Source organism: Escherichia sp. MOD1-EC6819 (genome assembly GCF_002965765.1).
Taxonomy (GTDB): domain Bacteria; phylum Pseudomonadota; class Gammaproteobacteria; order Enterobacterales; family Enterobacteriaceae; genus Escherichia; species Escherichia ruysiae.
Genome location: NZ_PTRG01000013.1, coordinates 1 through 57,671 on the forward strand (window position 1 = coordinate 1; position 57,671 = coordinate 57,671).

53 protein-coding genes, 1 tRNA gene and 1 other RNA gene (1 of these 55 running past the window's edge) are annotated in these 57,671 nt (G+C 49.8%); 29 read left to right on the forward strand and 26 right to left on the reverse strand.

The genetic code is table 11. The features are described 5' to 3' along the window. Both A7Z06_RS18140 and A7Z06_RS18145 read right to left on the reverse strand, forming a co-directional pair. A partial coding sequence (locus A7Z06_RS18140; RefSeq protein WP_105279525.1) for a glycoside hydrolase family 127 protein occupies positions 1-1,533 on the reverse strand: 1,533 nt, incomplete at its 3' end. A gap of 10 nt (positions 1,534-1,543) precedes the next feature. Continuing rightward, positions 1,544-2,944 carry an MFS transporter gene (locus A7Z06_RS18145; protein WP_000204828.1) on the reverse strand — a complete coding sequence of 467 codons (1,401 nt, stop codon included), beginning with the start codon at positions 2,942-2,944 and terminating at the stop codon, positions 1,544-1,546. A 225-nt stretch (positions 2,945-3,169) separates the two neighbouring features. On the opposite strand from A7Z06_RS18145, the gene A7Z06_RS18150 reads away from it, so the two are divergent. Next, complete coding sequence (locus A7Z06_RS18150; RefSeq protein ID WP_105279526.1) at positions 3,170-3,985, forward strand: AraC family transcriptional regulator; 816 nt, start codon at positions 3,170-3,172, stop codon at positions 3,983-3,985. Between the two features lie 31 nt (positions 3,986-4,016). Here the strand turns inward: A7Z06_RS18150 and araD are convergent, their stop codons facing one another. The 10 genes from araD to yiaK form a co-directional block, all read right to left on the reverse strand. Further along, entirely contained in the window at positions 4,017-4,712 is a 696-nt protein-coding gene (gene araD, locus A7Z06_RS18155; protein ID WP_000893127.1) for an L-ribulose-5-phosphate 4-epimerase, read from the reverse strand. Next, entirely contained in the window at positions 4,706-5,566 is an 861-nt protein-coding gene (locus tag A7Z06_RS18160) for an L-ribulose-5-phosphate 3-epimerase (RefSeq protein ID WP_010344934.1), read from the reverse strand. The genes araD and A7Z06_RS18160 overlap by 7 nt, the downstream gene beginning before the upstream one ends. Continuing rightward, on the reverse strand, positions 5,559-6,221 hold the full coding sequence (gene ulaD, locus A7Z06_RS18165) for a 3-keto-L-gulonate-6-phosphate decarboxylase UlaD (protein WP_000089486.1): 663 nt from the start codon (positions 6,219-6,221) through the stop codon (positions 5,559-5,561). Before ulaD ends, A7Z06_RS18160 begins: the two co-directional genes overlap by 8 nt. Further along, a complete protein-coding gene (lyxK, locus tag A7Z06_RS18170) occupies positions 6,218-7,714 on the reverse strand; it encodes an L-xylulokinase (protein WP_000196052.1) in 1,497 nt (498 codons plus the stop codon). The genes ulaD and lyxK overlap by 4 nt, the downstream gene beginning before the upstream one ends. Positions 7,715-7,717: 3 nt before the next feature. Further along, positions 7,718-8,704, reverse strand: coding sequence for a 2,3-diketo-L-gulonate TRAP transporter substrate-binding protein YiaO (yiaO, locus tag A7Z06_RS18175; protein ID WP_000776917.1), 987 nt, complete (start codon positions 8,702-8,704; stop codon positions 7,718-7,720). 12 nt (positions 8,705-8,716) lie between these two features. Beyond that, positions 8,717-9,994, reverse strand: a complete 1,278-nt coding sequence (gene yiaN / locus A7Z06_RS18180) for a 2,3-diketo-L-gulonate TRAP transporter large permease YiaN (RefSeq protein ID WP_000153842.1) — start codon at positions 9,992-9,994, stop codon at positions 8,717-8,719. Between the two features lie 2 nt (positions 9,995-9,996). Further along, positions 9,997-10,464, reverse strand: coding sequence for a 2,3-diketo-L-gulonate TRAP transporter small permease YiaM (yiaM, locus tag A7Z06_RS18185; protein WP_000821448.1), 468 nt, complete (start codon positions 10,462-10,464; stop codon positions 9,997-9,999). A gap of 109 nt (positions 10,465-10,573) precedes the next feature. Further along, positions 10,574-11,494 (reverse strand): DUF4862 family protein, encoded by a 921-nt coding sequence (locus A7Z06_RS18190; protein WP_000646711.1) that lies wholly within the window; start codon positions 11,492-11,494, stop codon positions 10,574-10,576. A 22-nt stretch (positions 11,495-11,516) separates the two neighbouring features. Beyond that, on the reverse strand, positions 11,517-11,981 hold the full coding sequence (locus A7Z06_RS18195; protein ID WP_000576114.1) for a YhcH/YjgK/YiaL family protein: 465 nt from the start codon (positions 11,979-11,981) through the stop codon (positions 11,517-11,519). An 11-nt stretch (positions 11,982-11,992) separates the two neighbouring features. Beyond that, positions 11,993-12,991, reverse strand: a complete 999-nt coding sequence (yiaK, locus tag A7Z06_RS18200; RefSeq protein ID WP_000869059.1) for a 3-dehydro-L-gulonate 2-dehydrogenase — start codon at positions 12,989-12,991, stop codon at positions 11,993-11,995. A gap of 216 nt (positions 12,992-13,207) precedes the next feature. Between yiaK and yiaJ the strand changes: the two genes are divergently transcribed. Both yiaJ and A7Z06_RS18210 read left to right on the forward strand, forming a co-directional pair. Then, positions 13,208-14,041 carry an IclR family transcriptional regulator YiaJ gene (gene yiaJ / locus A7Z06_RS18205; RefSeq protein ID WP_000516597.1) on the forward strand — a complete coding sequence of 278 codons (834 nt, stop codon included), beginning with the start codon at positions 13,208-13,210 and terminating at the stop codon, positions 14,039-14,041. Between the two features lie 101 nt (positions 14,042-14,142). Continuing rightward, on the forward strand, positions 14,143-14,616 hold the full coding sequence (locus tag A7Z06_RS18210) for a 4Fe-4S binding protein (protein ID WP_010344940.1): 474 nt from the start codon (positions 14,143-14,145) through the stop codon (positions 14,614-14,616). Positions 14,617-14,654: 38 nt separating this feature from the next. On the opposite strand, the gene avtA is transcribed toward A7Z06_RS18210, so the two are convergent. Both avtA and malS read right to left on the reverse strand, forming a co-directional pair. Then, entirely contained in the window at positions 14,655-15,908 is a 1,254-nt protein-coding gene (avtA, locus tag A7Z06_RS18215; RefSeq protein WP_000144359.1) for a valine--pyruvate transaminase, read from the reverse strand. Between the two features lie 176 nt (positions 15,909-16,084). Then, on the reverse strand, positions 16,085-18,115 hold the full coding sequence (gene malS / locus A7Z06_RS18225) for an alpha-amylase (protein ID WP_000761201.1): 2,031 nt from the start codon (positions 18,113-18,115) through the stop codon (positions 16,085-16,087). Positions 18,116-18,525: 410 nt separating this feature from the next. On the opposite strand from malS, the gene A7Z06_RS18230 reads away from it, so the two are divergent. After that, entirely contained in the window at positions 18,526-19,350 is an 825-nt protein-coding gene (locus A7Z06_RS18230; RefSeq protein ID WP_016160045.1) for a protein bax, read from the forward strand. Between the two features lie 185 nt (positions 19,351-19,535). On the opposite strand, the gene xylR is transcribed toward A7Z06_RS18230, so the two are convergent. The 4 genes from xylR to xylF all read right to left on the reverse strand — a co-directional run bounded on the left by xylR (position 19,536) and on the right by xylF (position 24,561). Continuing rightward, positions 19,536-20,714, reverse strand: coding sequence for a D-xylose utilization transcriptional activator XylR (xylR, locus tag A7Z06_RS18235; RefSeq protein ID WP_000494491.1), 1,179 nt, complete (start codon positions 20,712-20,714; stop codon positions 19,536-19,538). 77 nt (positions 20,715-20,791) lie between these two features. Then, positions 20,792-21,973 carry a xylose ABC transporter permease XylH gene (xylH, locus tag A7Z06_RS18240; protein ID WP_000046000.1) on the reverse strand — a complete coding sequence of 394 codons (1,182 nt, stop codon included), beginning with the start codon at positions 21,971-21,973 and terminating at the stop codon, positions 20,792-20,794. Further along, positions 21,951-23,492: a D-xylose ABC transporter ATP-binding protein gene (xylG, locus tag A7Z06_RS18245; protein WP_024212363.1), complete on the reverse strand. Its 1,542-nt coding sequence runs from the start codon at positions 23,490-23,492 to the stop codon at positions 21,951-21,953. Before xylG ends, xylH begins: the two co-directional genes overlap by 23 nt. A 76-nt stretch (positions 23,493-23,568) precedes the next feature. Continuing rightward, positions 23,569-24,561, reverse strand: coding sequence for a D-xylose ABC transporter substrate-binding protein (gene xylF / locus A7Z06_RS18250; protein ID WP_000694881.1), 993 nt, complete (start codon positions 24,559-24,561; stop codon positions 23,569-23,571). Between the two features lie 367 nt (positions 24,562-24,928). Here xylF and xylA point away from each other — a divergent pair, with 367 nt between their 5' ends. The 4 genes from xylA to yiaA all read left to right on the forward strand — a co-directional run bounded on the left by xylA (position 24,929) and on the right by yiaA (position 28,759). Next, positions 24,929-26,251 (forward strand): xylose isomerase, encoded by a 1,323-nt coding sequence (gene xylA, locus A7Z06_RS18255; protein WP_001149550.1) that lies wholly within the window; start codon positions 24,929-24,931, stop codon positions 26,249-26,251. Between the two features lie 71 nt (positions 26,252-26,322). Continuing rightward, entirely contained in the window at positions 26,323-27,777 is a 1,455-nt protein-coding gene (xylB, locus tag A7Z06_RS18260; RefSeq protein WP_000275353.1) for a xylulokinase, read from the forward strand. 167 nt (positions 27,778-27,944) lie between these two features. Beyond that, positions 27,945-28,286 (forward strand): inner membrane protein YiaB, encoded by a 342-nt coding sequence (gene yiaB, locus A7Z06_RS18265; RefSeq protein ID WP_010344952.1) that lies wholly within the window; start codon positions 27,945-27,947, stop codon positions 28,284-28,286. Between the two features lie 35 nt (positions 28,287-28,321). Beyond that, on the forward strand, positions 28,322-28,759 hold the full coding sequence (gene yiaA / locus A7Z06_RS18270; RefSeq protein ID WP_010344954.1) for an inner membrane protein YiaA: 438 nt from the start codon (positions 28,322-28,324) through the stop codon (positions 28,757-28,759). Positions 28,760-28,800: 41 nt separating this feature from the next. Here yiaA and A7Z06_RS18275 read toward each other — a convergent pair whose 3' ends face one another. Beyond that, positions 28,801-29,796, reverse strand: a complete 996-nt coding sequence (locus A7Z06_RS18275) for an acyltransferase (protein ID WP_105279527.1) — start codon at positions 29,794-29,796, stop codon at positions 28,801-28,803. A 174-nt stretch (positions 29,797-29,970) separates the two neighbouring features. On the opposite strand from A7Z06_RS18275, the gene A7Z06_RS18280 reads away from it, so the two are divergent. The 4 genes from A7Z06_RS18280 to hokA all read left to right on the forward strand — a co-directional run bounded on the left by A7Z06_RS18280 (position 29,971) and on the right by hokA (position 33,829). Beyond that, positions 29,971-30,270, forward strand: a complete 300-nt coding sequence (locus A7Z06_RS18280; protein ID WP_000980163.1) for a YsaB family lipoprotein — start codon at positions 29,971-29,973, stop codon at positions 30,268-30,270. Positions 30,271-30,364: 94 nt separating this feature from the next. Further along, the gene (gene glyQ, locus A7Z06_RS18285) at positions 30,365-31,276 is read left to right on the forward strand and encodes a glycine--tRNA ligase subunit alpha (RefSeq protein ID WP_001168544.1); all 912 of its coding nucleotides are present in this window, start codon (positions 30,365-30,367) and stop codon (positions 31,274-31,276) included. Positions 31,277-31,285: 9 nt separating this feature from the next. Then, the gene (gene glyS, locus A7Z06_RS18290; RefSeq protein ID WP_001291756.1) at positions 31,286-33,355 is read left to right on the forward strand and encodes a glycine--tRNA ligase subunit beta; all 2,070 of its coding nucleotides are present in this window, start codon (positions 31,286-31,288) and stop codon (positions 33,353-33,355) included. Between the two features lie 321 nt (positions 33,356-33,676). Continuing rightward, entirely contained in the window at positions 33,677-33,829 is a 153-nt protein-coding gene (gene hokA / locus A7Z06_RS18295) for a type I toxin-antitoxin system toxin HokA (RefSeq protein ID WP_001135738.1), read from the forward strand. On the opposite strand, the gene A7Z06_RS22130 is transcribed toward hokA, so the two are convergent. The 3 genes from A7Z06_RS22130 to A7Z06_RS18305 form a co-directional block, all read right to left on the reverse strand. Continuing rightward, positions 33,806-33,877 (reverse strand): hypothetical protein, encoded by a 72-nt coding sequence (locus A7Z06_RS22130; protein WP_212735822.1) that lies wholly within the window; start codon positions 33,875-33,877, stop codon positions 33,806-33,808. The genes hokA and A7Z06_RS22130 overlap by 24 nt on opposite strands. Positions 33,878-34,017: 140 nt before the next feature. Beyond that, complete coding sequence (gene cspE, locus A7Z06_RS18300; RefSeq protein WP_000014594.1) at positions 34,018-34,230, reverse strand: transcription antiterminator/RNA stability regulator CspE; 213 nt, start codon at positions 34,228-34,230, stop codon at positions 34,018-34,020. Between the two features lie 280 nt (positions 34,231-34,510). Further along, positions 34,511-34,801, reverse strand: a complete 291-nt coding sequence (locus A7Z06_RS18305) for an HTH-type transcriptional regulator (RefSeq protein WP_010344962.1) — start codon at positions 34,799-34,801, stop codon at positions 34,511-34,513. A 432-nt stretch (positions 34,802-35,233) separates the two neighbouring features. Here A7Z06_RS18305 and A7Z06_RS18310 point away from each other — a divergent pair, with 432 nt between their 5' ends. After that, positions 35,234-35,944: a DUF3053 domain-containing protein gene (locus A7Z06_RS18310; RefSeq protein ID WP_000190517.1), complete on the forward strand. Its 711-nt coding sequence runs from the start codon at positions 35,234-35,236 to the stop codon at positions 35,942-35,944. Positions 35,945-35,993: 49 nt separating this feature from the next. Here the strand turns inward: A7Z06_RS18310 and ghrB are convergent, their stop codons facing one another. Next, the gene (gene ghrB / locus A7Z06_RS18315; RefSeq protein ID WP_000805001.1) at positions 35,994-36,968 is read right to left on the reverse strand and encodes a glyoxylate/hydroxypyruvate reductase GhrB; all 975 of its coding nucleotides are present in this window, start codon (positions 36,966-36,968) and stop codon (positions 35,994-35,996) included. A 103-nt stretch (positions 36,969-37,071) separates the two neighbouring features. After that, positions 37,072-37,731, reverse strand: coding sequence for an OmpA family lipoprotein (locus A7Z06_RS18320; RefSeq protein ID WP_000747625.1), 660 nt, complete (start codon positions 37,729-37,731; stop codon positions 37,072-37,074). Between the two features lie 152 nt (positions 37,732-37,883). Between A7Z06_RS18320 and bisC the strand changes: the two genes are divergently transcribed. After that, positions 37,884-40,217: a biotin sulfoxide reductase gene (gene bisC, locus A7Z06_RS18325; protein WP_010344966.1), complete on the forward strand. Its 2,334-nt coding sequence runs from the start codon at positions 37,884-37,886 to the stop codon at positions 40,215-40,217. On the opposite strand, the gene A7Z06_RS18330 is transcribed toward bisC, so the two are convergent. Beyond that, positions 40,186-40,626: an N-acetyltransferase gene (locus A7Z06_RS18330; RefSeq protein WP_000617459.1), complete on the reverse strand. Its 441-nt coding sequence runs from the start codon at positions 40,624-40,626 to the stop codon at positions 40,186-40,188. The two genes, bisC and A7Z06_RS18330, sit on opposite strands and share 32 nt — an antisense overlap. Continuing rightward, positions 40,623-41,186 (reverse strand): DNA-3-methyladenine glycosylase I, encoded by a 564-nt coding sequence (gene tag, locus A7Z06_RS18335; protein ID WP_000438938.1) that lies wholly within the window; start codon positions 41,184-41,186, stop codon positions 40,623-40,625. Before tag ends, A7Z06_RS18330 begins: the two co-directional genes overlap by 4 nt. Positions 41,187-41,343: 157 nt before the next feature. On the opposite strand from tag, the gene A7Z06_RS18340 reads away from it, so the two are divergent. From A7Z06_RS18340 to dppF, 15 genes are all read left to right on the forward strand, one after another. Beyond that, positions 41,344-42,042 (forward strand): autotransporter outer membrane beta-barrel domain-containing protein, encoded by a 699-nt coding sequence (locus tag A7Z06_RS18340; protein WP_000584407.1) that lies wholly within the window; start codon positions 41,344-41,346, stop codon positions 42,040-42,042. A gap of 228 nt (positions 42,043-42,270) precedes the next feature. Then, positions 42,271-43,473, forward strand: coding sequence for an L-lactate MFS transporter (locus A7Z06_RS18350; RefSeq protein WP_000189033.1), 1,203 nt, complete (start codon positions 42,271-42,273; stop codon positions 43,471-43,473). A gap of 317 nt (positions 43,474-43,790) precedes the next feature. Further along, positions 43,791-44,315 (forward strand): long polar fimbrial major subunit LpfA, encoded by a 525-nt coding sequence (gene lpfA, locus A7Z06_RS18355; protein WP_000758160.1) that lies wholly within the window; start codon positions 43,791-43,793, stop codon positions 44,313-44,315. Positions 44,316-44,382: 67 nt separating this feature from the next. Then, the gene (gene lpfB / locus A7Z06_RS18360; protein WP_000726213.1) at positions 44,383-45,069 is read left to right on the forward strand and encodes a long polar fimbrial biogenesis chaperone LpfB; all 687 of its coding nucleotides are present in this window, start codon (positions 44,383-44,385) and stop codon (positions 45,067-45,069) included. Between the two features lie 23 nt (positions 45,070-45,092). Beyond that, positions 45,093-47,669 (forward strand): outer membrane usher protein LpfC, encoded by a 2,577-nt coding sequence (lpfC, locus tag A7Z06_RS18365; protein WP_085461389.1) that lies wholly within the window; start codon positions 45,093-45,095, stop codon positions 47,667-47,669. Positions 47,670-47,684: 15 nt separating this feature from the next. Next, positions 47,685-48,740, forward strand: coding sequence for a fimbrial protein (locus tag A7Z06_RS18370; RefSeq protein WP_000975824.1), 1,056 nt, complete (start codon positions 47,685-47,687; stop codon positions 48,738-48,740). Between the two features lie 5 nt (positions 48,741-48,745). Further along, positions 48,746-49,276 carry a long polar fimbrial protein LpfE gene (lpfE, locus tag A7Z06_RS18375; protein ID WP_000269272.1) on the forward strand — a complete coding sequence of 177 codons (531 nt, stop codon included), beginning with the start codon at positions 48,746-48,748 and terminating at the stop codon, positions 49,274-49,276. Positions 49,277-49,539: 263 nt separating this feature from the next. Further along, positions 49,540-51,231 carry a kdo(2)-lipid A phosphoethanolamine 7''-transferase gene (gene eptB, locus A7Z06_RS18380; RefSeq protein WP_001269268.1) on the forward strand — a complete coding sequence of 564 codons (1,692 nt, stop codon included), beginning with the start codon at positions 49,540-49,542 and terminating at the stop codon, positions 51,229-51,231. Positions 51,232-51,322: 91 nt separating this feature from the next. After that, positions 51,323-51,399, forward strand: a tRNA-Pro gene (locus A7Z06_RS18385). A gap of 34 nt (positions 51,400-51,433) precedes the next feature. Continuing rightward, positions 51,434-51,567: non-coding RNA, RtT sRNA (locus A7Z06_RS18390), on the forward strand. Between the two features lie 742 nt (positions 51,568-52,309). Continuing rightward, entirely contained in the window at positions 52,310-53,917 is a 1,608-nt protein-coding gene (gene dppA, locus A7Z06_RS18395) for a dipeptide ABC transporter substrate-binding protein DppA (protein ID WP_001222867.1), read from the forward strand. Positions 53,918-54,224: 307 nt separating this feature from the next. Beyond that, positions 54,225-55,244 carry a dipeptide ABC transporter permease DppB gene (gene dppB, locus A7Z06_RS18405; RefSeq protein WP_000938858.1) on the forward strand — a complete coding sequence of 340 codons (1,020 nt, stop codon included), beginning with the start codon at positions 54,225-54,227 and terminating at the stop codon, positions 55,242-55,244. A gap of 9 nt (positions 55,245-55,253) precedes the next feature. Continuing rightward, entirely contained in the window at positions 55,254-56,156 is a 903-nt protein-coding gene (gene dppC / locus A7Z06_RS18410; RefSeq protein WP_000084682.1) for a dipeptide ABC transporter permease DppC, read from the forward strand. 10 nt (positions 56,157-56,166) lie between these two features. Beyond that, positions 56,167-57,150: a dipeptide ABC transporter ATP-binding protein gene (dppD, locus tag A7Z06_RS18415; RefSeq protein WP_001196477.1), complete on the forward strand. Its 984-nt coding sequence runs from the start codon at positions 56,167-56,169 to the stop codon at positions 57,148-57,150. Then, positions 57,147-57,671, forward strand: partial view of a dipeptide ABC transporter ATP-binding subunit DppF gene (gene dppF / locus A7Z06_RS18420; protein ID WP_000107037.1) — the 5' portion only. Its footprint extends 480 nt past the window's final position; 525 of the gene's 1,005 nt are visible here — the first part of the coding sequence; the start codon lies at positions 57,147-57,149; its stop codon lies off the right edge, out of view. The genes dppD and dppF overlap by 4 nt, the downstream gene beginning before the upstream one ends.

Genomic DNA, 57,671 nt, shown 5'->3' on the forward strand with positions numbered 1-57,671 from the left:
TTTACGAATATCCTGCTCGACGACTTCTCCATTCAATGTGACCTGTGGCTGCGTGCACCAGTCCGGCAGACGTAAAGCCAGGGTATGACGCACCGGCTGCGGAGATTCAACCGCAATCGTCACCTGTTCATGCCACGGATAGTTCCCGCTAACCCGCAGGCGCAGCGTGCCATTTTCTACCGGCACTTCCATACTGTTTCCCGCGTACATGTTGATATACAACGCATCTTCACGCGGCGTGTAGAGATAATGACCAATCGAGGTTAGCACGCGGGCGATATTTGGCGGACAACAAGCGCAACCAAACCAACGCTGGCGGATCGGTTTAACATGATCGTAGATATGGTTGAATTTTAAGGTTTTGGGATGAACTTCCAGCGGATTCACGTAGAAGAAATGTTTACCATCCAGCGCCATACCGCCGAGTACGGTGTTGTACAGCGCGCGCTCCATCACATCGGCATACTGACTGTCTCCTTCCATTTCCAGCATTCGCCGGGCAAACATCATCAGGCCGATGGAAGCACAACTTTCGGCGTAAACCGTGTCATTCGGCAGATCGTAATCACTGCTGAACGCCTCGCCGCTGCCCTGCGAGCCAATGCCGCCGGTAATATATAACTGACGCTGGGCCATATTGTTCCACAGCCGCAGACAGTCCTGACGCTTGCTTTCATCGTGACTTAAACGCGCCAGATGTGCGACGCCAGTCATCAGGTAGACAAAGCGTACTGCATGGCCGATGGCGGTGTGCTGCTGTGCGATGGGCAAATGCGCCTGGCTGTAGGCTTTGTCTTTCACCATCCACGCCGGGCCGTAGGTGTGCCAGTGCGAAGTCTGCCCGCGTTTATCATACTCCTGGTCGTAAAAGTGCGGCTGTGCGCCACGCTGTTCGACAAAATAGTTCGTCAGTGCCAGGTAGCGCGGTTCTTCGGTCACTTCATACAGACGCATCAGTGCCAGTTCAATTTCCGGGTGACCAGGATAACCGTGTAACTTACTTTCATCTGGGCCAAATACGCTGTCAATATGATCGGCCAGACGGCAAACCACCTCCAGCAAGCGCCGCTTACCCGTGGCCTGGAAGAAGGCGACTCCGGCTTCAATCAGATCACCGGCGCAGTAGAGTTCATGGCACTCCGCCAGATTGCTCCAGCGTTCTTCCGGTGCTTGCACCGTAAAGTAAGTATTGAGATAGCCATCTTCGCACTGGGCGGAGGCGACCAGTTCGATTACCTCGTCAGCGGTTTTTTCCAGTTCGGCGTCCGGCTTCTGGCACAGCGACCAGGCTACCGCTTCCAGCCATTTGGCGACGTCGCTATCCTGAAATACCATCCCGTAAAACTCCCCGTCTTGCAGTCCGGCGGCAATGCGAAAGTTTTCAATCGCATGGCTGGGTTCCGCTTCGGGAATGCGATCGTTTAACGCATCCCATTGATAAGGAATCACCACGTCGCGTACCAATTGCTGATATTGACCGAGGAACGGATCGCTAACCGTCAGTTTGTGCAGATCGACTTCCGAAATGTTCATCTTGTGCTCCTTAAGGCTGGACATGACGCTGACGCAGGTCGGTAGCAATGCGTGACATCATAGGGTTATTGAGTTTGCAAAAGCGGATTGCCAGCGCCAGCAGCAGGTGGAACAGCGCAGGCAGCAGTGTTTCCATTGCTGTGATCCCGCCCAGCGAACTGGCGGTCTGGTTTTCTACGCCAGGTTGATAGGCAACAAAAATAAATAGCAGGCTGATGATCCCGGCGCTGGAGGCCCAGGCCAACTTGATGAAAAACAAGTTAAAAGCAAAGTTCATGCCGGAGGAACGCACACGGGTTTTCCATTCGCCATAGTCATCGGCAAAAGCCATCAGCGAGAAGTGCAGCGGTAGAGTAAAGCCGAGAATCACGCCGTTGCCGAGGATCACCGCCAGCCACAGCGTTTGATAAGCCGGGCCGGAGGGCAGGAACCACATCAACACTGCCAGCGCAGCGAGGAGCAGGTTGGTGTAGTAGTAAATTTTGACGGTATCGAAACGCCGCGTTAACGGGCTGACAATCACCGAGCCGATAATGGAGGCGAAGGTGACCATGGTGAAGAACAGCGACGTGTAGCCCGTACTGCCTTGTAAGACGTAGGTAATGAAGTACATATACCCACCGCCGCGAATATTAAAGACGTTAATCAGCAGGAAAGACATGACCAGCATCAGCAGCAGTTGGTCGTTGTTACGCAGCCCGGCAAGATGTTCGCGCAGGGTAAATTTCCCCATTGTGGAGAGCGGCACCCGTTCACGAATCCAGAAAAAACAACACAGGAACATCACCACGGCAATGGCGCACAATACGCCGACGCCCAGTTGATAGCCGCGCGCGGCATTACCCTGACCGAAGAGATCTACCATCCATGGTAAGCCTACCGAAACCAGAAATCCCGCTACGCCACAGAGAACGAATCGCCAGGACTGGCAGGAGATCACTTCATTGTGGCGGGTGGTCATGGTGTTGATCAGCGCGCAGTACGGTACGTTGATGGCGGTATAACCGACTGAAAGGAGCAGGTAAGTACCGAACGCCCAGGCGATTTTTACTCCCATGCTGGCATCTGGCACGGTGAACGTCAGGATGCCGATAATGCCAATAGGGACGGCAATCCATAGCTGCCACGGACGAAAGCGCCCCCAGCGACTTTGCGTCCGGTCGGCAATGACGCCCATCACCGGGTCGGAGATGGCATCAAACACGCGCAGTGCAATAAACAGCGTGCCAACCAGCGCCGGAGTTAATCCAAAAACGTCGGTGTAGAAAAAGGTGAGAAAATTCATGATCAGGCAAGTTATTACGGTGCCGCCTGCGTCACCCAGGCCGTAGCCTATTTTTTCCCGTACAGATAACGCATCGTCAATTTTACCTTTAGCGATATCAGCGGTAGTAATCGGTGTAGAGGTCATAGATATTCCTCGTGAATAGGGAGCAATTTTTTGTTTTATTGAAATGACCTTATTAATTCTGCCGTGAACGGGAATATCAACAAGGCGAGAAAAGAGTAAAAAAAGGTGACGATTCCGACCTGAATTTAAAAGTGTGAAATGGATCAGGTGAAATTAATATTTTTGATTAATAATCAAAAGGTAATGTGTTTCATCATTAATGAATAAGCGGGAAATTACATATCAATGCTTGAATTATCCATGACGTTACCGATTAAAGTGCAAAATGGTGGATTATTTATTTCCCGTGGCGTAGGGAGGCATCCGGCAAGGCGGCTGGAGTCATGGGAAATTATCTTTGTCGAAAAAGGTCGATTAGCGATTCAGGAAGAAGAACGGATATTTCTGGTCGATGCGGGAGAGAGTTTATTACTCTGGCCGAACCGACAGCATGTTGGGGTGGAGGATTTTCCCGCCGATCTCAAATTTTACTGGCTGCATTTTGAGGTTAAAGCGCCGGACAACGATCCACGCTGGCTCACTCATCTTAGCGTGCCGCAGCAAACCAAAGTCGCCGACCCTCAGGCGTTGAGTGCACTGTTTCGCCAGTTTTTAAGCGAGCAGGAAAAGCATCAACGCACTCCGGCGCTGGAGTTTATTGTGCTGCTGATTTTGCAGCAACTCACCCGTGACGCGCGTCTTGATGAACAGGCCGATGGCGCAGGTACTACCCTTGCCTGGAAAGCGCAGAAACTGATCCGCACGCAATATCATCGCCCGCTTTCTACGGCGCTTTTAGCCCGCGAGCTGTACTGCAATGCCGATTATCTTGGGCGTGTCTACCGGCGGGTGTTTCATCTGACGTTAACAGAAGCAATCCACCGCCAGCGGGTGCGCGAAGCCGAAAAGCTGTTAATTAGCGAAGCGCGATCGCTCACGGAAGTGGCGGCGTTGTGCGGGTTTAATGACGTTGGCTATTTCCGGCAGATTTTTCGCAAGCACACCGGTTTAACGCCAGCAGCGTGGAAGCGGCGTTACAGCAAGGAGCATATTAATTCGTAGCTCCAGGGCGATAAAGCCCCGGCGTGAGAGATTACTGCCCGTAATAGGCATTAGCCCCGTGCTTACGCAGATAGTGCTTATCCAGCAGTTCATTTTGCATGGCAGGAAGCTGCGGCGCGAGCTGGCGCGAGAACAGCCCCATATACGCGCACTCTTCCAGCACCACGGCATTATGTACCGCGTCAGTGGCGTTTTTCCCCCATGCGAACGGGCCGTGAGAATGCACCAGTATCGCCGGGATTTGTGCTGGACTCCTGCCGCGCTCTTCGAAGGTTTTAATGATCACTTCGCCAGTCTGGTATTCATACTCGCCGTTGATCTCCTCTGCGGTCAACTGACGCGTGCAGGGGATCGCACCGTAAAAATAGTCAGCGTGAGTCGTGCCCCAGGCAGGGAGATCAATCCCGGCCTGTGACCAGATGGTGGCGTGGCGCGAGTGGGTATGCACAATGCCGCCGATTTCGGCATAGCGGCGATAAAGCGCCAGATGCGTTGGCGTGTCGGAAGAGGGCTTTTTGCTACCTTCCACCACCTTACCGCTGGTTATTTCCACCACCACCATATCGTCGGCGGTCATCACGTCGTACTCGACGCCGGAAGGTTTGATTACCATCCATTGCCGCATTTCGTCTACCGCGCTGACATTGCCCCAGGTGAACGTCACCAGATGGTGAGCGGGAAGCGCCAGATTCGCCGCCAGCACGTCGGCTTTCAGTTGCTCTAACATATAAACCCGGCCTCCTGCATACGCGCTTCAATCCAGCGCCGCGCCTGAATAATCTCCAGCACCGGCTCTTTGGCTTTTTCGGTCCACATCTCAATCAGGAGAGAACCGCGATAGTTCAGTTCATGCAGCGTTTTAAAGATGCCAACGAAATCGACGCAGCCTTCGCCAAACGGCACATCACGGAACTGTCCGGGGCTTTGCTCGGTGACTGGCTGGGTGTCTTTCAGGTGGATCGCGGCGATACGGTCAATGCCCAGTTTCAGTTCGGCGGGAACATCATTGCCCCAGGCGCTGAGGTTGCCGACGTCCGGGTAGACGGTGAACCACGGCGAGGCGAGCATCTCGTCCCATTTTTTCCATTTGCTGATGGAGTTCATAAACGCGGTATCCATAATCTCCACCGCCAGCATTACTTGTGATGCCGCCGCCTGTTCGACCGCCCACGCCAGCCCTTCAGCAAAACGTTGTTGGGTGCCTTCGTCGTGGTCTTCGTAATAGACGTCATAACCTGCCAGCTGGATGGTGCGAATGCCGAGATCGCGCGCCAGACGAATCGCTTTACTCATGATTTCCCGCGCCCGTTCGCGCACCGCCTCGTCCCGGCTGCCAAAAGGAAAACGGCGATGGGCAGACAGGCACATTGACGGAATAGCAACGCCCGTTTCGATCATCGCGGTAACCAGCGAAGCACGTTGTGCGGCGCTCCAGTCAAGGCGTGACAGACGTTCATCGGTTTCATCCACTGACATTTCGACAAAATCAAAACCACAGCTTTTTGCCAGCACCAGCCGCTCCGGCCAGGAGAGATCTTTCGCCAGCGCCTTTTCATAAATCCCTAACGGATGACTACGCACGAGCACCTCCCCAGATTGTGTCAATTTGTGCATGAAAATCAGCGGCAACCTGCGCTGGATTGGTAGCGCCCGCCAGTGCGCGCCCGGCAATAAACGCTTTCACGCGGATATCTTTAAACAGCGGCAGGTCAGCAGGGGTAATCCCGCCGGTAATAGAAAGTTCGAGGCCGATATCAGAAAGCGCCTTCATGCGTGCCAGATCGGCCTCGCCCCATTGCTGCCCGCTGGCCTGTGCATCACGACCACGATGATAAATGGCCTGCCGCACGCCAATACGATGCCAGTCGCGGGCGTCGTCCAGCGTCCAGTTACCGAATAGCTCTATCTGAATTTCACCACCGCAGCGTTGCGCCATGGCGTGGCCTTTTTCCACCGTCGCGAGCGGTGCGGCGCAGATGATGGTCATCCAGTTAGCGCCTGCGCCAAACGCCTGTTGCGCGAGCGTTTCACCCGCGTCGGCGACCTTCCAGTCAGCAACGATGATTTTGTCCGGGCACTGTTCACGCAAGGCTTTCACCGCGCCAAGCCCTTCGTTTAAACAGAGAATGGTGCCCGCTTCGACGATATCGACACTGTCCTTTAACAGCGTCACGTCGCGCTGCGCGGCTTCAAGTGATGAGTGGTCGAGAGCCAGTTGCAGAAGTGGTCTGCTCATAATGTGTGTTCCTTAATGCGGGTGTGATAACCCTGGAGTGCGGCAATGAGTTGCTGATAGCGTTGATATTTTTGCTGGTAATGCTGATGAGCGGTCATGTCCGGCAGCAATGTGCGTACCGGATGTTGCAAGTTGCGCTGGGCTTCGCTGAAGTTGTGATATACGCCCGTGCCGACACGGGCAGCGAGCGCCGCGCCAAAGCATCCCGTTTCTTCCACCTGCGGCAGCTCGATACGCAGACCGCTGACGTCTGCCAGCATTTGCATCCAGACATCGGAGTGCGCAGGACCGCCAGTCACGCGCAGGGTGTGAACAGCGGTAAAACGTTCACGCATCCGGTTGAGGTGGGTCATGTGGCTGAACACCACGCCTTCATAAATGGCCTGCAACAGGTGCGCGCGGGTGTGAATGGCCTGCATCCCGTAGAAACCGCTGGTCATCTCAAGTCCGGCGTTGCTGCCGTACAGGAACGGCAGGAAAAACAGATCGCCTCTGGCTTTCGGCAAGCTGGCAACGGCCTGATTAATCTCAGCAAAAGAGATTTCTCCCCACTGCGCGGTAAACCATTCGAGATTGCCGGAAGAGGTAGGGCTGGCTTCGTGAACGATAAATTGACCGTCATTAACATAGCGACCATAGACATACGGATGCGCTTCACCGTCACGTAAACCGCTGGTTATGCCGCTGGTCACCGCCCAGGTTCCCATTACCGCATTGAGGGTGGATTCGTCTTCGATCCCGGCACAAAGTGCGGTGGAAACCACATCAAACAGGCCGCCGACAACGGGCGTACCCGCTTGCAGACCGGTCAGTGCGGCTGTCTGAGCGGTGATCCCCCCGCAGATTTCGGCAGATCCAACAACAGGCGGCAGGGCGTGATTGATTTCACCGATCCCCAGGCAATCGGTGAGGCACGGATCATATTCCCCACGACTCATGTTGTAGAGATTGGACTCAGAAATATTGCTCTCTTCACAACCTTTGACGCCGGTTAAACACCAGCGCAGGTAGTCGTGCGTCATCATCACGCAGCCAATTTGCGCGTAGCGTTCCGGTTCGTGCTCTTTCAGCCAGCGTAACAGCGACACCGGATGCCCGGTCCACAAGGTTTGTCGGGTCAGCGGGTAGAGTTTTTCCGGGATGCCATCTTCCTGCCAGCAACGAACGATTTCTATCGCCCGGCGATCCGAGGACAAAATAGCGTTACCGAGCGGCTTGTCGTTTTTATCCAGCAAAAACAAACCCTTTCCCTGTGCGGAGATACCGATACCAACTATTTGTTCCCCGCTAACGCCAGAATGAGTAAGCAGGGCGCGAATGACAGCCATGCAGCATTGCCACAGTTCTGCCATATCGCGCTCTGCCCAGCCTGGCTGCGGGCTTAATGCGCACAGCGGCAGGCGCTGCACGCCCGCCTCCCGGCCTTCGCGGTCATACAGCCCGGCTTTCAGCCAGCTACCACCACAATCTAACCCCAGCCAGTATTGCGTCATGGTTTATTGCACCTCATCCACGGCTTTCAGCAGATCAGCGCCCTGCGGAACATCTTTAACAAACATGTCGCGAACCTGATTACCCAGCGCGTCGCTAAAGGCTTTGCGGTCGAGATCGGTAATCACTTCCACGCCCGCGTCTTTCATGCCGTCGATGATTTTTTGCTGATCTTCGGCGACCAGTTTGCGCTGGTAGTTACCCGCTTCTTGCGCAGATGAGATCAGTGCCTGCTGGAACTCTGGGGTTAAGCCATCAAACTTCGCTTTGTTGATTACCACCAGAAGCGGGGAATAGGCGTGGTGCGTCAGAGAAAGGTACTTCTGCACTTCATAAAATTTTGCTGACCAGACGACGTTGATCGGGTGTTCCTGAGCGTCGATAGTGCGGGTTTCCAGCCCGGTATAGACTTCGGCAAACGGCATCGGGATCGGGTTAGCGCCAAAAACTTTGAATGCGGCAATATTCATTGGGCTATTGTTGGTACGGATCTTCAGCCCTTTCAGGTCGGTAGGCGTTTTAACCGGTGCACGCGAGTTGGTGACATCGCGCCAGCCGTTTTCCCAGTAAGCCAGCACTTTCAGCCCTTTACTTTCAAGGGAGACTTTCAGGTCATCCCCGACTTTGCCGTCGAGCGTTTTATGCGCGTGAGCGGTATCGCGGAACAGGAAAGGGACATCGAGCAGGTTGATGACGGGCGAGAGTCCCGTAAAGTTATTGGAGCCAGACATCTCCATATCAATAGTGCCGCCGCGCACGCCGCTGATCATCGCCTGCGCATTACCGAGGGTGCTATCCGGGAACAGTTTTAATTTCAGTTCGCCTTTGGTTTTTTCCTGTAATAATTCATTGAATTTTTTCGCCGCAATATGTTGCGAGTCGGTTTGCGAGGTTTCATAACCGAAACGTAATGATTGTGCCGCCAGAGAAGATGTGCTGAACGCCGCCACTCCGGCAAATAATAAAGCGTAGGTTACAGAACGTAATTTCATTATGATTTCCTTTTAACTCATCCATTTAAGAGGAGCGGTAATAAGCTCCGGTATAAAAATAAATAATGCTAACAACATGAATAAAACCATGACGTAAGGCGCGACGCCTTTTACCGCATCGTCAAATTTAAGTTTCGCCACGCCGCATACCACGTTAAGAACGTTACCGACTGGAGGCGTAATCAGTGATATTGAACAGTTGATAATAAACATGATGCCGAAATAGACCGGATCTATTCCTGCTTCTTTCACTAATGGCATTAATACTGGCGTAAGAATTAATACGGTAGGCGTTAAGTCCATGACCGTACTGATCACCATAATGGCGAGCATAATGACGATGAATAATAAGCGGGGCGAATCAACCAACGGTTGTAATAGCTCCGATACCATCATGGGTAATTCGGCGATAGTAATAAGCCATGCAGATACCGCAGCAGAGGCCACCAGGAACATGACCACGGATGTGGTTTTCGCCGCGTTAATCAGTACATGATAAAGCGTGGAGAAGGTCATTTCGCGATAGACCACTACCGAGACGAACAGGGCGTAGAAGGCGGCAACCGCGCCTGCTTCGGTGGGTGTGAATAACCCCGAACGGAAACCGCCAATAATAATTATCGGTAAAAAGAGCGCCCAAATACCGGAAATTAAGGATTGCCAGACTTCCCGCAGTGAGGCTTTCGGCTGACAAGGTAAATTCAGTCGTTTTGCCTGCCACCACCAGGTAACCATCAGCGTGACGCCCATCATGACGCCCGGCGCTATGCCCGCCATAAATAGTTTGCTGATGGAGAGTCCGCTGGAGACGCCGAAGATAATGAGTGGAATAGAGGGAGGGATAATGGCTGCAATAATCCCGCCGGAACCGATAAGCCCGGCGGCGCGATTTACCGGATAGTTGGCCTGACGCATCATTGGCACCAGCAGCGCCGCGACGGCTGCGGTATCGGCAACCGCAGAACCGGAAAGGCTTGCCATGATCATTGCCGCCAGCACGCCAACGTAACCCAGACCACCAGGTCTGTGACCCACCAGTTTCATTGGCAGGTCGACAATACGTTGCGACAGGCCGCCCGCGTTCATGATCTCACCTGCCAGCACAAAGAAGGGAATGGCTAACAGAGAGAAGCTGTCTGCGCCATTTACCAGCGTTTGTGCCAGAATTTGCACATCAAAGATATCCATCCAGAACATCAGTGAGATGCCGCACAGTAATAATGCCCAGGCAATGGGAACACCAATCGCGATAGCGCCTAACAAACTGACAATAAATATAAGAATTGTCATCGTCAGACTCCTTGTTGGTTTTGGCTGGTGGTATTTGTGAACTGCCGGTATAAGTGACGCAATTCCAGTAATGCGATAATCAGGCTGGTGGGGATAGCGGCGGCGTACATTAAGCCAACGGGTACGCCGAGAATGGGTGATAAGTTACTCCAGTCCTGTGACGTTTTTTCTATTGCACCCCAGGCCAGACCCAGACACAGTAATAAAATGAGCGTATGGGTTAGCAGCGAAACACGTTGTTGATTAGCGGGAGAGAGTTTTTCGACTAAAAAAGTAACCTGCACATGGCTGTTGTCCATATAAGCAACGATAGCGCCAATAAAGGTTAACCAGACAAATAAAAGCCGGGATAATTCATCAATCGATAATATGCTTGTGTGAAATCCATATCGAAGAATTATATTAATAAAAATAATACAAGACAGTATTGCGATGATGAGCGCAAGAATGCCTTCGAGTATCCGTTTCATAACGAGTCCTTCTTGTTATGTAATATGTTTTCATTAATTAATGCTGTTGGTATTCGTAATATTTATTGGAAAACGACTAATTAGAATTTGGCAAAATAAATGAATCGTTTTAAATAGATTCATTCAGAGAGTGAATACCGTTACGTAATATATCGATGCGATGCTGTACATCAGCCGATTCATTTATTTCTAGCAGCTTGATGCCAGCAAAATGCAATGTTGACGGTTCTGCTGCATTAAATAACTCGCGAACGTGATCTGTGGTCATCAGGCTTTCTGCACAGAATGGTGCAAACGGCGCGTGTAAATCCTGCCATTCTCCGTATGCTCCGTTTAGCGTTGTACCAGAGAACATCAACGCGCCGAGTTTCCCGGCCTGTTTCGCCATTTGGGTATGGGTCAGCGGCAACGCTGTATTGCGCCCTTCAATGGCGGAGCGCGCCCAGTTGATACAGATGCTGACGTCATAATCGGCAATGACTTCCAGCACCTTTTCCAAAGGCAAAAAGCCTTTGCGGGGAGCGGCAGACGTCATGGCGTCGCAGTGTTCCAGCACCAGTTTGCAGGGCCAGTCCCAACTGGCGATTTCTTTCAACGAGCGGGCAAAGGCATCCGTCGCTTGCATAATATTGGGATTCGTTGCTAACGGTGCGGCCTGGATCTCTAGTGCGAGCACTTTATTAGCCTGCAATGAGTTGATTTTATGGAACAGGTGGCGATAGTACGCCACGCAGGCCTTGCGTTGATCTTCATCGCTGGAGGCGAGGCCAAAACCGTTGTTTTCGCTGCGGCGACGCATGGTTTCCATCACAGCGGTGACGACAAATCTCCAGCTTTCTGGCGTATGACGTAGCAACCATTGGTCGCCCAGCGGGTGGAAGTTTTCCAGGCAGGGTTGTTCCAGCCCACGAATATCAGGGGTATCTGATAATTGTCGCCAGAATACCTTCTCTTCCTCTTCACTTCTTTGGTGAAAAGAGGGTGCACAGGGATACGCACCGATAATATAACCGGTATTATTCGCTTTCATTTTGTGCTCCAGTAATAACTTTTTATAAAGCGCAGAGGGCGACTTTAACCACGATTTTGCGGATTGCCGTAGGGGCATTTTTATTACATGCCGGTCGATGAACATCCTGTGGGAAGAAAATAGCGTAGCTACCCGGTATCATTTCTATAAATGATTCATGTTCACTATCGTGATAAAAAATAATATCGCGTTGCTCTAATAGTGATTCGCTGACTTTATTATTCCCGGTATCAATGGCTACACCGATTTTCTCTTCGCCCCAGGCCAGAAACTGAATATCCAGATAGCGACGATGAACCTCAGGACGGTTTTCCACCGCCTCGCGTGTGGTTAAATCGATAATTTGCGCAAAAATATTCTTGCCGTCGATTTCGACAACGCCCGGCGCCAGGGCGTTGAAATCGGTGGTGCGTAGAAAATCGAGCGCCTTTTCAATGGCAGCGGGCAAACGGCACGGATTAGGTTGTGTGATATGTCCAAATATCATGGTCTATCTCCTTATAATGCCTGGATTTTTGCCCATACGCTGTCATCCACAGTAATACCGTTACGACGGTTTTCTGCCAGTAGAGTGGTAAATTCGTGGCCGGGTAAACGAATGGCCTGGTTTTCGTCTGCGCGTTCGGCACTGGTAACGTAATCCATGATGCGTTGCAGTTTGGCGTCGCGGGTGGAACCGTCGATCAGTTTATCCACTTCAATGGCAATAAAGATTTGTGAAATGCCGTACTCGTCGCTGTTGTCCTGGGTGACTTCAGCAACCGATGCGCCGTCGGAAAGGAGAGTAGCGATCATATCCAGCACAATCGACATGCCAGAACCTTTCCAGTAGCCCATCGGCAAAATGCGGCGATTCTTCTCGATAACGCCAGGTTCTTTGGTCAAATTACCCTCATCATCAAAGCCACCATCGACCGGCAGCTCGCGTCCCGCCAGACGATTCACTTCTAACATGCCGTAGGAGAACATCGACATCGACATATCGACCATGGTGATGGGTGAAGAGGGAATAGCGACGATCAGTGGGTTGGTGCCGATGCGACATTCTTTTGCGCCCCACGGCGGCATTACGGCGATGGAGTTTGTCCAGCAGATGCCGATATAGCCTTTTTCCGCCGCCTGCCAGCCGTAGCTGCCGCCGCGCATCCAGTGGTTGGCATTGCGTAACGCGACCAGGCCAATCCCGTGAGTTGCCGCCAGTTCAATGGCACGATCCATCATCTTTTTCGCTGTCAGGTTACCGATTGAACACCGGGCGTCCCACTGCTCAATCGCGCCGAGGCTGGTTATACGTTTGGGTTGGGCGTCAGGAATGATATCGCCGTTTTCCAGTTGCTGAATGAAACGGGGGAAACGGTTAACGCCATGAGAATAAACGCCGGATTCGGTGGTGCGGGCGAACATCTCTGCACAGGCATCGGCTGTTTCGCTGTTAACGCCACGTGAAATTAATACCCGATTAAAGGCTGTTTTTAACTGCTCAAATGTCACTTTCATCCCTGGCTTCCTTGTGTTTGTTGATCGCTTTTTTAGCTTAAAATTCCACTATGCGAAATTTGATTTCAAATATATCGATCGCTTTTTAACAAAGCAATCCACACCATGATTTTCAAAAATCATATAAATCAAATAGTTATAAATTATCTGTCGAGATCGTGAACTGCGACACACTTTGCGTTACCATCAGGGCGCGATAAAAAGGGGAAGAAAACGATGGGAAAAAAAGAGCACGAGTTGGCGCAGGAAAAAGAGCGTCCGGCTGGAAGTCAGAGCCTGTTTCGCGGGTTGATGCTGATTGAGATTTTGAGCAACTATCCAAACGGTTGCCCGCTGGCGCATCTCTCTGAACTGGCTGGCTTAAATAAAAGTACGGTCCATCGTTTATTGCAGGGACTACAGTCCTGTGGCTATGTGACAACCGCGCCTGCTGCGGGGAGTTATCGCCTGACCACAAAATTTATTGCCGTCGGGCAGAAGGCGCTGTCTTCGCTGAATATCATTCATATCGCCGCGCCGCATCTTGAGGCACTGAACATCGCCACTGGTGAAACCATTAACTTTTCCAGTCGAGAAGACGATCACGCTATTTTGATTTATAAACTGGAACCTACTACCGGTATGCTGCGAACCCGTGCCTATATTGGTCAGCATATGCCGCTCTACTGTTCGGCGATGGGTAAGGTTTATATGGCGTTTGGTCATCAGGACTACGTGAAATCGTATTGGGAAAGCCATCAGAATGAAATCCAGCCGCTAACCCGCAATACCATTACCGAACTGCCCGCGATGTTCGACGAACTGGCGCACATTCGCGAAAGCGGCGTGGCGATGGACAGAGAAGAGAATGAACTCGGCGTCTCCTGTATTGCTGTTCCGGTGTTTGATATTCATGGGCGGGTGCCGTATGCGGTGTCGATTTCGCTTTCGACATCACGCCTGAAACAGGTGGGGGTGAAAAATCTCCTGAAACCGCTGCGTGAAACTGCCCTGGCTATTTCCAATGAACTGGGATTTACCGTCCGGGACGACCAGGGGGCGATCACATAATGCTTTGGGCAGGTGGCAAAACTTTAATATTTCCTTCGTTGGATCAAAGCAATAATGGCGCACTCTCTGGCACGCTGCGGTTTTAGCGCAAAGGAGTGATCATGAACCGGTTTATTATTGCGGATGCGACGAAATGTATCGGTTGCCGTACCTGTGAAGTGGCTTGCGCAGTGTCGCATCAGGAGAATCAGGATTGCGCTTCGTTGTTACCTGGCGAGTTTATTTCCCGTATTCGTGTTATCAAAGACCATACCTGGACCACGGCAGTAGCCTGTCATCAGTGTGAAGATGCACCCTGCGCGAATGTTTGCCCTGTGGACGCTATTCGTCGTGAACATGGGCATATCTTTGTTGAACAATCACGTTGTATTGGCTGTAAAAGCTGTATGCTGGCATGTCCGTTTGGCGCGATGGAGGTCGTTTCATCGCGTGCAAAGGCGAGGGCGATTAAGTGCGATCTGTGCTGGCATCGGACGACGGGCCCGGCCTGTGTTGAAGCCTGTCCGACAAAAGCGTTGCAGTGTATGGATGTTGAGAAAGTGCAGCGGAATCGGCTACGGCAGCAGCCTGTTTGAAACGCTATTCCGGCGTTTCTCAACGCCGGAATAGCGTATTAATGGCTTTCAGCCCAGGCGCGTTCTATCTCTTCCGCCAGAATCTTCACGCCTGCCTCAATTTTCTCCGGCTCCGGCACATAGTTCATGCGCATACATTGATGCGTATGCGGCCACGGTTTATCCAGCCCAGGGAAGAAGTTGTGCCCCGGCACCATCAGCACGCCGCGCGCTTTCAGGCGCTGGTAAAGCTGCTCGGTGGTAATTGGCAAATCCTTAAACCATAGCCAGAGGAAAATGGCTCCTTCGGGTTTATGAATCAGGCAGCGATCTTCTGGTAAATAGCGGCGAATGATGGCGATAGTTTCCTGAACACGCTGGTAGTAGAACGGCTTGATGACCGTTTCTGACAGGCGCAGCAGATCGTTACGCTTAATCATTTCACACATCATCGCCGGACCAATACCGCCAGGCGCCAGGCTGATAATGCCGTTCATATTCGTGATGGCGGTGATGATTTTTTCATTGGCGATGATAATGCCGCAGCGGGAGCCTGGTAGACCCAGCTTGGAAAGACTCATGCACAGTACGATATTCGGATTCCACAGCGGGCGCGCTTCGCTGAAGATGATACCCGGGAACGGGACGCCATAAGCGTTATCAATCACCAGCGGAATGCCGTGTTGATTCGCCAGCGCATCCAGCTTCAGCAACTCTTCGTCAGTAATCACATTGCCTGTTGGGTTCGTTGGACGGGAGACGCAAATCATCCCGGTCTCTTCGCCAATATGCAGATGTTCAAAATCGACGTGGTATTTAAACTGGCCTTCTGGCAGCAGTTCAATATTTGGACGCGCAGAGACGAAAAGATCTTCTTCCAGTCCGGCGTCAGCGTAGCCAATGTATTCTGGTGCCAGCGGGAACAGCACTTTTTTGACCCGACCATCGGCGCGGCGTCCGGCAAACAGATTAAATAAGTAGAAAAACGCGCTCTGGCTGCCGTTTGTTAGTGCAATATTCTGTGGTTCAATATCCCAACCCAGCTTCTCGCGTAGCATTCCGGCAAGTAGTGTGAGTAGCTCCGTTTTCCCCTGCGGGCCGTCGTAATTACACAGCGCATCAGTGGCTTTGCCGCTTTCCAGCATGTCGGTCAGCAGCGTCTGGAAGTAGTCCTGCATTTCCGGGATCTGCGCCGGATTGCCGCCGCCGAGCATAATCGCGCCGGGCGTGCGTAAGCCGTCGTTCAGATCTTCCATCAGCAGCGTAATGCCGGAGTGGCGGGTAAATTTGTCACCAAAAAGGGAGAATGTCATAGCGGGATATCTGTCGAACTCTGTAGCAAGGAAAGTAACAATAACGCTACATTTGCTGGGGTGCAAATCGGGTTGCTGCAAGAGGATTGGCGTATCATGCTAAGGTTTATGATATGTCTGGTCTTTTATACTGGAATACGGCTTCCCGACATACTGCAAGTGGGAAGCCGAAAAAGTTACTGTTGCCCCGCCCAGACAACCATCACTTTATCATTGCCATGTTCACGGACAAATCCATAACCTTGTTTCAGTGGCAATGTGGTCTGCTTACCCGCGCCAATCGCTGGATGGTGGGCGCGGAACTGACCGAGGCGTTGCCAGTGCGCAACGCTGGCGGCAGATTTACCGCTAACATCCTGCCAGTTCATATCCGAGCGTGTGCCTTGCAGCGGATCTGAGCCGGTGGCTCCGAACGGACGCGAGGATTCATCGCCATAAAAGATTTGCACCGCACCTGGCGCTAATAGCAATAACTCTGCTGCTTTGTCGCCTCCTTCGCGGAACAGGCGGGTATCATGCGAGGAGAGATAGCTCAACACGTTGAAATCCTGCAATTTATCTGCCATTTGCTGCCAGGTGGTATCCATCTGCGCCAGACAATCGACGGCTTTCGCCGCCTGTTCCTGATAATCGAAGTTGATCATCGCATCGAAGCCGTGGCGATAGTAGTCACTTTGCATCACGCCATGACCCCAGGCTTCGCCGGTCATCCAGAAAGGTTTGTCATCTAATGCTTTATCGGGATTCGCTTTTTTCCATTCGCTAAGTGCGGCGCTGGCCTGAGTTTTCAGTTGCTGCCAGGCGGGCAACTCAACATGTTTGGCAGTGTCGACCCGAAAACCATCAATCCCGTAGTCGCGAACCCACTGGCTTAACCAGTGAGTTAAATAATCGCGCGGCGTATAGCCATCGATGGCTTTAGCGTGGGTATCCGGTTTGTTTTTATAGAACACCGGCAGACCTGAAGCGGTGGTAGATTCGGTCTTTATATCCGGTAAAAAGGCCAGCGACATGGTGAGATCGTCGAATCCAGGATTGTCGTAATCTCCAATATCCGTTCTGACCCAGTTTTTCCCCCACCATTTATCCCACCCTGTTTTGTCGCTGAAATTAATGTAATCGTTAAAACTATGCCAGGTTTGCCCGGCGGCGGGTTTCCAGTCGCTCCAGCGGTCACCCAGCGTTTTTTTCAGCTCATCACCAGAAATATATAACGCGCCAAACTGATACTCCTGCATATCCGCCAGCGTGGCATAACCGGTATGGTTCATCACCACATCAAAGAGAATACGAATACCGCGCTGGTGCGCGCTATCAACCAGCGTCCGTAGATCGGCTTCGTTGCCCATATTTGCATCAAGATTCGTCCAGTCCTGTGTGTAATAACCGTGGTAGGCATAATGCGGGAAATCGCCTTTTGTACCACCGCCTACCCAGCCGTGAATTTGCTCAAATGGGGCGCTGATCCATAGGGCATTGACGCCGAGCTGCTGGAGATAATCCAGTTTGTTGGTCAGGCCGCGTAAATCGCCGCCGTGAAAAGTGCCAATTTCCGCCATACCGTCTTTATGACGACCGTAGCTCTGGTCATTGCTGAGATCGCCGTTTTCGAAACGGTCTGTCAGCACAAAGTAAACGGTGGCGTTATGCCAGTCGAAAGGGGCAGAGGTGCCAGTTTCTGCCCGTTCCAGCAGTAGCAAGCCGTTACTGGTGGCGGCAGGTTGTAACGTTATTTGACCGTTTTTCACCGTCGCGATTTGTTGGCTGTAATAATCACGGATTGCCGCACCTTCCGGGAAAGTGGCACTGACATCAAGCGTAAGTGGTCGTCCATCCCATTTCGGGCATTCACGGATTGGGGTTGCTACTGGTTCGGCGGTGTTTGGGATCGAAATCATCAACGTTGGCGTGCCGGAGCGGGTGTCGATTTGCAGCTTATATTCGCCAGCTCTGAACAATCGCCATTGTGGCGGTGTGTTATCGCAAGGTTGCAGGGAAAGCATCTGATTGAGTTTTATCGCATTCACTGGTTGCCAGCACTGTTGGTCAAAATTTAGCGTTAGTGGACGCGTACTTTTAGCCAGCTTAGCGTGGCTGACAAATGTTCCTGTCCCCTGTTCGGTAAAGATGGGGAACCCCTGCGAAGTCCAGTTGGCGGCAACGGCAAAGCCGGGAAGGAGTGTCAGAAAACAGGCGGCAAGTTTCATGGCGGGTGAGTCCTTATTGCTGCGATTTAAGACAGTTTGCCAGCGAATAGCCAGACAAAGCTCATCCCTGAATAGTAAGTCCACAGGATGAGAAGCAGGGGTGAGCGATCGCGCGCAAAAAACGGCTGAATTTTGCGATAAAATCCACATTTTCTGCGATCTTGCACCAATCTGAACCATTACCACGTGACATAGTTTCAGATTTGGACTATTCCTTGGGGTGCGCTTGACCGCTATTTTTGATATGATTTGAGATTCAACTCTCAAATTTGGGAAAAATATTACTCTAAATCATTCGAGTTGCAGGACAAAACACCAATGGCGTTTTGAACAGCGTTTACGCAGTACAGGCAACTTGAAGTATGACGAGTATAAGGTGTTTGAATGATTAAATCCGATCAGGAGACCTGATGATTTTGACTCCCATACGACGATATGGGGCGATGATTCTTATGTTACTCACTCTGGTGTTTTCGAGTGAGGTGTTAGCGAAGACGCACACGACAACAACGAGTCAAAAGTCCCACTTAACTAAAGCTAGTAATAAACAGGTAAGCAGTAAACAAGAGTATTCTCGCAATAGTGCAAAGAGCAGTTCACTTCCTGATTTGCGAAAATACCCTTCCGGAACACCAAGAAAAAAAGCGTTTCTCCGGACTGTAATGCCCTATATTACCAGCCAAAATGCTGCCATTACGGCGGAACGTAACTGGCTGATTTCAAAACAGTACCAGGGGCAATGGTCGCCTTCAGAGCGTGCACGTCTACAAGACATTGCCAAACGCTATAAGGTGAAGTGGTCCGGTAATACGCGAAAAATCCCGTGGAATACGCTACTCGAACGTGTAGACATTATCCCGACCAGTATGGTAGCGACGATGGCTGCCGCAGAAAGCGGTTGGGGAACGTCGAAGCTGGCGCGTAGCAACAACAACCTGTTCGGCATGAAGTGCATGAAAGGGCGTTGTACCAATGCGCCGGGTAAAGTGAAGGGGTACTCTCAGTTCAGTTCTGTAAAAGAATCGGTGAGCGCCTATGTCACTAACCTGAATACGCATCCGGCTTACGCTTCTTTCCGCAAATCACGTGCACAATTGCGTAAAGCGGATCAGGAAGTTACCGCCACAGCGATGATTCATAAGCTGAAAGGTTATTCCACGAAAGGGCAGAGCTATAACAACTACCTGTTCGCGATGTACCAGGATAACCAGCGGTTAATTGCCGCGCATATGTAATTGCATTCCCTTGAGCCTTATCCGGCTTGTTGGTCGGATAGGGCTTTTGCTCGCATCAGGTGGTTGTGCTGAATTGCCTGATGCGACGCTGGCGCGTCTTATCATGCCTGGCGGGTAGGTCGGATAAGGCGTTCACGCCGCATCCGACAACCACGAAATGTTGCCAGGCGGATTTTCCCCTTCCGCTACAGCATTACCTCGCTATTTACATCGCGATACTCTTTTGGCGTCGTGTCATACGCTTTTTTAAAAACAGAGTAGAAGTATTGCAGCGATGGATAACCGCACATTTGCGATATCTCATTGATCGACAAGGTAGTAGAAATCAGCAGGCTGCGCGCTTTCTCCAGCTTTTCGGCATGAATCATGGCGTGAATAGTTTCACCCACTTCTTCTTTAAACCGTTTCTCAAGATTAGATCGCGATATGCCCACCGCATCCAGAACCTGATCCACTTTAATTCCTTTGCAGGCATGATTGCGGATGTAATGCATGGCCTGAATAACGGCGGGATCGGTCAGCGAACGGTAATCCGTTGAACGCCGTTCGATGACACGGACTGGCGGAACCAAAATCCGCTGCAACGGCATCTCTTCTTTATCTAATAAGCGATGCAAAAGTTTTGCCGCCTGATAGCCCATTTGTCGGGCGCCCTGGGCGACAGAAGAGAGGGCGACACGCGAAAGATAGCGGGTCAATTCTTCGTTATCTATGCCAATCACGCATAATTTTTCCGGTACGGGGATGTGCAGATGCTCGCATACTTGCAGAATATGCCGCGCCCGGGCGTCAGTGACGGCAATAATTCCTGTTTGCGGTGGCAGCGTTTGCAGCCAGTCTGCCAGCCGATTTTGCGCGTGTTGCCAGTTCTCTGGTGCGGTTTCCAGCCCCTGATAAACCACACCTCGGTACTTCTCTTCAGCCACAAGCTGGCGAAAGGCATACTCGCGTTCGGCGGCCCAGCGTTTGCCGCTCGGCTCTGGCAGACCATAAAAAGCAAAGCGGTTAACGCCTTTCTCTTTTAAATGCAAAAATGCGCTTTCAACCAGCGCGTAGTTATCGGTGGCAATGTAATGTACGGGCGGATAGCTTTCTGCCAGGTGATACGAGCCACCAACGCCAACAATAGGGACGTTGACATCAGCCAATGCTTGCTCGATTTGTTTATCGTCGAAGTCGGCGATGACGCCATCTCCTAACCAGTCCTTGATTTTATCAATGCGGGCGCGGAAATCTTCTTCAATGAAAATATCCCATTCCGATTGCGACGCCTGTAAATATTCCCCTACACCTTCTACTACTTGACGGTCATAGGCTTTATTAGCATTGAACAGCAACGTGATGCGATGACGTTTAGTAAACATGGTTCTTTTCCTGCTGAATCATGTAAAAACTCAAAACCGGTAATACGTTACCGGCTTTGAGAAAATTTTTATCAAAGTCAGGAACGGCGTTTGGTTGCGGAGTCCATCCATACTGCCAGCAACAGAATCGCACCTTTGACGATATACTGCCAGAAGGTCGGTACATCCATCATACTCATACCGTTATCTAGTGAAGCCATGATGAATGCCCCCATTACTGCTCCGGCAACACTTCCCACACCGCCTGCCAGACTAGTACCACCAATCACGCATGCTGCAATCGCGTCCAGCTCGGCGATATTCCCCGCAGAAGGTGAACCAGCGCCAAGTCGAGAACTAAGAATTAACCCGGCGATGGCTACCATCAAACCGTTGATAGCAAACACAGCAAGTTTTGTTCGTTCAACGTTAATCCCGGATAGCCGTGCCGCTTCCAGATTACCGCCAATAGCGTAAATGCGTCGCCCAAAAGCTGTCCGTGTTGCCATAAACATTCCACCGAGTAACAGCAACGTCAGCAGTAGAACAGGAGTAGGAACGCCACGGTAATCATTTAGCAGCCAGATTGCGCCTAAAACAATAATAGCCGTTAATGCCTGGCGACCGACCACCGCTGTAGATGCCGGAGACTGCAAACCCAAAGCCTGACGGCGCATTCTTCCGCGCCATTGCCAGCCGACAAAAGCCATTAAACCAAGCGCGCCGATGATGAAACCGGTACTTGCTGGTAGATAGCTTTGCCCAATTTGTGACATCGCGGCGCTGGTGGGGGAAACGGTCGTGCCGTTGGTGATACCAATAAGGATGCCGCGAAATGCCAACATGCCTGCCAGGGTGACAATAAATGACGGGACTTTGCGGTACGCGACCCACCACCCATTCCACGCTCCGAGAAGCAGCCCCAGAACCAATGTCACAATGATAGTGAGCGGCAGCGGCCAGCCCAACCAAACGTCGCAGATAGCGGCGACCCCGCCTAATAGCCCCATCATGGAGCCGACCGAGAGGTCGATTTCAGCAGAAATTATGACGAACACCATACCTACCGCGAGAATGCCGGTAATTGCGGTCTGGCGCAGCAGGTTGGAAACGTTACGGGCGCTTAAGTAGGCGCCATCGGTGGTCCAGGTAAAGAACAGCATGATTGCGATGATCGCTGCAATCATCACGAAGACCTGTAAATTCAGTGGCTTAAGCCAAGAAAAGCCACCGGATGTCGGTACGGCTAATTTCACTTCAGACGGATTGCTTTTCGACATGATGTTCGCTCCTCAATGCGGCTTCCATCACCTGCTCCTGAGTCAGGTTATGATTTATCAGGTTGGCTTTTAGTTCTCCTTCATGCATCACCAGCACACGATCGCTAAGGCCGAGTACTTCAGGTAATTCAGAAGAGATGACAATAACGGCAATACCTTGCTGGACGAGTTGGTTAATTAATTTGTAGATCTCGTATTTCGCGCCAATATCGATACCCCTGGTGGGTTCATCAAGAATGAGAATGCGCGGGTTAAGTAATAGACAGCGAGCGAGGATCGCTTTTTGCTGATTGCCGCCGCTCAAACGTCCAATAGCAAGGTCGGGGGACGACGTTTTAACTTTGAGTTGCTGGATGGATTCCAGAATACATTTTTGCTCTGCGGCATCATCAAGCTGGCTGATCCCTCCGGTAAATTTATTGAGTGCGGCGAGGGTAATATTTTTACCAACTGCCATTACCGGAACGATGCCATCGCGCTTTCTGTCTTCTGGCACCATCGCAATACCCTGGGCGATCGCTTGCTGGCAGTTGCGAATATCCACCTGTTTGCCGTCAATATAGATTTTCCCTTCCCACTGTCCGGGCCAAACGCCAAACAGGCATTGAATGGTTTCGGTACGCCCGGCGCCGACCAGTCCGGCAATACCCAGTATTTCACCGCGTTTCAGAGAAAAAGAGACATCGTTAACCCGTTTAATATGGCGATTAACCGGATGCCACGCCGTCAAGTGCTCAATACGTAATATTTCATCACCCGTGATATGCGGTTCGTTAGGGTAAAGTGCCGTTAATTCTCGCCCTACCATCATAGTGATAATATCGTCTTCGCTCATTCCGGCTGCATCACGTGTTCCTATATGCTGACCGTCGCGAATAACGCAAATCGTATCGGAAATTGCTTTAACTTCGTTGAGTTTGTGCGAAATATAGATACAGGCGATACCGTGTTGTTGCAGATCGCGAATAATATCCAGTAAAACCGTGGTTTCCAGCTCGGTTAATGAGGCTGTCGGTTCATCGAGAATTAATAAACGCACCTGCTTATTTAGCGCCTTGGCAATTTCAACCAGTTGTTGTTGCCCAAGCCCTAAATCGCCAACGCGGGTATCGGGTGAAATGGATAAACTGACCTGTGCTAATAGCTTCTGGCAGCGTAGCGTCATCTGGTCATAATCCATAATCCCATTGTGGGTTATTTCGTTACCCAAGAAGATATTTTCCAACACGGTCAATTCTTTCACCAGGGCTAATTCCTGGTGAATGATGGCGATGCCTTTGCGTTCGGTATCGCGGATGTGACTTGCCTGAATCTCTTCGCCAGCAAAAATAATTTCGCCTTCGTAGGAGCCATGAGGATAAATTCCACACAGCACTTTCATCAGCGTTGATTTACCAGACCCATTTTCCCCACAGAGTGAGACGATTTCGCCAGCGTTTAGCCGCAAGCTGACGTTATCTATCGCCTTCACGGTGCCGAAGGTTTTGGTAATGTTCTTCATTTCAAGTAGATAAGACATAACGACTCCACCTAAGCCAATCAGTTCACGCGGCATGGAGAGAAATCACGCCCCGGTCAGCGCCGGGGCGTGATGCTTAAAGCTCGCTCTCTTTGTGGAATCCGTCTTTAATTACCGTATCTTTGATGTTGTTTTTATTAACATCGATTGGTGTCAGCAGGCGGGATGGAACATCTTTCAGACCATTATTCAGTGTGGTATCTGCTTTTGGTTCCTGACCATTGCCCAACTCAACGGCAATTTCTGCGGCAGTATTTGCCAACAACGTAATGGGTTTATACACCGTCATAGTTTGCGTACCGGCAGCAATACGTTTTATGCCCGCGAGATCCGCATCCTGGCCGGAAATTGCCACTTTGCCTGATAAACCTTGAGCACTTAATGCCTGAATCGCCCCGCCAGCGGTAGCATCGTTTGAGGCAACAACCGCATCAATTTTGTTATTGTTGGCAGTTAGCGCATTTTCCATAATTTTCAGCGCATTTTCTGGTAACCAGCCATCAACCCATTGGTCGCCAACGACTTTAATTTTTCCTGAGTCAACATAAGGTTTTAATACTTTCATTTGCCCGGCGCGGAATAGCTTGGCGTTGTTATCGACCGGGGAGCCACCCATCAGGAAATAATTGCCTTGTGGGACGATATCAACCAGGGCTTTTGCTTGCAGTTCGCCGACTTTTTCATTATCGAAAGAAATATAAAAATCGATATCTGCATCATTAATCATGCGGTCGTAAGCTAATACTTTTATACCTTCTTGTTTGGCTTCTTTTACAACGTTACTTAATACCTGACCGTTATACGGAATAATGACAAGAACGTCGACGCCCCGGTTAATCATGTTTTCAATCTGCGACATTTGGGTTTCTTCATTGCCATTCGCAGATTGTACAAATACTTTTGCACCGAGAGATTCTGCTTTTTTAACAAAGATATCCCGATCCTTTTGCCAGCGTTCAAGACGGAGATCATCAATCGCCATTCCTATTTTTACTTCTTTGGCGTGCGCCGCGACGTTAGTAAGCAGAAGTGAGGTGCAAAGGGTGAGTAAAATGTTCTTTATTTTCATGATTCAGAGGCCTTCTGTTGTTAGAGGACAGCTTAAAAAAGTAACAATCACCGCGATAAACGTAACCAATTTTTAGCAACTAAACAGGGGAAAACAATTACAGATTTTTATCTTTCGATTACGATTTTTGGTTTATTTCTTGATTTATGACAGAGATCTTACTTTTGTTGATTAATTGTACTTGTTGCATTTTTCTATTCGAGAAATCACCCGGTTTCATCATTCCATATTATTTTTGCGAGCGAGCGCACACTTGTGAATTATCTCAATAGCAGTGTGAAATAACATAATTGAGCAACTGAAAGGGAGTGCCCAATATTACGACATCATCCATCACACGCGGCATTACCTGATTATGGAGTTCATTATGCAAGCCTATTTTGACCAGCTCGATCGCGTTCGTTATGAAGGTCCGAAATCCTCTAACCCGTTAGCATTCCGTCATTACAACCCCGACGAACTGGTGTTGGGCAAGCGTATGGAAGACCACTTGCGTTTTGCCGCCTGCTACTGGCACACCTTCTGCTGGAACGGGGCGGACATGTTTGGCGTGGGCGCGTTTAATCGTCCGTGGCAGCAGCCTGGCGAAGCCCTCGCGCTGGCGAAGCGTAAAGCCGATGTCGCATTCGAGTTTTTCCACAAACTACATGTGCCGTTTTATTGCTTCCATGACGTGGATGTTTCCCCGGAAGGCTCATCGTTAAAAGAGTACATCAATAACTTTGCGCAAATGGTCGATGTGCTGGCTGGCAAGCAAGAAGAGAGCGGCGTGAAACTGCTGTGGGGAACAGCCAACTGCTTTACTAACCCTCGCTATGGCGCAGGCGCGGCGACGAATCCAGATCCCGAAGTCTTTAGCTGGGCAGCTACACAAGTTGTTACCGCGATGGAAGCAACGCATAAACTGGGTGGTGAAAACTATGTGCTGTGGGGCGGTCGTGAAGGTTATGAAACTCTGTTGAATACCGATCTTCGTCAGGAGCGTGAACAGCTTGGTCGCTTTATGCAGATGGTGGTTGAGCATAAACATAAAATCGGTTTCCAGGGCACGCTGCTTATCGAACCGAAACCGCAAGAACCGACCAAACATCAATATGATTACGATGCCGCAACGGTTTACGGCTTCCTGAAACAGTTTGGCCTGGAAAAAGAGATTAAACTGAATATTGAAGCGAACCACGCGACGCTTGCGGGTCACTCTTTCCACCATGAAATTGCCACAGCCATTGCGCTTGGTCTGTTCGGTTCTGTCGATGCTAACCGTGGCGACGCGCAACTGGGCTGGGATACTGACCAGTTCCCGAACAGCGTGGAAGAGAACGCGCTGGTAATGTATGAAATCCTCAAAGCAGGTGGTTTCACGACCGGTGGTCTGAACTTTGATGCCAAAGTACGTCGTCAGAGCACTGATAAATACGATCTGTTCTACGGTCATATTGGGGCGATGGATACGATGGCGCTGTCACTGAAAATTGCAGCCCGCATGATTGAAGACGGCGAACTGGATAAACGCGTAGCACAACGTTATTCCGGCTGGAATAGTGAACTGGGTCAGCAAATCCTGAAAGGTCAAATGTCATTGGCTGATTTAGCAAAATATGCTCAGGACAACAATCTGGCGCCGGTGCATCAGAGTGGACGCCAGGAGCAACTGGAAAATCTGGTAAATCATTATCTGTTCGACAAATAACGGCTAATTGTGCAGTCCGCAAGCCCGGTTATCGGTAGCGATACCGGGCATTTTTTTAAGGAACAATCGCTATGTATATCGGGATAGATCTTGGCACATCGGGCGTAAAAGTTATTTTGCTCAACGAGCAAGGTGAAGTGGTCGCTTCGCAAACGGAAAAACTAACCGTTTCGCGTCCGCATCCACTCTGGTCGGAGCAAGATCCGGAACAGTGGTGGCTGGCGACTGGTCGCGCGATGAAAATCCTGGGTGAACAGCATTCTCTGCGAGACGTTAAAGCATTGGGTATTGCCGGGCAAATGCATGGTGCTACTTTACTTGATGCTCAGCAGCGGGTGCTACGTCCCGCCATTTTGTGGAACGACGGGCGCTGCGCGGAGGAGTGTGCTTTGCTGGAAGCGCGAGTTCCGCAGTCGCGGAATATTACAGGCAACCTGATGATGCCCGGATTTACCGCGCCTAAATTACTGTGGATTCAGCGAAATGAGCCAGAGATATTCCTTCAGGTAGACAAAGTATTATTGCCGAAAGATTATTTGCGTCTGCGGATGACGGGAGAATTCGCCAGTGATATGTCTGATGCAGCCGGCACCATGTGGCTGGATGTCGCAAAGCGTGACTGGAGCGATGTTATGCTGGAGGCTTGCCAGTTATCTCGAGCTCAGATGCCAGCATTATACGAAGGCAGCGAAATTACCGGCACTTTGCTACCTGAGGTTGCAAAAGCGTGGGGAATGAATGCAGTGCCGGTTGTTGCGGGCGGCGGCGATAATGCGGCTGGCGCGGTTGGTGTGGGTATGGTTGATGCCAACCAGGCAATGTTATCGCTGGGGACTTCAGGCGTTTATTTTGCGGTGAGCGAAGGTTTCCTAAGTAAGCCGGAAAGTGCCGTACACAGCTTTTGCCATGCTTTACCTGAGCGTTGGCATTTAATGTCGGTGATGCTGAGTGCGGCGTCGTGTCTGGACTGGGCGACGAAATTAACCGGTCTGAGCGATGTCCCCGCTTTAATTGCCGCAGCTCAGCAGGCCGATGAGAATGTCGATCCTGTCTGGTTTTTGCCTTATCTTTCCGGCGAGCGCACGCCGCACAATAATCCACAGGCAAAGGGCGTTTTCTTCGGTCTGACCCATCAACACGGCCCCGCAGAACTGGCTCGCGCGGTACTGGAAGGCGTGGGGTATGCGTTGGCGGATGGCATGGATGTCGTACATGCCTGTGGCATTCAACCGCAAAGCATTACACTGATTGGTGGCGGAGCGCGTAGCGAGTACTGGCGTCAGATGCTGGCGGATATTAGCGGTCAGCAACTGAATTACCGCACGGGGGGGGATGTGGGGCCAGCATTAGGCGCAGCAAGACTGGCACAGATTGCGGTAAATCCAGATAAATCTCTCATTGAGTTGTTGCCGCAACTTCCTTTAGAACAGTCGCATCTGCCGGATGCGCAGCGTTATACCGCTTATCAGCCACGACGTGAAACGTTCCGTCGCCTCTATCAGCAACTTCTGCCGCTAATGGCATAATATTTCCCCCTGCCTTATGTGGCGGGGGATAATCTCCATCTATATATATTTAGAATATATTAATTTTTTATATGAATTTATTCTGAAAATCATTTGTTAATGGCATTTTTCAGTTTTGTCTTTCGTTGGTTACTCGTAATGTATCGCAGGTAGATATGGAGATCGTTATGAAAACCTCAAAGACTGTAGCAAAACTATTATTTGTGGTCGGGGCGCTGGTTTATCTGATTGGATTATGGATCTCATGTCCATTGTTAAGTGGCAAAGGCTATTTTCTTGGCGTGTTAATGACGGGGACTTTTGGTAACTATGCATATCTGCGCGCAGAAAAACTTGGGCAACTGGATGATTTGTTTATCCGCATCTGCCAGTTGGTAGCGTTAATCACCATCGGTCTCTTGTTTATCGGTGTTTTAAACGCACCTATCAATGCTTATGAAATGGTGATCTACCCCATCGCCTTTTTTGTCTGCTTGTTTGGTCAAATGCGAGTATTTCGCTCGGCATAAAGCTCTTAAGCTTCAGGAATGAAAGGAAGTCAGTGATGGAAAACAAAATATCAACCTATTCTCCGGCATTCAGTATTGTGTCATGGATAGCTCTCGTTGGTGGTATCGTTACCTATCTGTTAGGGCTATGGAATGCAGAGATGCAGTTAAATGAAAAAGGATATTATTTTGCCGTACTGGTATTAGGACTGTTTTCTGCAGCGTCTTATCAAAAGACCGTTCGGGACAAGTATGAAGGCATACCGACCACCTCCATTTATTATATGACCTGCCTGACTGTGTTTATTATCTCTGTTGCATTACTGATGGTAGGTCTGTGGAATGCGACGTTATTACTCAGCGAAAAAGGCTTCTATGGTCTGGCCTTCTTTTTAAGCTTGTTTGGTGCAGTAGCGGTGCAGAAAAATATCCGTGATGCTGGGATCAACGCACCAAAAGAAACGATGGCTGCGCAGGAAGAATATAGCGAATAATCTACGTAAGCCCGGTCAGTCCAGTGTGACCGGGCTTTTACTTAACTTACTAATCTGTTTTTATCGATTCGTTGTACCAGTACAGAAAGCAACAAGCTTGCTGCCAGCGTCGCGCAAAAGATCCAAATAATATCCAGTATTGGCCAGCTTTTAAGCTCAATACCACTGGTGCGCAGCGCATGGATAATCAACGCGTGGAACCCGTATATACCCAGAGAATGACGGGATATCAGTCCAAGCCCGCTAACAGTACGCGTATCCAGTGTATTTTTTACCAGAGTCAGTAACGCAATTGCGCAGATAAAAACCATCGGACCACAGTAAAGATACCAGGTATCAGCAAAGTTTCCGCGCCACTGTAATTCATATAATGTCCCACGAGATATAATAAATACCCCGGCGATAAACAGTGCGGCGCTCATCCACGACAGTGGCTTGTGTTGCGTGTCCATCATCCCAATGGCGCGGCCCAACATGCCATACAGGATGTAGTAAAAAGTATCGCCATTGATATATAAGTTAATTGGTAGCCATTCAAAACCGTCGATCTTCTGTGGCACTGTGTTTGGGTTGGCGATGATGCCAATCACCACCATTAGCACCAACAACATTTTACCGCCGACGTGCTTTACCTGAATCAGCGGCGAAACCAGATAAATCACCGCAATCGCGAAGAAAAACCATAAATGATAAAACACCGGCTTTTGTAGCAGGTTTTTCAGCGATATCTCCACATTGATGGAAGTAAACAGTGCAATGTAGAGCAGTGCGACAGTGCTATAAAACAGCAGGCATAAGCCGATACGTAAGAAATGGCGCAGCTGGGCGCTGCGTTCGCCAAAAAAGAGATAGCCGGAAATCATGAAAAATAGCGGTACGCTGACACGAGAGGCAGAATTTAGAATATTCGCGATATCCCAGGTGATGGGGCTAACACTATGGGCATTGGTCACATACCAGGTAGTGGTGTGAATCATCACCACCATTAAACACGCTATCCCTCGCAGGTTATCAATCCAGTAAATTTTGGGCTGCATCTGTGTCTCTGTATCTGGTTAAAAAAAGTCTGACTGATAAATCATTCGGTTGGTGCACTGGAATAATCTGAGTTTTATCACTACAGCTTATAGAGGCTTGAGGAAATTCGTAAGATATCAGCCACTATACCGATATAAATAATAAGACTCACCTGCAAACCAGACGGTAATTTAATGATGATGAACTCTTTCTTTCCGGTAATGGCGCTTATGGTGTTAGTAGGATGCTCAACAACGCCACCCGTACAGAAAGCACAACGGGTAAAAGTTGATCCGCTGCGTTCGTTGAATATGGAAGCCTTATGCAAGGATCAGGCAGCAAAACGTTATAACACCGGCGAGCAAAAAATCGACGTCACCGCATTTGAACAGTTCCAGGGGAGTTACGAAATGCGCGGCTATACCTTTCGGAAAGAGCACTTTGTCTGTTCTTTTGACGCGGATGGCCATTTTTTGCATCTTTCCATGCGTTAAGCCCTGCTTTTTCCCGTTTCGTACTGTATATCTTCCATCCAGCGGGTATACTGATCCCTTCCTTTAAATCCACACGTATCCAGCACGAAATAATATGCAAAAGTTTGATACCAGGACCTTCCAGGGCTTGATCCTGACCTTACAGGATTACTGGGCTCGCCAGGGCTGCACCATTGTTCAACCATTGGACATGGAAGTCGGCGCGGGAACCTCTCACCCAATGACCTGTCTGCGCGCGCTGGGGCCAGAACCGATGGCGGCTGCTTATGTCCAGCCTTCTCGTCGCCCGACCGATGGTCGCTACGGCGAAAACCCCAACCGCTTACAGCATTACTATCAGTTCCAGGTGGTGATTAAGCCATCGCCGGACAATATCCAGGAGCTGTACCTCGGTTCTCTGAAAGAGCTGGGCATGGACCCGACTATCCACGATATTCGTTTCGTGGAAGATAACTGGGAAAACCCGACGCTGGGTGCCTGGGGGCTGGGCTGGGAAGTGTGGCTGAACGGCATGGAAGTGACGCAGTTCACTTACTTCCAGCAGGTTGGTGGTCTGGAGTGTAAACCGGTTACCGGCGAGATCACCTATGGTCTGGAACGTCTGGCGATGTACATTCAGGGCGTAGACAGCGTTTACGACCTGGTCTGGAGCGACGGCCCGCTGGGTAAAACCACTTATGGCGACGTGTTCCATCAGAACGAAGTGGAGCAGTCCACTTATAACTTCGAATACGCGGACGTGGACTTCCTGTTCACCTGCTTCGAGCAGTACGAGAAAGAAGCGCAGCAGCTGCTGGCGCTGGAAAATCCGCTGCCGCTGCCTGCCTACGAGCGTATTCTGAAAGCCGCCCACAGCTTCAACCTGCTGGATGCGCGTAAAGCCATCTCCGTCACTGAGCGTCAGCGTTATATTTTGCGCATTCGCACCCTGACCAAAGCAGTGGCAGAAGCATACTACGCTTCCCGTGAAGCCCTCGGCTTCCCGATGTGCAACAAAGATAAGTAAGAGGCGGCTATGTCTGAGAAAACTTTTCTGGTGGAAATCGGCACTGAAGAGCTGCCACCAAAAGCACTGCGCAGCCTGGCTGAGTCCTTTGCTGCGAACTTTACTGCGGAGCTGGATAACGCTGGCCTCGCACACGGCACCGTTCAATGGTTTGCGGCTCCGCGTCGTCTGGCGCTGAAAGTGGCTAACCTGGCGGAAGCCCAGCCTGACCGTGAAATCGAAAAACGCGGCCCGGCGATTGCCCAGGCTTTCGACGCCGAAGGCAAACCGAGTAAAGCAGCAGAAGGCTGGGCGCGTGGTTGCGGGATCTCCGTTGACCAGGCCGAGCGTCTGACTACTGACAAAGGCGAATGGCTACTGTATCGCGCTCATGTGAAGGGCGAAAGCACCGAGGCACTTGTTCCGAACATGGTAGCCACTTCGCTGGCGAAACTACCGATCCCGAAACTGATGCGCTGGGGCGCGTCTGACGTGCACTTCGTGCGTCCGGTGCACACCGTAACTTTGCTGCTGGGCGATAAAGTCATTCCGGCAACCATTCTGGGTATTCAGTCCGATCGCGTAATTCGTGGACATCGCTTTATGGGTGAGCCGGAAATTACCATCGACAATGCCGATCAGTATCCGGAAATTCTGCGTGAGCGCGGTAAAGTCATCGCCGATTACGAAGAGCGTAAGGCGAAGATTAAAGTCGATGCTGAAGAAGCGGCGCGTAAGATTGGTGGTAATGCTGACTTAAGCGAAAGCCTTCTGGAAGAAGTGGCTTCGCTGGTTGAATGGCCGGTTGTTCTGACCGCGAAATTCGAAGAGAAATTCCTCGCTGTGCCGTCTGAAGCACTGGTTTATACCATGAAAGGTGACCAGAAATACTTCCCGGTGTATGCGAACGACGGCAAACTGCTGCCGAACTTTATCTTCGTTGCCAACATTGAGTCGAAAGATCCGCAGCAAATTATCTCTGGTAACGAGAAAGTCGTTCGTCCACGTCTGGCTGATGCCGAGTTCTTCTTCAACACCGACCGTAAAAAACGTCTTGAAGATAACCTGCCGCGCCTGCAAACCGTGCTGTTCCAGCAACAGCTGGGGACGCTGCGCGATAAAACTGACCGCATTCAGGCTCTGGCTGGCTGGATCGCTGAACAGATTGGCGCTGACGTTAACCACGCAACTCGTGCTGGGCTGCTGTCCAAGTGTGACCTGATGACCAACATGGTCTTTGAGTTCACCGACACCCAGGGCGTTATGGGTATGCACTACGCGCGTCATGATGGTGAAGCGGAAGATGTCGCGGTGGCGCTGAACGAGCAGTATCAACCGCGCTTTGCCGGTGATTCCCTGCCGTCTAACCCGGTAGCCTGTGCGCTGGCGATTGCTGACAAGATGGATACCCTGGCGGGCATCTTCGGTATTGGTCAGCATCCGAAAGGTGATAAAGACCCGTTTGCGCTGCGTCGTGCGGCGCTGGGCGTGCTGCGTATTATCGTTGAGAAGAACCTCAATCTTGATCTGCAAACGCTGACCGAAGAAGCTGTGCGCTTGTACGGTGATAAGCTGACTAACGCCAATGTGGTGGATGACGTTATCGACTTTATGCTCGGTCGCTTCCGCGCCTGGTATCAGGACGAAGGTTACACCGTCGACACCATCCAGGCGGTACTGGCGCGTCGTCCGACTCGTCCGGCAGATTTTGATGCCCGCATGAAGGCGGTATCGCACTTCCGTACCCTGGAAGCAGCGGCAGCACTGGCGGCGGCGAACAAGCGTGTATCTAACATTCTGGCGAAATCAGACGAAGTGCTGAGCGATCGCGTGAATGCCTCCACCCTGAAAGAGCCGGAAGAAATTAAACTGGCGATGCAGGTAGTTGTATTGCGCGACAAGCTGGAGCCGTACTTCGCAGAAGGTCGTTATCAGGATGCGCTGGTCGAACTGGCTGAGTTGCGTGAACCGGTTGATGCCTTCTTCGATAAAGTGATGGTAATGGTCGATGACAAAGAACTACGTATCAACCGTCTGACCATGCTGGAAAAACTGCGCGAATTATTCCTGCGTGTAGCGGATATTTCTTTACTGCAGTAATAACTCCTTTATTAAAAAGTCTGCCAGATGGCAGACTTTTTTTTCACTAAATAATACAGCTACCTTTAATAATCTTCTGCTGAATAAAAATCATCTCATATATTAATTTTATGATATTTTTTTCGGAATTTATTAAGGAGAGGAAAAGAGGTTATTACGCTAAAATAAGTCTGGGTGCTTGAGACTGTTTGTCTCAGGTATTTACCAAAAGGCAGACAGAGAAAAGCCCCACCTGACTATAAATCAAAGTGAGGCTGCCCTATGCCTGAACACCATAAGGTTAGCCTCTTACTCGTTGGAAATCAACACAGGAGGCTGGGAATGCCGCAGAAATATAGATTGCTTTCTTTAATAGTGATTTGTTTCACGCTTTTATTTTTCACTTGGATGATAAGAGATTCACTGTGTGAATTGCATATTAAACAGGGAAGCTATGAGCTGGCGGCATTTTTAGCCTGCAATTTGAAAGAGTAAGAGTCTTTGGCGGGAAATTATTCCCGCCTTTCTTACGGCGTTGCGCATTCTCATTGCACCCAAATTTATTCTTTATAAAAATAATAATAGATTGTATTACGCGATCGATTATTTATTTCCTGAAATAACAAATAAAAAAATCCCCGCCAATTGGCAGGGATCTTAGATTCTGTGCTTTTAAGCAGAGATTACAGGCTGGTTACGTTACCAGCTGCCGGGCCTTTAGCGCCGCTTTCGATGGTGAAGGACACTTTCTGACCTTCGTCCAGAGATTTGTAACCATCGTTCTGGATAGCAGAGAAGTGTACGAACACGTCTTTAGAGCCATCGTCAGGAGTGATGAAGCCGAAGCCTTTGTCAGCGTTGAACCATTTTACGATACCAGTCATTTTACCGGACATAGTGTATTACCTTTAATAATTAAGTGTGCCTTTCGGCGATATGGCGTGCTTTACAGATTTTGAAGCGTTAAAGGAATGTGCACTACGAGGGGTATCAACGATAACTCTTGAAGGGACTTGCCTTACTACACTGCTTTAATGGTCTGTACGTCAAACCGTTGATGTGCATTAAGCCACGCATTGAATGGTGATGCAACAATTATTTTCCATATTTATGATTAATTGGTCGGAAAACGGTCCTGTCATCAGGACCGTAAACATCAATACAGTGGATAAAAGTCTATTCCATCAACTGTTTACTTAATGCTGGGTTGGCCTGGATCAGGCGCATCAATTTTAGTTCGGCACTGGAAGGCTTTACGCGTCTGGACTCCCATTCTTTCACCATGGCTACTGATACGCCCAAAACCCGGGCGAAATCATCAATTTTTAACCCTGTCCCTTTACGTAATTGCTCGATTTCGGTACAAGGCGTTGTTCTGTGCGTCAGGGTAATCTTTTGCGTTTCATCTTTAAAAACAATTTGTTCCAGGCTACTCAACAGCTCATGCATTGGATCTTTATATTCCATTGAAAACTCCTCAAATCACACTGCGGGATCGTGAATTTCATCGAAGCTCATTAAGAATAGTCGGGAAAAGCAGACACAGCGGGGAGAAACCCGTGAGTGATTTAAGTATGATTCGATTCAGCTACTAAGTTGCCGTGACTTATAGTCGTCTAACGATATGATTAATGCCGAAATATTTCTCAGCGTCCTGGGATTGTAAAGATTCCGAAAATTTGGCCTACCAAGAGAAGGGATGAGCTGACCACAAAAACGCAATAGCAATGTCTGTTTTTAACAATAAAACAACAAATTAACTCTTCTTCATTTTCTACATCATTTTCCCAGGAAGATTATGCATAAAGGGTATCCTGTAAGCCTGTCCTGGACTATCCTTGTCAGCGTCAGACACGCGTGTGTCGTTGTGCGCTTTTTTTGGGTGAAAGGAGTAAGAAAATGGCGACAGGAAAGTCCTGCTCTCGCTGGTTTGCGCCTCTTGCGGCGTTATTAATGGTAGTTAGCCTGAGTGGGTGTTTTGATAAAGAAGGCGATCAGCGTAAAGCGTTTATCGACTTCCTGCAGAATACAGTGATGCGTAGCGGTGAACGTCTACCAACCCTGACTGCCGATCAGAAAAAACAGTTTGGTCCTTTTGTCTCTGATTACGCGATCCTGTATGGCTATTCCCAACAGGTTAATCAGGCGATGGATTCCGGTCTGCGTCCGGTTGTAGACAGCGTTAACGCGATTCGCGTACCACAGGATTACGTCACGCAAAGTGGTCCACTGCGTGAAATGAACGGATCTCTTGGCGTACTGGCGCAACAATTGCAAAATGCGAAGTTGCAGGCCGATGCTGCGCACTCTGCGCTAAAACAGACCGATGACCTGAAACCGGTCTTTGATCAGGCATTCACTAAAGTAGTGACGACCCCAGCTGATGCGTTGCAACCGCTGATTCCGGCGGCTCAAACGTTCACGCAGCAACTGGTGATGGTGGGGGACTACATCGCTCAACAAGGTACTCAGGTGAGCTTTGTCGCGAATGGCATCCAGTTCCCGACTTCACAGCAGGCGAGTGAATATAACAAACTGATTGCGCCATTACCGGCACAGCATCAGGCGTTTAATCAGGCCTGGACCACGGCAGTCACTGCAACCCAATAAAGAGTAAAAGCCCGAACGGTTATCGGGCTTTTCTCCACGCAGTCGCGGCTTAGTCCGCGACGTGCGGATTCACACAGTTCTTCTCAACCTTCCCCTGCAACGCATTAATCAAATTATCCACGGCACAGGCAGCCATGCCATAACGCGTCTCATGGGTGGCTGAACCAATATGTGGTACTGCAACGACATTTGTCATTGAGAGCAACGGCGAATCTACTGGCAATGGCTCTTGTTCGAAGACATCCAGACCAGCGGCGTGAATTTCCCCTTTCTGCAACGCCGCAATCAGTGCATTTTCGTCAACTACCGGCCCACGCCCTGCATTAATGAAAATGGCGGAGGATTTCATTTTGGCGAATTGTTCTGCGCCAAACAGGTGATGAGTTTCTTCAGTTAGCGGCAGGATCAGGCAAACGAAATCTGATTCTTGTAACAGCGTATCCAGATCGCAGTAGCGGGCGTTAAAGCGTTCCTCTGCTTCTTTATGGTGGCGGCGCGCGTTATAGAGAATTGGCATATTGAAGCCAAAGTGCGCGCGCTGTGCCAGGGCCATGCCGATCCGTCCCATCCCGACAATGCCCAGTGTTTTATGGTGAACGTCAACGCCGTACCAGTCCGGGCCGATATTGGCGGTCCATTCGCCAGCTTTTACGCGTTCCGCCACTTCCACAATCCGACGCGCTGTACACAGCACCAGCGCCATCAGCGTATCGGCGACGGTTTCCGTTAACACGGTTGGCGTATGCATCAGCAGGATTTTTCGAGCGTTAAGCGCATCGACGTCGAAATTGTCATAGCCGACGGAGACAGTTGAAGTGGCACGCAGTTTTGGCATTTTTTCCAGTAATGCGGCATCAACATTCTCGTTTGAACCCAGTAAACCTTCAGCTTCGGCAAAAATCGCCGCGTTTTGTTCAATGGTTTGTGGATTGAGGTCTGCTACCTGGTGAACGGTGAAATGCTCTTGCAGGCGTTGCAGTAGATCATCAGGTAAGGCTTTGTAGAGGATAACGGACGGCTTCATTCTTCTCTCCATTCACTGATAAGGCGATCACCTTAGCCTGAAATATGATGAAGGAAAACTGAAGAATGCCAGGTGATTTCTGCATCACCCGGCATGAAAGGGATTAGAGCGGGCTTAAAGTGATTTCTACACGGCGGTTTTGCGCCTTACCTTCAGCGGTGCTGTTGCTGGCGATCGGATTAGCCGGGCCAAGACCCTGAGTACGGATGCGGCTGGCGTCCACACCTTGGGTGATCAACGCGCTGGCAACGGAATCCGCACGCTGCTGGGAGAGACGCATGTTCAGGTCGTGACCACCCGTGCTGTCGGTATAACCAATCACGTTAACTGCCGTTTTTGGGTACTCTTTCAGCACCATTGCCACGCCAGTCAGCGTGTTAGCACCGGCCGGTTTAAGGGTCGCGCTGCTGCTGTCAAAGGTCACATTGTTCGGCATGTTAAGGATAATGTTGTCCCCGCTGCGGGTTACGCTAACGCCGGTGCCGCGCATTTTGTCACGCAGCTTCGCTTCCTGTACATCCATATAATAACCAACGCCACCGCCCAGTGCCGCGCCTGCTGCTGCGCCAATCAGCGCGCCTTTACCGCGATCTTTCTTCGAAGAAGAGAGCGCGCCAATACCCGCGCCAACGAGAGAGCCCAGACCTGCGCCGATAGCAGATTTGCCTGCTTCACGTTCGCCGGTGTAAGGGTTAGTTGTACAGCCAGATACCGCCAGAGCGCCGCTCACGACGGCAGCAATAAGATAAACACGTTTCTTCATTGTTAATCCTTAATAACCTTTTTATTCTTGTTCACGGGTGCCGTGGCGGGAGATTATGCCGTGTGAACATGAAGATTATTCCTGGGAATACTCGGAAATTTGTAAGTAATATTTAACTGCCCAATACATCTAACCTTTCAGGAGCCTTCGGTTTGGCCAATTCATCCTCACGTTATTCCGTTCTGACTGCCGCCCACTGGGGACCCATGCTGGTTGAAACCGACGGTGAAACAGTTTTTAGCTCGCGTGGCGCGTTAGCGACAGAGCTGGAAAACTCCTTGCAGAGCGCGGTTCGCGACCAGGTTCACAGCAATACGCGGGTACGATTTCCAATGGTGCGCAAAGGCTTTCTCGCGTCACCAGAAAACCCGCAAGGCATTCGTGGGCAGGATGAATTTGTTCGCGTGAGTTGGGATGAGGCGCTGGATCTTATTCACCATCAACATAAACGTATTCGTGAGGCTTATGGCCCAGCATCGATTTTTGCTGGTTCCTACGGCTGGCGTTCAAATGGCGTCTTGCATAAAGCGTCAACTTTATTACAACGCTATATGGCGCTGGCAGGCGGTTATACCGGGCATCTGGGGGATTATTCGACCGGCGCGGCACAGGCGATCATGCCGTATGTCGTGGGGGGCAGCGAAGTTTATCAACAGCAAACCAGTTGGCCGCTGGTGCTGGAACATAGTGATGTCGTGGTGTTGTGGAGTGCTAACCCTCTCAATACGCTGAAAATTGCGTGGAATGCATCCGATGAGCAGGGGCTTTCTTACTTTTCTGCATTGCGTGACAGCGGGAAAAAGCTGATCTGCATTGATCCAATGCGATCGGAAACCGTCGATTTCTTTGGCGATAAAATGGAGTGGATAGCCCCCCATATGGGCACGGATGTTGCGCTAATGCTGGGGATCGCCCATACGCTGGTGGAAAATGACTGGCACGACGAAGAGTTTCTGGCGCGTTGCACCACGGGTTATGACGTCTTCGCCTCCTATTTGCTGGGCGAGAAAGACGGAATAGCGAAAACTGCCGAATGGGCGGCGGAGATTTGCGGCATTCCACCCGAGAAGATTCGCGAGCTGGCGGCTATTTTCCACCAAAACACTACGATGCTGATGGCGGGATGGGGAATGCAGCGCCAACAGTTTGGTGAGCAAAAACACTGGATGATCGTCACGCTGGCGGCAATGTTGGGGCAAATCGGCACACCCGGCGGCGGCTTTGGCCTTTCTTACCATTTTGCCAATGGCGGCAATCCGACCCGCCGCGCTGCGGTGCTCTCTTCCATGCAAAGTAGTTTGCCCGGCGGCACCGATGCGGTAGATAAAATCCCCGTTGCCCGTATTGTTGAAGCATTAGAAAACCCCGGTGGCACATATCAACACAACGGTATGAACCGACATTTCCCGGATATTCGTTTTATCTGGTGGGCGGGTGGTGCCAACTTTACCCACCATCAGGATACCAATCGTCTGATTCACGCCTGGCAAAAACCAGAGCTGGTGGTGATCTCCGAATGCTTCTGGACGGCGGCGGCAAAACACGCTGATATCGTTCTCCCTGCGACCACGTCGTTTGAGCGTAATGATCTCACCATGACCGGCGATTACAGCAATCAGCATCTGGTGCCGATGAAACAAGTGGTGCCACCGCGTGGTGAAGCACGTAATGATTTTGATGTTTTTGCTGAATTAAGCGAACGGTGGGAAAAGGGCGGCTACGCGCGATTTACAGAAGGGAAAAGTGAGCTGCAATGGCTGGAAACGTTTTATAACGTCGCCCGGCAGCCTGGGGCAAGTCAGCAGATACAATTGCCACCATTTGATGAGTTCTGGGAAGCCAATCAGTTAATTGAGATGCCGGAAAACCCAGACAGCGAGCGGTTTATTCGCTTCGCTGATTTTCGCCGCGATCCGCAGGCGTATCCGTTAAAAACCGCCAGCGGCAAGATTGAAATCTTCTCACAGCGTATTGCCGATTACGCTTATCCGGATTGCCCAGGGCATCCAATGTGGCTGGAGCCGGACGAATGGCAGGGCAATGCAGAACCGGAACAGTTGCAGATACTTTCTGCTCACCCGGCACATCGTCTGCACAGTCAGCTGAATTACAGTTCCTTGCGCGAATTGTATGCGGTGGCAAATCGTGAACCTGTCACCATTCACCCAGAAGATGCGCGGGCGCGGGGTATACAAGATGGCGATACAGTTCGGGTGTGGAACTCGCGCGGACAAATCCTTGTCGGAGCCGTCATTAGCGAAGGTATTAAACCTGGCGTGATTTGTATTCACGAAGGCGCTTGGCCAGATCTTGATTTATCTGCTGGCGGCATTTGTAAAAATGGTGCGGTTAACGTGCTAACTAAAGACCTTCCCAGCTCGCGGCTGGGGAATGGCTGTGCGGGTAACACGGCGCTGGCATGGCTGGAAAAATATAATGGCCCGGAGCTGTCGCTTACGGCGTTTGATCCGCCTGCCAATCCATAATCCAGGTAGGGAGTTGGGTTTCCTCCTGCCATGCGCAGTCGACAATATGAAACCCCTGCGCATGGTAAAAATCTATCGCCGGTTGGTTTTTTTGATAAACCTCCAGCAACAAATGGGGATGGCGCTGCTGTACATGTTGCATCAGCGCCTTACCAATGCCGCGTCTGATGGCCTTCGGTGCGACAAACATCGCTGCCAGAAACCGGCCCTCCATAATGCTGACAAAACCGAGAAATTCACCATTGTCTTCCCACACCCAGTTTTGCGCGTTGGCTAGATATGCATCACGCACCAGCGGAATGCAGTCACGCCAATAGCTTGTTTCTATAAAGGGATGTCCCCAGCTTGTGCTTTCCAGCCATAACTCCAGAATCGCGGGCAGTTCCGAAAGCAGTGCTTCCCGAATCATGATTTGTTCCCCGGATGGCAACAGCAGCTAACCACATGATCATTCACCAGCCCACATGCCTGCATAAAGGAGTAACAAATTGTCGTGCCAACAAACTTAAAGCCGCGTTTTTTCAGTGCTTTGGAGAGCGCGTCGGAGGCGGGCGTTGAAGTAGGGATTTCGCTCAATGTTCTGGCTTGTGTCACTTGTGGCTGGTGGTTTACGAACGACCAGACAAAGTCGGCAAACGGTTCGCCGTTTTGCTCCATTTGCAGGTAAGCGCGCGCATTGCCGATAATGGCCTGGATTTTTCCACGATGGCGGATAATCCCGGTATCCTGTACCAGTCTTTCGATATCGTCTTCCTGCATTGCCGCGACCTTGACGGGATCAAACTGATGAAAACAAGCGCGATAATTTTCACGTTTTTTGAGGACGGTAATCCAGGATAACCCAGCCTGTTGTCCTTCAAGGCAGATCATTTCGAACAGTTTTTTACTGTCGGTTTCAGGCACTCCCCACTCATTATCGTGGTAGGCAATATAAAGTGGGTCCTGACTCACCCAGCCGCAACGTTCCATACTTTCCCTCGCTATATACCAGACCGTAAAAATTTCAGCCGCTTTTCTTGACGCATCGGTGAAAAAGTCAATATTTAATACAGGGCTACTATGCCCGATATCCTTCATACAATGACAATAATATTGCCGAATTCGGCTCTTTTCTGGAGTCGTGTTAATGATCATAAAAAAATGCGGTGGCCACTGGACGTTAAGTTTGCTGGCGAGCGTTGTAATCAGTTCTCTTTTTCTCAACACAGCTTATGCCTGGCAACAAGAATATATCGTTGATACGCAGCCTGGGCATACTACGGAGCGTTATACCTGGGATAGTGATCACCAACCTGATTACAACGATATTTTGTCGCAACGTATTCAAAGTAGCCAAAGGGCGCTGGGACTGGAAGTCAATCTGGCGGAGGATACGCCTGCCGATGTGACCAGCAGTATGAGTATGGGCTGGAATTTCCCTTTATATGAACATGTTACAACAGGCCCAGTCGCCGCATTGCATTATGATGGTACGACCATTTCGATGTATAACGAGTTTGGCGACAGCACTGCAACGTTGACCGATCCGTTATGGCATGCCAGCGTCAGTACATTAGGCTGGCGTGTTGATTCCCGGCTTGGTGATTTTCGTCCCTGGGCGCAAATCAGCTATAACCAGCAATTTGGTGAAAATATCTGGAAGGCTCAATCAGGCCTAAGTCGCATGACGGCGACAAATCAGAACGGCAACTGGCTTGATGTGACTGTGGGCGCCGATATGTTGCTTAATCCAAATATTGCCGCTTATGCCGCGTTATCTCAGGCAGAAAACAGCAACAATAATAATGATTATTTGTATAGCATGGGCGTTAGTGCCAGATTTTAACTTGTTATTTACAATTTGAACCCGCGTATAACAATCATTGTGTTGATAGTGGGTACTAACTGACACAATTATTATTGTGGTGAATATTTGTCACGTCATTCATTCCTGAACTAAGGCATTTCATTCCGTTCTGATGGCATTTCATGCCGTTTTTCCCCTGGCATAAAGTGCACTTCGATATGGTTGTCGGCAGAGACCTTTCCTTTTTATTAATGCAGGAACACTGCCATGACACCTTCCAACTATCAACGTACGCGCTGGCTGACGCTTATCGGTACTATTATTACCCAGTTCGCCCTGGGGTCGGTTTATACCTGGAGCCTGTTTAACGGTGCACTTTCCGCCAAACTGGATGCACCGGTAAGCCAGGTGGCTTTCTCCTTTGGCCTGTTGAGTCTGGGACTGGCAATTTCGTCTTCTGTCGCGGGAAAATTACAGGAACGTTTTGGCGTTAAACGCGTCACTATGGCTTCCGGTATTTTGCTGGGATTAGGCTTCTTCCTGACCGCGCATTCCAACAACCTGATGATGCTGTGGCTGAGTGCCGGTGTGCTGGTCGGTCTGGCAGATGGCGCGGGTTACTTGCTGACGCTCTCTAACTGCGTGAAGTGGTTCCCGGAACGTAAAGGTTTGATCTCCGCATTCGCCATTGGTTCCTATGGCCTGGGTAGCCTGGGGTTCAAATTTATCGACACGCAACTGCTGGAAACGGTCGGTCTGGAAAAAACCTTTATAATTTGGGGCGCGATTGCGCTGGTGATGATTGTTTTTGGCGCGACCTTAATGAAAGATGCGCCGAAACAGGAAGTCAAAACCCATAATGGCGTGGTGGAAAATGATTTCACCCTGGCAGAGTCGATGCGTAAACCGCAGTACTGGATGCTGGCGGTAATGTTCCTGACTGCCTGCATGAGTGGCCTGTATGTTATTGGGGTGGCGAAAGATATCGCGCAGAGTCTGGCGCATCTTGATGCAATTTCCGCAGCCAACGCAGTGACGGTCATTTCAATTGCTAACCTTTCTGGTCGTCTGGTTCTGGGTATTCTGTCTGACAAAATCGCCCGTATTCGGGTCATCACCATTGGACAGGTGGTTTCGCTGGTGGGCATGGCGGCACTGCTGTTCGCTCCACTCAATGCGTTAACGTTCTTCGCGGCGATTGCCTGCGTGGCGTTTAACTTCGGCGGCACAATCACGGTGTTCCCGTCACTGGTCAGCGAGTTCTTTGGACTTAATAATCTGGCGAAAAACTACGGTGTAATTTACCTCGGTTTCGGTATCGGCAGCATTTGCGGCTCGATTATCGCCTCACTGTTTGGTGGTTTCTATGTGACCTTCTACGTGATTTTCGCCTTGCTGATTCTGTCTCTTGCACTTTCTACGACTATTCGCCAGCCAGGGCAGAAGGTGTTGCGCGAGGTTCACGTCTAAAAATATCATTGTAAGAAAATGAAGGGGAGGGACGTGAGTTTCTCCCTTTTCCTATTTCAGAGTATAAATAGAACAATGTATTCTTTCTGTGAATGCATTACTCTATTTATATAAAATATCAATATAAATATTTTCCGAAAGTATATTTCCCTATTGATGTTGTTTTTTATAACATGCTGAATTTAATATATATTCATTTTTATTTTAAAAAATAATATTTAGTAAAAATAATTTTATTTTTTAGTGCCATTTGTATAATCTGCGCCCCGTTGTGTGAACAACATTAAGCATATTTATCTATATAAATGGAGTTATTCATGAAAAAGGTTGTTTTTGCCTTGTCAGCACTGGCGTTAACTTCTGGTTCCGTATTTGCAGCGGATTCCGGTGATGGCACTGTGAAATTTACAGGTGAAATCGTCGATGCAGCTTGCGTACTGTCAGTTGATTCTCAGAATCAGGAAGTTGTCCTGGGTCAGGTGCAAAAATCTGTATTTGCTGCAGTCGGTGATAAATCACCATCAAAACCTTTCGAAATCAAGCTGGAAGATTGTGATATCACCACTTTGAAAAAGGCGAAAGTCAGCTTTAGTGGCGTTGGTGATACCGATAAACCTGAACTTATCTCTGTTAGCACCGAAGCAGGCGCGGCGAAAGGCGTAGGTATCGGTATTTATGATAACAGCAACACCCTGGTTGCGATGAATAGTGGTGAATCCAGCACTGACCTGAAAAAAGGTCAGACAGTTCTTTATTTCACCGCAAACTATGTTTCTACTTTAGCTGCTGTAACTACTGGTTATGGTAATGCTCAGGTTGATTTCAATCTGTCTTACGAGTAATAGTTAGTTTCACAATTGGCGAAGATGAATTCTCCGCCAATTGTGTTCAACGTTCATGGATAGAATGATGAAAAAAAAATTCATTGCGTTAACTCTTTGGGTGTTAATTTCGCAGTCTGCACTAGCGAGTGGGGTTGGGCTTAGTTCTACTCGGGTGATTTATGACGGTAATAAGAAAGAAGCATCGCTAACCGTACAAAACAAAAATAAATCAGAAGAATTTCTTATTCAGTCATGGGTTGATGATGCAACGGGTAGTAAAAAAACACCATTCATCATTACTCCGCCATTATTCAAACTTGAGCCAGGAAAAAACAACATCTTACGTATCGTAAATGTGAATCCGTCCTTACCTCAGGATCGTGAATCTGTTTACTGGGTAAACGTCAAAGCGATTCCTTCTCAAAATGAAGAAAATGAAGGGAAAAATGTCTTGCAGATTGCAGTTCGTACTCGCATCAAGCTTTTTTATCGCCCAGCAGGTCTAAAAGGGGATATTAAATCTTCGCCAGGAGAACTACGTTTTACGCGAAACGGTAAACAGATAAAAGTTGACAATCCAACTGTTTTTAACATCACGTTCAGTGATGTATTTATTAACGGACACGAAATTGAAAAGTCCGGTATGGTGCCAGCAAAAGGGTCTTTGAATATCAATTTGCCTGCAGGTGTGAACAGTGCTTCGCAAATAAAATATAATACAATTAATGATTTTGGCTCTTCAGGTGAATATCTGACTCGCGAAATTAATTAATAGTTTTCAGGGGAACCAACTTAATGTCATGGATGGTCGTTTCGCGCACTTACACTTCTTTGCCCTTTTCTTTATCTGTATTGGCGCTTACGGTTGCAGGCTCTTTTTCTGCGACAGCTGGAAAATTTAATCCGCGTTTTCTGGAAGATACCGCAGGGATCAACCAGCATGTTGACCTTTCCATGTACGAAACTGACCATGGCGCGCAGTTGCCTGGAACATATCGCGTTTCTTTAATCGTCAATGAACAAAAAATGGAAACGCGCACTCTGGAGTTTAAGGCGGCTACAGAATCCCAACGAAAGGAGATGGGGGAGTTTCTCATACCTTGTTTAAGCCGGACACAACTGGCTGATATGGGCGTTCGTGTAGACAGTTTTTCAGCACTTAACCTTATACCAGCAGAAGCCTGTGTGGCGTTTAATGAAATTATCCCTCAGGCGACCAGTCATTTTGATTTTAGCGAACAAAAACTGGTGATGAGTTTTCCTCAGGCGGCAATGCAGCAGGTTGCTCGCGGTACAGTACCTGAATCACGCTGGGACGATGGTGTGCCCGCGTTGCTTCTTGATTACAGTTTCAGCGGTAGTAACAGTTCTCATGATACAAAAAGTTATAATCGCTACATTGATGAAAATGGTAATCATCACCAGGATAAAAACGAAACTAGCCAGACTAACGATAGCTACTACTTAAGTATGCGAAGCGGCCTTAACCTTGGGGCATGGCGTCTGCGAAATTACAGTAACTGGAGCTATAGTAACGGCGAGAAGCAGTGGGACAATATTGGCACCTATGTAACACGGGCCATTGTTCCGCTGAAAGCGCAACTGACATTGGGTGATACAGCAACACCTTCAGATATTTTTGACAGTGTGCAGATGCGCGGGGCATTACTGGCCTCTGATGAAGAAATGTTGCCAGACAGCCAACGTGGTTTTGCTCCGGTAGTTCGAGGGATAGCGAAAAGTAACGCGGAAGTCAGTATTGAACAAAATGGTTACGTGATTTATCGAGCATTTGTTCAGCCAGGTGCGTTTGAAATTAACGATTTATACCCCACAGCGAACAGCGGTGATTTAACCGTAATTGTTAAAGAGGCTGATGGTAGTGAACAAAGATTTATTCAGCCATTCTCTTCAGTCGCTATTTTCCAACGTGAAGGGCATCTCAAATATAGCCTTTCTGCTGGTGAATACCGTGCTGGTAATTACGATAGCGCCAACCCTCGCTTTGGTCAGTTTAATGCGATGTATGGTTTACCGTTTGGTATGACCACCTATGGTGGCGCATTAATTTCTAAGGATTACAACGCATTTGCTCTGGGATTGGGGAAAAACTTTGGCTCTATTGGTGCAATATCGGTTGATATTACTCAGGCAAAAAGTACATTAAATAATAATGCAACCGATCAGGGACAATCGTACCGCTTTCTTTATTCAAAAAGCTTTGCCAGCGGCACAGATTTCCGTTTATTGGGTTACAAGTATTCTACCAGTGGTTTTTATACCTTCCAGGAAGCAACAGATGTGCGTAGCGGTGCTGACAGCGATTACGGCCGTTACCATAAGCGTAGTGAAATTCAGGGTAATTTGACACAGCAATTGGGCACCTATGGGTCGGTTTATTTCAATATGACCCAGCAGGATTACTGGAATGATGACGGTAAGCGCCTTTCTTTGGCTACCGGGTACAACGGTCGTATTGGACGTGTTAATTACAGTATTGCTTACAGTTGGAATAAAAGCCCTGAATGGGATGAAAACGACCAGTTGTGGTCATTTAATGTTTCCATTCCGTTTGGTCGGGCATGGAGTAACTACCGCGTGACAACCGATCAGGATGGTCGTACGACACAACAGCTTGGCGTCAATGGCACTCTGTTAGAAGATCGCAATCTTAGCTATAACGTTCAGGAAGGGTATTCCAGTAATGGTGTTGGTAATAGCGGTAATGCCAGTTTGTCGTACCAGGGCGGCGCCGGTAATATCAGCGTGGGTTACAGCTATGGTAAAGACTACCAGCAGACTAACTACAGCCTGCGTGGTGGCATTGTAGCGCACAGTGAAGGGATCTCGCTTTCCCAACCTTTGGGTGAAACCATTGGTATAGTTTCAGCACCAGGTGCCCGGGGGGCGAAAGTATTAAATAATAGTGGTGTGAGTGTTGACTGGCAAGGTAATGCGGTCGTTCCTTATCTGAGCATCTACCGTGAAAATGATGTGTCCATTCGCAGTGAAACGTTGAATGACAGTGTTGATATGAACAGCGCATTCCAGACAGTTGTGCCAACGCGAGGAGCTGTCGTACGGGCGCATTTCGATACCCGTGTGGGTTATCGAGTTCTTATGACATTAATTCGGCAAAATGAAGTGAGCGTCCCCTTTGGTGCAACTGCAACGCTGGTTTCAGATAAAAGTGAACAGATTAGCGGTATTGTTGGTGAAGATGGGCAGTTATATATCAGCGGGATGCCTAAAAAAGGGGATGTGAAGATCGTATGGGGTAAAGATACTTCACAACAATGCGTTGCGAAATATGAACTGCCGATTAAGGAAAAATCGTCAGGTATTATTTCTGTGACAACAAATTGCCAATGATCAGGGATAGATAATATGATGAAAATTTCAAATCTGTTTTTTGTTGGAAGCATGTTGTTTACGGCCAATAATGTTATGGCTGCAGATTGGGGACCCTGTACATCGACTTCAGGTGTTCATGATTACCCAGTCAATTTTGATATTGATATTATGGATGCCAGCAAAAATAAAGCGGGTACTGAATTAAGATTAATTTACTCATGGGCTGGTGTTGGGCAGCCTTTTAGTTTTATTTGTGAGTGTCCGGATACTTATAAAACGGAAAAGGATACACTGATTAAAGTCGTGAGTAACTTATCTACGGCAACGCGAAAAATAAACAGTGAGCAATACTACCGGTTAACCGATGAGCTGGAAGTAATGACCATGATTCAAGGTCCAAGCGTGTTGTTCCGCGTTCCGGAGGCCAATAGTCAGATCCCTAATTTAAATAACTCTTCTCAAGACTGTAAAGGTAATAATCTGGGGCAATTTGGCAGTAATGGCTATCTGTCATTTTATATAGCAAAGCCTGTTCAGGGTGAGGTGGAAATTCCCTACACGCTTATTGCAACAATGTATGCCTCAAAGAAAAAAAATACATACAGGGATCCACTTTCTACGGTCAGTATTGCAGGAAAATTGACCTTTACACAAGGCTGTAAAATTGACGCCGGTACGGTATTGGATGTCCCCTTCGGCGAGTACCCATCTTCGGCATTTAAAAATAAAAAAGGAACCATTCCAGTTGGAGGCACTGAAAAAGAGATTAACCTCCAGTTCGATTGTGAAAATATTACCGATGGCATTCAGGTATCTCTAAGGATTGAAGGAAACACAAGTCAGGCTGACGAGCGTGCCATCGATATGGGTAACCCAGACATTGGTGTGTTGGTTATGGATCCAAACGGCAATGTCTTAAGGCCTAACGATACCAACAGCAGTGTTAACTTAAACCTCGGTTCGAACGATTCCCAACAACATCGCGATGCAACAATTAAACTGAAAGCAGCACCAATCAGCACGACCGGAAATGCTCCAGCGGCAGGGCAATATAGTGGGGTTGCAACAATCTTTCTGGATATGGATTAGTCATCATGTGGAGAAATAGTATACGTTGCCTGTTACCCTTTTTAGCTCTGGCATATTTTCCCGGCGCTGAAGCCAAAATAAGCCTCGGTGAAGCAGGAAAACTGACGTTTTCTCTTTCAGTCGTGGCCAAAGGGTGTGAGTTTGAAGCCGCTGATTTAGAAGTTGTCATGGGGAAAATGATGTTAATGAAGCCAGTCACGGTCGGAAGAGTCATAAACGAAAAAAATTTCGTAATCGAATTAAAAGATTGTGACGGAATATCAAAAGCTAAAGTAACAATGGACGGCCTTCCTGACACCAATGATAACTCTCTTTTTGCTCTGGATGCCGGAGGCGCAACGGGAATAGCCCTGCAAATTGTTGACGGCAAGGGCACAAAACAGATTCCGAAAGTCGCTGGTGGAACGGCGATAGAGTGGCCAGTAAATGGAACAACAACCCAACTGAACTACAAAGCGAGTTATGTCGTTGTAAACGCCAATGCAACGTCTGGACATGCAAATGCCATGGTCAATTTCTCCGTGGAGTATGAGTAACCAGTTTCGGACTTTTGGCAGAAAAAGAGGAGATTACTCCTCTTTTTTACAAGAACAGTTAATTATTGGTCTGCATTCTGACTTGCTTTTTGTAAATATCTGTAGCTAAAACTCACTTCATTGCCACTTTTCCTTCTCTCTGTGGTCTACTTAACGACATGAGCAGGGGATGGCGTTCACTACTCCTGCATTTTTTCCTGATACTCCCACTGCAAAAACGGAGTGCTGGATATTTTTTCCCCTTTATCCCAGGGTTTGTTTGCATGAGATACATCAAAACGATAACGCAGCAAAAGCTAAGCTTTTTTCTCGCTGTCTATATTGGTTTGTTTATGAATTGCGCAGTCTATTTCCGTCGGTTTGACGGTTACGCGCATAACTTCACTTTTCTTAATGGCGTTTCGGCGGTTATCGAACTGGCAGGGACGGTTCTGGCAACCTTCTTCTTTTTACGCTTAATTTCACTCTTTGGCAGAACGGCCTGGAAAGTGCTGGCTTCATTGCTGGTGCTGATTTCTGCCGGAGCCAGCTACTACATGACATTTATGAATGTCATGATTGGCTACGGGATTGTCGCTTCGGTGATGACCACCGACATTGACCTGTCGAAAGAAGTGGTTGGCTGGACGCTTATCGCATGGGTTGTACTGGTGAGTATTATCCCGTTGCTATTTATCTGGATGAACCGCTCACAAGACACCTTCTGGCGTCAGCTTTGTACCCCGAAAACACGCTGGCGTAGCGCGCTTACTGTGCTGTTAGCGGGCTTGCTGGTATGGGGGCCAATACGTCTGATGGATGTAGCGCAAAAGCGTGCCGATCGCATGGCTGGGGTGGATATGCCTAGTTATGGCGGGGTGTTGGCGAACTCCTATTTACCTTCGAACTGGCTTTCTGCGTTGGGGCTGTATGCCTGGGCGCAAGTGGATGAATCTTCAGACAATCGTTCGCTGATGAATCCGGCGAAAAAATTCACCTATACCCCGACGCAAAATCTCGACGACACCTATGTGATTTTCATTATTGGTGAAACCACGCGTTGGGATCATATGGGAATGTTGGGCTACGAGCGTGATACAACGCCGAAGCTGGCAAAAGAGAAAAACCTGGTTATGTACCGAGGTTATTCTTGCGATACCGCGACTAAATTATCACTACGCTGTATGTTTGTGCGTGAAGGTGGAACGGAAGATAACCCTCAACGTACTCTTAAAGAACAGAACGTATTTGCGGTTCTCAAACAGTTGGGTTTTAGCTCCGATTTGTACGCCATGCAGAGCGAGATGTGGTTCTACAGCAATACCATGGCTGACAACATTGCCTACCGTGAGCAAATCGCGGCTGAGCCACGTAACCGTGGAAAAGCGGTAGACGACATGTTGCTGGTGAATGAAATTGAACGTTCTCTGGAGAAAAAACCAGAAGGTAAGCATCTGATTGTGCTGCATACCAAAGGGTCGCACTACAATTATACTCAGCGTTATCCACGTGAGTTTGCCCAGTGGAAGCCAGAGTGTTATGCAATTGATCGCAAATGTCCAAAAGCGCCGATGATCAACTCATACGATAACTCCATCAGCTACGTAGATCATTTTATCGACTCGGTGATCGACAGATTCCGCGATAAGAAAGCAATTGTGTTCTACGCGGCGGATCACGGTGAGTCGATTAACGAGCGTGAGCACTTGCATGGTACACCACGTGAATATGCACCGCCGGAGCAGTTCCGCGTGCCGATGATGGTCTGGATGTCAGATAAATATCTGGAAAATCCGGCCAATGCGCAGGCATTCGCGCAGTTGAAAAAAGAAGCCGATATGAAAGTACCGCGCCGTCACGTAGAGCTGTACGACACCATCATGGGCTGTCTCGGCTATACTTCACCGGATGGTGGAATTAACGAAAATAACAACTGGTGCCACATCCCACAGGCGAAGGCTGTTGCGGCTAACTAAGCGGCCTGCTGACTTTCTCGCCGATCAAAAGGCATTTTGCTATTAAGGGATTGACGAGGGCGTATCTGCGCAGTAAGATGCGCCCCGCATTCGGTGATTGGCGCAGCCTGGTAGCGCACTTCGTTCGGGACGAAGGGGTCGGAGGTTCGAATCCTCTATCACCGACCAAATTCGAAAAGCCTGCTCAGCGAGCAGGCTTTTTTGCATTTGTAGCCTATGAGGATGAGAACCTCCGGGGGGAGGGAGGTTCGACTCGAGCGAAGCGAGAGAACGTTGCGCCAGCAACGGCCCGCAGGGCGAGCCACGAAGTGGCGAGTAATCCTCTATCACCGACCAATTTAGAAAAACCAGCCTACGGGCTGGTTTTTTGCTTTCTGCGGCCTGAAGAGGATGAGAACCTCCGGGGGCAGGAGGTTCGACTCGACGTAGGCCTGATAAGACGCGCCAGCGTCGCATCAGGCAAATGTGCCGGCCCATTGTCGGATGCGGCGTGAACACCTTATCCACCCCCCACACCACACATTTCCCTGCCAAATTTGCGCCCCATATCTCACTATCCATTAACGGATTTGTGACAGAATCCATTGTCTTTTTTTATATTTGCTTAAATCTTTTTTTGCGTTACTTATGGCTGGCGCTGGCATTTTCCGCTGTGCGTTTTAGCGTTCATGGTATTAATCGCTCAGATATCCACCTTTTCCTCAGATTTTTTTCATTAAAAGCATAAAACTTAATCACCAATTGTTGCGAAATATTAAGGTGATTGTTCTGGTTATGTTGGAGTAGCACAAATTTCTCTGCTGCAAATAGCGGTTTGAAGTTTTTTTAATCTTTGTTTGTGGATTCTCACCGTTGGTGTAAATCCCGGTTGGCTGTATTGACGTTTTCACATTCTGTTGACAGATTGTAGGTCACGAGGGGCATTTTATGGAGGATCCGCACTGTTACACTGATGTTAATTAGTACGGCATCCCCACCTCATAACGTTGACCCGACCGGGCAAAAAACAAAAAAGGTCAGGCAACGACAACCCACTGCAAAGGGTTAAAACAACAAACATCACAATTGGAGCAGAATAATGCGTATTTCCTTGAAAAAGTCAGGGATGCTGAAGCTTGGTCTCAGCCTGGTGGCTATGACCGTTGCAGCAAGTGTTCAGGCTAAAACTCTGGTTTATTGCTCAGAAGGTTCGCCTGAAGGGTTTAACCCGCAGCTGTTTACCTCCGGCACCACCTATGACGCCTCTTCCGTACCGCTTTATAACCGCCTGGTTGAATTTAAAATCGGCACCACCGAAGTGATTCCAGGCCTCGCTGAAAAGTGGGAAATCAGCGAAGACGGTAAAACCTATACCTTCCATCTGCGTAAAGGTGTGAAGTGGCATGACAATAAAGAATTCAAACCGACGCGCGAACTGAATGCCGATGACGTGGTGTTCTCGTTCGATCGTCAGAAAAACGCGCAAAACCCGTACCATAAAGTTTCTGGCGGCAGCTACGAATACTTCGAAGGCATGGGCTTGCCGGAGCTGATCAGCGAAGTGAAGAAGGTGGACGACAACACCGTTCAGTTCGTGCTAACGCGTCCGGAAGCGCCGTTCCTCGCTGACCTGGCAATGGACTTCGCCTCTATTCTGTCAAAAGAATATGCTGACGCGATGATGAAAGCTGGTACACCGGAAAAACTGGACCTCAACCCAATCGGCACCGGCCCGTTCCAGTTACAGCAGTACCAGAAAGATTCCCGTATTCGCTACAAAGCATTTGATGGCTACTGGGGCACCAAACCGCAGATCGATACGCTGGTCTTCTCTATTACTCCTGATGCTTCTGTGCGTTACGCAAAATTGCAGAAGAACGAATGCCAGGTGATGCCGTACCCGAACCCGGCAGATATCGCCCGTATGAAGCAGGATAAATCCATCAACCTGATGGAAATGCCGGGGCTGAACGTCGGTTATCTCTCGTATAACGTGCAGAAAAAACCACTAGATGACGTGAAAGTTCGCCAGGCACTGACCTACGCGGTGAACAAAGACGCGATAATCAAAGCGGTTTATCAGGGCGCGGGCGTGGCAGCGAAAAACCTGATCCCGCCAACCATGTGGGGCTATAACGACGACGTTCAGGATTACACCTATGATCCTGAAAAAGCGAAAGCCTTGCTGAAAGAAGCCGGTCTGGAAAAAGGTTTCTCCATCGATCTGTGGGCAATGCCGGTACAGCGTCCGTATAACCCGAACGCTCGCCGCATGGCGGAGATGATTCAGGCGGACTGGGCGAAAGTGGGCGTACAGGCCAAAATCGTCACCTACGAATGGGGTGAGTACCTCAAGCGTGCGAAAGATGGCGAGCACCAGACGGTAATGATGGGCTGGACTGGCGATAACGGGGATCCGGATAACTTCTTCGCTACCCTCTTCAGTTGCGCCGCCTCTGAACAAGGTTCCAACTACTCAAAATGGTGCTACAAACCGTTTGAAGATCTGATTCAACCGGCACGTGCTACCGACGACCACAACAAGCGTGTTGAATTGTACAAACAAGCACAGGTCGTGATGCACGATCAGGCTCCGGCATTGATCATCGCTCACTCCACCGTGTTTGAACCGGTACGCAAAGAAGTTAAAGGCTATGTGGTTGATCCATTAGGCAAACATCACTTCGAAAATGTCTCTATTGAATAATTAAAAGCCGTACAAGACTGATGGCAAAGGCAAAACTGCCTGATGTGCTCCGCTTATCAGGCCTACGAAAATTCTGCAATGTATTGAGTTTGCCAGATTTTGTAGGCCGGATAAGGCGTTCAGTCCGCATCCGGCATGAACAAAGCGCACTTTGTCAACAATCTGCATACCCGGTGGTGCTGTGCCTCTGCGCACAGCGCCATCCGGCAGCAATACTTCATTCCCTGTCCGGCACGGGCGGGAATTGATTGGTGAGCAATACAGACACGCAGTTCCAGGCTGCGGGTCACTATAGAGAATCCGGGTTATGTTGCAGTTTATTCTCCGACGTTTGGGACTCGTCATCCCCACGTTTATCGGTATTACCCTTCTCACCTTTGCCTTTGTTCACATGATCCCCGGCGATCCGGTGATGATCATGGCGGGCGAACGTGGGATCTCCCCAGAGCGCCATGCGCAATTGCTGGCAGAACTCGGCTTAGATAAGCCGATGTGGCAGCAGTATCTCCATTACATTTGGGGCGTTATGCACGGCGATCTAGGCATTTCGATGAAAAGCCGCATCCCGGTTTGGGAAGAGTTCGTGCCACGCTTCCAGGCTACGCTGGAACTTGGTGTTTGCGCGATGATTTTTGCGACTGCGGTCGGTATTCCGGTTGGTGTACTGGCTGCGGTTAAACGCGGTTCCATTTTCGATCACACGGCGGTTGGTCTGGCGCTGACCGGCTACTCGATGCCAATCTTCTGGTGGGGCATGATGTTGATCATGCTGGTTTCAGTGCACTGGAACCTGACGCCTGTCTCCGGTCGCGTGAGCGACATGGTGTTTCTCGATGATTCCAATCCGTTAACCGGTTTTATGCTGATCGACACCGCCATCTGGGGGGAAGACGGTAACTTTATCGATGCCGTCGCCCATATGCTCCTGCCCGCTATTGTGCTGGGTACAATCCCGCTGGCGGTCATTGTGCGTATGACGCGCTCCTCGATGCTGGAAGTGCTGGGTGAAGACTATATCCGCACCGCGCGAGCCAAAGGGCTGACCCGCCTTAGGGTGATTATCGTCCATGCGCTACGTAACGCGATGCTGCCGGTGGTGACCGTTATTGGCCTGCAGGTGGGGACGCTGCTGGCGGGGGCGATTCTGACCGAAACCATCTTCTCGTGGCCCGGTCTTGGGCGCTGGTTAATTGACGCGCTGCAACGCCGCGATTATCCGGTGGTGCAGGGCGGCGTATTGCTGGTGGCGACGATGATTATCCTCGTCAACCTGCTGGTCGATCTGCTGTACGGCGTGGTGAACCCGCGTATTCGTCATAAGAAGTAAGGGAACATCATGTCACAGGTTACTGAAAATAAAGTGATTACTGCACCGGTGCCGATGACCCCGTTACAGGAGTTCTGGCACTATTTTAAACGCAACAAAGGCGCGGTCGTCGGGCTGGTTTACGTCGTCATCGTGCTGTTTATCGCGATCTTTGCCAACTGGATTGCACCCTATAACCCGGCGGAACAGTTCCGCGATGCACTGCTCGCCCCGCCAGCCTGGCAGGAAGGCGGCAGCATGGCGCACTTGCTGGGCACCGATGACGTAGGCCGTGATGTGCTGTCGCGCCTGATGTACGGTGCGCGATTGTCACTGCTGGTTGGCTGTCTGGTGGTGGTGTTATCGCTGATTATGGGCGTTATTCTCGGCCTGATCGCCGGTTACTTTGGCGGCCTGGTCGATAACATCATTATGCGCGTGGTCGATATCATGCTGGCGCTGCCAAGTCTGCTGTTGGCACTGGTGCTGGTGGCGATTTTCGGCCCGTCGATTGGTAACGCCGCGCTGGCACTGACCTTCGTTGCCTTGCCGCACTATGTGCGCTTAACCCGCGCCGCCGTGCTGGTGGAAGTTAACCGCGATTACGTTACCGCGTCTCGCGTGGCAGGTGCCGGGGCGATGCGTCAGATGTTTATTAACATCTTCCCGAACTGCCTGGCGCCGCTGATTGTTCAGGCGTCGCTCGGTTTCTCTAACGCCATTCTCGATATGGCTGCTCTTGGTTTCCTCGGCATGGGGGCACAGCCGCCAACGCCTGAGTGGGGCACCATGCTCTCCGACGTGTTGCAGTTCGCGCAAAGCGCCTGGTGGGTCGTGACCTTCCCTGGTCTGGCGATCCTGCTGACGGTGCTGGCATTTAACCTGATGGGTGACGGTCTGCGTGACGCGCTCGATCCCAAACTGAAGCAGTAAGAGGTTCGAGATGGCGTTATTAAATGTAGATAAATTATCGGTGCATTTCGGTGACGAAAGCGCACCGTTCCGCGCCGTAGACCGCATCAGCTACAGCGTAAAACAGGGCGAAGTGGTCGGGATTGTGGGTGAGTCCGGCTCTGGTAAATCGGTCAGTTCGCTGGCGATTATGGGGCTGATTGATTATCCGGGCCGCGTAATGGCGGAAAAGCTGGAGTTTAACGGTCAGGATTTACAGCGTATCTCAGAAAAAGAGCGCCGCAACCTGGTGGGTGCCGAAGTGGCGATGATCTTCCAGGACCCGATGACCAGCCTTAACCCGTGCTACACCGTGGGTTTCCAGATCATGGAAGCGATTAAGGTGCATCAGGGCGGCAACAAAAGTACCCGCCGTCAGCGAGCGATTGACCTGCTGAATCTGGTCGGTATTCCCGATCCGGCTTCGCGTTTGGATGTTTACCCGCATCAGCTTTCCGGCGGCATGAGCCAGCGCGTGATGATCGCCATGGCGATTGCCTGTCGGCCAAAGCTGCTGATTGCCGATGAACCAACCACTGCGCTGGACGTGACCATTCAGGCGCAAATTATCGAACTGCTGCTGGAGCTACAGCAGAAAGAGAACATGGCGCTGGTGTTGATCACTCATGACCTGGCGCTGGTGGCGGAAGCGGCACATAAAATCATCGTGATGTATGCAGGTCAGGTGGTGGAAACGGGCGATGCGCACGCCATCTTCCATGCGCCGCGTCACCCGTATACTCAGGCATTGCTGCGTGCGCTGCCGGAATTTGCTCAGGACAAAGAACGTCTGGCGTCGTTGCCAGGTGTTGTTCCTGGCAAGTATGACCGCCCGAACGGCTGCCTGCTTAACCCGCGCTGCCCCTACGCCACTGACAAATGCCGTGCTGAAGAACCGGCGCTGAATATGCTCGCTGACGGGCGTCAGTCCAAATGCCATTACCCACTTGATGATGCCGGGAGGCCCACACTATGAGTACGCAAGAGGCCACCTCGCAACAACCGCTGTTGCAGGCTATCGACCTGAAAAAACATTATCCGGTGAAGAAAGGTATGTTCGCACCGGAACGTCTGGTGAAGGCGCTGGATGGTGTTTCGTTTAACCTTGAACGTGGCAAAACGCTGGCAGTAGTGGGCGAATCTGGCTGCGGTAAATCGACCCTCGGTCGGTTGCTGACGATGATTGAAACGCCCACCGGCGGCGAGCTGTATTACCAGGGGCAGGATTTGCTCAAGCACGATCCGCAGGCGCAGAAGCTGCGTCGGCAGAAAATCCAGATTGTCTTCCAGAACCCTTACGGTTCGCTGAATCCGCGTAAAAAAGTTGGGCAAATTCTCGAAGAGCCGCTGCTGATCAACACCAGCTTAAGCAAAGAACAGCGTCGGGAAAAAGCCCTGTCGATGATGGCGAAAGTCGGCCTGAAAACCGAGCACTACGACCGCTATCCGCACATGTTTTCCGGCGGTCAGCGTCAGCGTATCGCCATTGCACGTGGT

Bases quoted from the DNA above. Each gene is read 5' to 3' on its own strand.
- xylF (WP_000694881.1), bottom strand. From the start codon at position 24,561: ATGAAAATAAAGAACATTTTACTCACCCTTTGCACCTCACTTCTGCTT.
- dppA (WP_001222867.1), top strand. From the start codon at position 52,310: ATGCGTATTTCCTTGAAAAAGTCAGGGATGCTGAAGCTTGGTCTCAGC.
- A7Z06_RS18230 (WP_016160045.1), top strand. From the start codon at position 18,526: ATGATTTTGACTCCCATACGACGATATGGGGCGATGATTCTTATGTTA.
- A7Z06_RS18370 (WP_000975824.1), top strand. From the start codon at position 47,685: ATGATGAAAATTTCAAATCTGTTTTTTGTTGGAAGCATGTTGTTTACG.
- yiaM (WP_000821448.1), bottom strand. From the start codon at position 10,464: ATGAAACGGATACTCGAAGGCATTCTTGCGCTCATCATCGCAATACTG.
- lyxK (WP_000196052.1), bottom strand. From the start codon at position 7,714: ATGACGCAATACTGGCTGGGGTTAGATTGTGGTGGTAGCTGGCTGAAA.
- yiaN (WP_000153842.1), bottom strand. From the start codon at position 9,994: ATGACAATTCTTATATTTATTGTCAGTTTGTTAGGCGCTATCGCGATT.
- xylB (WP_000275353.1), top strand. From the start codon at position 26,323: ATGTATATCGGGATAGATCTTGGCACATCGGGCGTAAAAGTTATTTTG.
- glyQ (WP_001168544.1), top strand. From the start codon at position 30,365: ATGCAAAAGTTTGATACCAGGACCTTCCAGGGCTTGATCCTGACCTTA.
- A7Z06_RS18275 (WP_105279527.1), bottom strand. From the start codon at position 29,796: ATGCAGCCCAAAATTTACTGGATTGATAACCTGCGAGGGATAGCGTGT.
- lpfE (WP_000269272.1), top strand. From the start codon at position 48,746: ATGTGGAGAAATAGTATACGTTGCCTGTTACCCTTTTTAGCTCTGGCA.
- ulaD (WP_000089486.1), bottom strand. From the start codon at position 6,221: ATGAGCAGACCACTTCTGCAACTGGCTCTCGACCACTCATCACTTGAA.
- A7Z06_RS18150 (WP_105279526.1), top strand. From the start codon at position 3,170: ATGCTTGAATTATCCATGACGTTACCGATTAAAGTGCAAAATGGTGGA.
- A7Z06_RS18195 (WP_000576114.1), bottom strand. From the start codon at position 11,981: ATGATATTTGGACATATCACACAACCTAATCCGTGCCGTTTGCCCGCT.
- A7Z06_RS18310 (WP_000190517.1), top strand. From the start codon at position 35,234: ATGGCGACAGGAAAGTCCTGCTCTCGCTGGTTTGCGCCTCTTGCGGCG.
- malS (WP_000761201.1), bottom strand. From the start codon at position 18,115: ATGAAACTTGCCGCCTGTTTTCTGACACTCCTTCCCGGCTTTGCCGTT.
- yiaO (WP_000776917.1), bottom strand. From the start codon at position 8,704: ATGAAATTACGTTCTGTAACCTACGCTTTATTATTTGCCGGAGTGGCG.
- dppD (WP_001196477.1), top strand. From the start codon at position 56,167: ATGGCGTTATTAAATGTAGATAAATTATCGGTGCATTTCGGTGACGAA.
- dppC (WP_000084682.1), top strand. From the start codon at position 55,254: ATGTCACAGGTTACTGAAAATAAAGTGATTACTGCACCGGTGCCGATG.
- A7Z06_RS18280 (WP_000980163.1), top strand. From the start codon at position 29,971: ATGATGATGAACTCTTTCTTTCCGGTAATGGCGCTTATGGTGTTAGTA.
- lpfC (WP_085461389.1), top strand. From the start codon at position 45,093: ATGTCATGGATGGTCGTTTCGCGCACTTACACTTCTTTGCCCTTTTCT.
- A7Z06_RS18350 (WP_000189033.1), top strand. From the start codon at position 42,271: ATGACACCTTCCAACTATCAACGTACGCGCTGGCTGACGCTTATCGGT.
- A7Z06_RS18145 (WP_000204828.1), bottom strand. From the start codon at position 2,944: ATGACCTCTACACCGATTACTACCGCTGATATCGCTAAAGGTAAAATT.
- avtA (WP_000144359.1), bottom strand. From the start codon at position 15,908: ATGACATTCTCCCTTTTTGGTGACAAATTTACCCGCCACTCCGGCATT.
- eptB (WP_001269268.1), top strand. From the start codon at position 49,540: ATGAGATACATCAAAACGATAACGCAGCAAAAGCTAAGCTTTTTTCTC.
- ghrB (WP_000805001.1), bottom strand. From the start codon at position 36,968: ATGAAGCCGTCCGTTATCCTCTACAAAGCCTTACCTGATGATCTACTG.
- A7Z06_RS18190 (WP_000646711.1), bottom strand. From the start codon at position 11,494: ATGAAAGCGAATAATACCGGTTATATTATCGGTGCGTATCCCTGTGCA.
- cspE (WP_000014594.1), bottom strand. From the start codon at position 34,230: ATGTCCGGTAAAATGACTGGTATCGTAAAATGGTTCAACGCTGACAAA.
- lpfB (WP_000726213.1), top strand. From the start codon at position 44,383: ATGAAAAAAAAATTCATTGCGTTAACTCTTTGGGTGTTAATTTCGCAG.
- hokA (WP_001135738.1), top strand. From the start codon at position 33,677: ATGCCGCAGAAATATAGATTGCTTTCTTTAATAGTGATTTGTTTCACG.
- araD (WP_000893127.1), bottom strand. From the start codon at position 4,712: ATGTTAGAGCAACTGAAAGCCGACGTGCTGGCGGCGAATCTGGCGCTT.
- A7Z06_RS18210 (WP_010344940.1), top strand. From the start codon at position 14,143: ATGAACCGGTTTATTATTGCGGATGCGACGAAATGTATCGGTTGCCGT.
- lpfA (WP_000758160.1), top strand. From the start codon at position 43,791: ATGAAAAAGGTTGTTTTTGCCTTGTCAGCACTGGCGTTAACTTCTGGT.
- A7Z06_RS18330 (WP_000617459.1), bottom strand. From the start codon at position 40,626: ATGATTCGGGAAGCACTGCTTTCGGAACTGCCCGCGATTCTGGAGTTA.
- xylA (WP_001149550.1), top strand. From the start codon at position 24,929: ATGCAAGCCTATTTTGACCAGCTCGATCGCGTTCGTTATGAAGGTCCG.
- A7Z06_RS18320 (WP_000747625.1), bottom strand. From the start codon at position 37,731: ATGAAGAAACGTGTTTATCTTATTGCTGCCGTCGTGAGCGGCGCTCTG.
- yiaK (WP_000869059.1), bottom strand. From the start codon at position 12,991: ATGAAAGTGACATTTGAGCAGTTAAAAACAGCCTTTAATCGGGTATTA.
- glyS (WP_001291756.1), top strand. From the start codon at position 31,286: ATGTCTGAGAAAACTTTTCTGGTGGAAATCGGCACTGAAGAGCTGCCA.
- yiaB (WP_010344952.1), top strand. From the start codon at position 27,945: ATGAAAACCTCAAAGACTGTAGCAAAACTATTATTTGTGGTCGGGGCG.
- A7Z06_RS18305 (WP_010344962.1), bottom strand. From the start codon at position 34,801: ATGGAATATAAAGATCCAATGCATGAGCTGTTGAGTAGCCTGGAACAA.
- tag (WP_000438938.1), bottom strand. From the start codon at position 41,186: ATGGAACGTTGCGGCTGGGTGAGTCAGGACCCACTTTATATTGCCTAC.
- xylG (WP_024212363.1), bottom strand. From the start codon at position 23,492: ATGTCTTATCTACTTGAAATGAAGAACATTACCAAAACCTTCGGCACC.
- yiaJ (WP_000516597.1), top strand. From the start codon at position 13,208: ATGGGAAAAAAAGAGCACGAGTTGGCGCAGGAAAAAGAGCGTCCGGCT.
- xylR (WP_000494491.1), bottom strand. From the start codon at position 20,714: ATGTTTACTAAACGTCATCGCATCACGTTGCTGTTCAATGCTAATAAA.
- A7Z06_RS18340 (WP_000584407.1), top strand. From the start codon at position 41,344: ATGATCATAAAAAAATGCGGTGGCCACTGGACGTTAAGTTTGCTGGCG.
- xylH (WP_000046000.1), bottom strand. From the start codon at position 21,973: ATGTCGAAAAGCAATCCGTCTGAAGTGAAATTAGCCGTACCGACATCC.
- dppB (WP_000938858.1), top strand. From the start codon at position 54,225: ATGTTGCAGTTTATTCTCCGACGTTTGGGACTCGTCATCCCCACGTTT.
- yiaA (WP_010344954.1), top strand. From the start codon at position 28,322: ATGGAAAACAAAATATCAACCTATTCTCCGGCATTCAGTATTGTGTCA.